The organism is Mycobacterium sp. JS623 (genome assembly GCF_000328565.1).
Taxonomy (GTDB): domain Bacteria; phylum Actinomycetota; class Actinomycetes; order Mycobacteriales; family Mycobacteriaceae; genus Mycobacterium.
The window spans coordinates 3,403,195-3,459,848 of the sequence record NC_019966.1 but is presented as its reverse complement, the minus strand read 5'-3'; the positions used below and the strand labels follow the sequence as shown (position 1 = coordinate 3,459,848).

Sequence of the window (56,654 nt, the reverse complement as noted above, 5' to 3'; positions counted from 1 at the left end):
ATCTCGGCGTAGCTGAAGGCGAACACTTCCTTGAGCACGAAGACCGCGCGCTCCAAGGGGCTGAGCGTCTCCAGAACGACGAGCATCGCCATCGAAACCGATTCGGCGGTGGCGACGTCCTCGGCGGCGTCGGCCTGCGTGAGGATCGGCTCGGGAAGCCATGGCCCCACATAGGTTTCGCGTTGATGACGCGTGGACCGAAGCCGTTCCATCGACAAGTTCGACACAATGCGCGCGAGGTAAGCCTTCGGATCGGTGACCTGTGAGCGGTCGTCCGCCGACCACTTGAACCAGGCGTCCTGCACAACGTCCTCGGCATCCGCGGCCGAGCCGAGGATTCGGTACGCGACCGAGAACAACAGGGTCCTGTGGTCGGCGAACGTCTGCTGGTCGGCGTTCATCGGTTGGTCCGGCCGCCACGCCGCCAGGTCGCCGCCCCCAGCGCGGGCAGCACCTTGAGCAGACGGTATGTGGTCCACGGACTGGAACTCACCGTCTCTTTGTACGCGACGGCGAACCGGCCGGCCAAGTAGAACCGCCCTGGAGTGTCGTCGGCGTGGGTGAACTGGATGACGCCGTCGTTGCGGCCGAGACTGACGGGCTGATGGACATAGCCGAAGCGGAACTGCTTGGGCTGCTTGCCTTTCAGCTCACGCGCGATCGAAGCCGCCGCATGCAGCGCAGTCGGGATACCGCTCTGACAGGTGCCGTGAATGACGCCGTAGCCCTGATGGATCGCGGCGGCGTCACCGACCGCATAGACGTTCGGATGTGACACCGACCGCAGCGCCCCGTCGGTGATGATGCGGCCGCGGTCGTCGACGTCGAATCCGGCGGCCGCCGCGAGCGGGGACACCCGGACGCCCGTGGTCCACAGCACTGCCTGCGCGTCGACCACTTCGCCGTCGTCCAGCGCGACACCATCGGACATCACCTTGACGATGTCGACGCCTGCACGCACCCGCACACCAAGCCGCTTCAGACCCGCGTGTAACCGGGCCCGCGCCTTGTCGCCCATCATCGAACCCGGCACCTGACGGCTCAGCAGCACAACGTCGAGTTCGGGATGCTGCTCGGCGATCTCGGCTGCCGACTCGATGCCGGTGAGTCCACCGCCCGCCACTACCACGGTGCCGTCGGGAAGGCGGTTCAGGTGTTCGGCGAGCAGTGTCGCGTCCTGCGCGCTGTTCAAGGAGTAGGCGAATTCGTCAACTCCCGGAACAGTCTCGGTGTCGGCGACGCTGCCGAGCGCGTAGACAAGGGTGTCGTAGGGCAGCGGGTAGGCATCGTCGATACCGACGGTCTGCGCGTCGGCGTCTACGCCCGTCACCCAGCCCTGGACGAAGTCGACGCCGGTGCCCTCGAGCTGGTCGGGGATCTCCAGGTCTGCCAGGGTCTGGCCGGACGCAGTCTGATGCAAGCGCAGACGTTCGGTGAACCGGGTCTGCGGGTTGACGAGCGTGATGTGAACGTCGTCGCGACCCTTCAAACGACCCACCAGCCCGGCGGTGGCGGCCATCCCGGTGTACCCGGCGCCCAGAATCAGGATCTCGGTCATCGTTCCGCCTTTCGTGTCGGTTGATACACACCAGACGCGAGCGGCGCCGCGATTCGTGACATCGGCTTTGGGGTAAATTCCCGCATGCGTTCAAAGACACTGGTCAGCACCGTTGCGGCCACGTTCATCACGGCACTGGTAGGCGGTCTGGCAAGCCGGCCCGCGGAGTCGACGTGGTACGCCGGGCTGAAGAAGCCGAGCTTCCAACCGCCGCGTCAGGCCTTTCCCATCGTGTGGCCCGTGCTCTATGCGGACATCGCTGCCGTATCAGCCTCCGTGCTGGACGACCTCGGCACCGAGGATCGCGGGCAGGCCCGCACCTATGCAGGCCTGTTGGCCGTCAACCTTGTGCTCAACGCCGGGTGGACATGGCTCTTCTTCACGCGGCGTCAACTCGCCGCGTCGGCCATCGCGGCGGCCGCGCTGACTGCGAGCAGTGCGGATCTCACGCGACGGGCCGTCGCGGCGTCTGGCCCGCGGGCCGGTGTCCTCGCCGCCTATCCCGCGTGGTGTGCATTCGCGACGTTGCTGTCCACCCGCATCTGGCAGCTGAATCGCTCTGGGTAATCCCACCACGCTGGCCGAATTAGCTGCGACGATTGAGATGCGACCTGCTGTCGCGCGGCGGTGGTCGCACCGACTCGCGTGGGAGGTGCGGATCGATGGCCCGAATGTGTTTCGCGTACATCTTCTCTGAGTCGTCATGACGGTCATCTTCCTCACCGGCGACGTGATGACTGGCCGTGCGATCGATCAACTGTTGCCACACCCGGGTGATCCGACCCTGCACGAATCCGTGGTTTCCGATGCGCGAAAATACATTTCGCTCGCCGAGCAGGTGAACGGTCCGATCCCGACACCGATCGATTTCTCATGGCCATGGGGCGAAGCTTTGGAGATCGTCGACTGGTTCGCTCCCGACGTCCGACTACTCAACCTGGAAACCAGCATCACCGCGCGGGGTGAATTCGCCCGCGGAAAGGTGGTGCATTATCGGATGCATCCGGACAACATCGGCTGTCTGACCGCGATCCGGCCCGATGTCTGCGCCCTGGCCAACAACCACATCCTCGATTTCGGATATCAGGGTCTTCGTGACACCCTGAAAACCCTCGACTTCGCCGGAATACACAGTGCTGGTGCGGGTTTGGATGCTGATGCTGCCGAGCGCCCCGTGGTCGTCGGACGGGTCGTCATCGCGTCGTGTGGCATGAATTCGAGCGGTATTCCACCGGAGTGGGCCGCGACGGCACGCCGCCCGGGGGTCGCGTATGTGCCGGATATGACGGACCGCAGCGCCGACATGATTGCTCGTCGAGTGACCGCCGTGAAGGGCCCCGACGGCATCGGGGTGGTGTCGGTGCATTGGGGCTCGAATTGGGGCTACGCCGTGGACAACGCGCAGATTCGCTTCGCGCACAGGCTGATTGACGCAGGTGTCGACCTGGTGCACGGCCATTCCTCGCACCACCCCAGGCCAATCGAGGCGTATCGCGGAAAACTGATCCTGTACGGATGCGGGGACACCATCGACGACTACGAAGGCATCCGAACGTACGAGGCATACCGGCATGAGCTGCGACTCCTGCACTTTGTATCGATCGAATCCACAGACATCGTCTTGCGCATGATGCCCATGCGCATGCGGCGAATGCGACTCGAGCGCGCGCCTGAGCAGGATGCCGCGTGGTTGCACGCCAATGTGGCAGAGATGAGCCGCAGTTTCGGAACGCGCGTCGAGGCCGAGGCCGACGGCGTACTGCGGGTCGCTGGGTAGCGAGAAAAGCGTTGGCAGGGATGACGTCGCGGCTGCTAGCGTCCCGGATACCGTGACGTCGATCGAGGAGGTGAGACCCATGAACGCAGTACCGAGGTGGGTGCTCCTTGTTTCTCCACGGTTGGGCGACTGACGGAGGTGTCGCCAGGAGTGCCTCGATAACAAGGCAATCCCGAAAGGCAGCACCTATGCAATTCACTTCACAGACGTCGTCGAACGGTGTCATCGAACGAGGTTTCATCCTGGGCGAGATCACAGGCGTGATCTGGTCATCCGCATCCGGTTCGGATGGGGCGCCCGTGATGCTGATGGGTCATGGCGGCGGCCTGCACAAGAAGGCGCCGGGAGTGGTGGCCCGCGCCCACCATTGCGTGAGCACCTGTGGTTTCACCGTGGCAATCATCGACGCGCCCGGGCACGGTGAGCGGCCGCGAAACGCCGAGGACAAGCGGTGGGTCGCGGCGCTGCGGCACGCTCGCTCGACACGTCAGCCGATCGACCCGATCGTCGTCGAGTTCAATGCGTCACTGGCCGAGCGCGCCGTGCCGGAATGGCAGGCGACCATTGACGCTCTGCAGGCGCTGCCCGAGATCGGTGCCAGGTCCCCGATCGGCTACATCGGGATGACGTTGGCCACCGCGATCGGGATTCCGTTGACAGCGATCGAACCTCGAATCACCGCAGCGGTCTTCGGCGCGATGTTCACATCTGACGCGCTAGTTTCGGCGGCCAACCGGATCAGGATCCCGATTGAGTACTTGTTGCCGTGGGATGACGAGGAAATCGCCCGACACGACGGTCTCGCGTTGTTCGACGCCTTCGCCTCGGAGGAGAAGATGTTGCGCGCCTTTCCGAGCGGGCACCGTCAAGTGCCCGGCTACGTGCTCGAGAGTTCGCTCGGCTTCTTTGCCCGACATCTCCGCGGAGCTACAGGGTGACCTCCAGGCCTAGCCCATCATAGAGGGAATGGCTTTACGAATGGCTAGTAAAATACTATACGATCGTAAAGCTGAACCTCGAGGAGCTGGCGATGGCAACAGCGGCGTTGGAGACGACCGACACCCGGACGCGACTGATCGAGGTCGCCGTCGCCCTGTTCACCCGCAATAGCTTCGCGGGCACGTCCCTGCAGATGATCGCCGACGAACTCGGGTTCACGAAAGCGGCTATCTACCACCATTTTCGGACTCGCGAGCAACTGCTGGCGGCCGTCCTGGAGCCGATCCTCGATGAGCTGCGAATCGTCGTCGAGTCTGCCGAAGCGAAGCGCACTGCTCACTCGCGGGCGGAACACATGTTGAGCGGCTACGCCGCGTTGACTGTCCGGAACAGGGGACTTGTCGCCGTGCTTGCCGCCGATCCGAGCGTCGCGGCGGTGCTGGCCGAGCGCGCCGAATGGGGCGGCCTGATCAAGCGACAGCTGGCCCTGCTGGCCGACGTTGAGCCGGGACCGGGCGGAGAGGTCCGGGCGGCCATGGTCTTCGCCGGGATGGCTGGCGCGACGGGGGCGAACCTAGATGACGACGTGCTGCGCGCCCATCTCGTCCATGCGGGTCGTCGCACGCTTGGTCTGCGCACGCCTCGGCGCACATGAGGCCAAACATGAATGATTCAACTGATTCGGAAAGGAAGACATCTTTATGAAGACTGCTGTCGTGACGGGAGGCGGTTCGGGCATTGGCCGCGCAGTGGCCGAACGGCTGCGGGCCAACGGCTACCACGTGGCCACCATTGACCTGAACCCGTCCGATGAGGAGTTCGCACAGACCGCGGATGTGACCGATCGTGCCCAGGTGGAGCAGGCATTGACGGCGATCCGCGCGCAGCTCGGTCCGGTCACGATCCTGGTCAACGCGGCCGGCCTGGACGGCTTCAAGCGGTTCACCGACATCACCCTCGACGAATGGCAGAGGGTGGTCGACGTGAACCTGAACGGGGTATTCCACTGCATTCAAGCGGTCCTGCCCGACATGATCGACGCGGGCTGGGGCCGGATCGTCAATATCTCCTCGTCGAGTACGCATTCGGGCACGCCCTACATGTCGCATTACGTCGCCGCGAAGTCGGCGGTCAACGGGTTGACCAAGTCGCTGGCCCTGGAGTACGGACCGGCTGGAGTCACCGTAAACGCGGTCCCGCCGGGCTTCATCGATACGCCGATGCTGCGTAACGCGGAATCCCTCGGAAGGCTCGGCAATGTGCAGGCGACGATTGAGGCCACCCCGGTCCGCCGGATGGGGAGGCCCGAAGACATCGCTGCCGCATGCGCTTTCCTCATTTCCGATGAGGCCGGCTACATCACTGGGCAGATCCTGGGCGTCAACGGCGGCCGCAACACCTAGCCTATTTGCCGCTGTGCGACGATGATCGGATGTCAACGGAACCGGCGCACTTCACGCTGACGGAGGGTGGCGCGTTCGTGCCGACGCCGTTCGCGCAAAGCCATTGGGGCGACGATCATCTCAATGGGCCCGCGGTTGTCGGGTTGGCCGCTCGGGCGCTCGAAAATCATTGTGGATCACCGGATTTTATGCCTACTCGATTCACCGCAGATCTGTTTCGGGCAGCGCGCAATGCGGCTACGACGATCGACGTGCGAGTGGTCCGCGACGGAAGACGCGTGCGCAGCGCGGAATGCGATTTGGTTCAGGACGGTCGCACGGTGACTCGGGCCACGCTGGTGCAGTACCGCCGCTCGATGGCACCGCCCGGCCGGGAGTGGAGTGCGCCGATCTCACTCATACAGCCGCCATCACCGGACGATTCGATACTGCCGTTTGTCGGAAGCGATGAAGTTGGCTGGACGCGGTCGCCTGCGGCACATCAGAATGACTCCAGGAAGCGATTCTTCAACGACGGCATCAAAGTGCTTGCGGGGGAGAAGAACTCTCCGTTTGTTCGCGCCGTGATGATCGCCGAGGCGACGAGTCTGGTGACCAATCTGGGGACGCAAGGCATCGGCTATATCAACGGTGACCTGACGGCGGCCTTCTCCCGGTTGCCCGTTGACGACTGGATCACCGTCCAAGGCGATTCGCACTGGACGTCAGATGGGATTTCGGTCGGCACGGCGACGCTGTTCGACTCGCAAGGTGCATTCGGCTCGGGAATGGTCACCGCGGTGGCCAATCCGGCTGCGCAGATCGACTTTTCGGGCCAGTCGACACCGCTCAAGGGTCTCAACTACGAATAGCAGGCCCGCTCAGCACCAGCCTCCACAATGGAAGCCCTTGCGGCCGTCCCCAGGTTTGGCTGAGTTGGTGCCTGATGGTTGTTGCTTGGATGGCGCCACACTGATCGGCGCGCGGGTCACGTCGATGCTCGGACCTTGGCTCGGGTCTGCCGGCCCCGTCCAGTACGGCTCGTTGTACGACGGCGCAGAACCGGTGTTCTCCGGCGGCGGAGGTGGCGGGGGAGGCGGCGGTGGCGGCGGAGGCGGGGGCAGGTTGATCGGCGCGGGCGGAGCACTGCTGAGGGCGGGCTGGGTCGTTGAAGGGTGCGGCGCGACGGACGTCGACGGGGCAGGACCCGTGGCGGAGCTGTCAGGCCATGTGAGCAGGACGATCGGCACGACCACCGCAGCAGCGGCGACCACGACCAACCCGACTCGTCCCTGTTTGGTGCGATACCACGGCGGCGGGGGAGCCCGGAACGTCAACGTGCTGGTATCTGATGCGCGCAGCTGGCCGTTTACCGTCCACGTGTTTACCGTCGGCGTCGAGGCACGGCGGACAGGCGGCGCGGGAACCGGAGGAGCTATCTCGGGCGGGGCAACGTCGGGTTCCTCGGGGACATGAACGACCGGCCCACCGCGCGGCGGGGTGGGCGCTTCCTCTACGAACGTGGGCTCAGCGAGTTGACCACCGAACCACCCGTCGTGGTCATAAGGGTCGGTTTGCCGGTGATCGAAGCCCCAATCCGGCGGGGCCTCGCGTTCAGTCACCTCTCGATGCTAGCGCTGACGTGCGAGGCGGTGGCAAATCAGCCGAGGTCAACGGCTTTCGCCGCGGTCTGGATGCCGTGGCTAATCGGCATCTCGCGGGAGATTGGGGCAGCAGGCCCGGTCGATTGCCTCAGTTCGGACCCTCGCTGATCGGCCGCGGCGTACATTTTTTGGCGCTGAACTGCCCCATCGATCAAGGAGCGGGGATGGGTTACGACACGTGTGTCGGTCGAGTCGGCGCATTAGCTGTCGCGCTCGGGGTCGGATGGGCGGTAGCCACTACGCCTGCAGTCGCCTTCGCGGAGCCAGCAGACTCGGGTCCTTCGTCGGCCTCGACTAGTGCGGCGGATACCTCGTCCGCGTCGTCGGCGGCGAAGAAGCCGGCCCCGTCGAGTCCATCGACAGAATCCGACAGCGCGGCCTCGGAAAAAACGTCGACGGCCGAGTCGCATACAGCGGCCGACGATTCGGGCCCCACAATCAAGACGTCCTCCGATGATGACGAGCTCCCGACCACGCCGGCAGCGGAATCGCCAAAACGAGGTACCAGCAAGGCGCTCAAGGCGGCAACACGAAGCGCATCGACAGCAACCTCGACATTTTCTGTGCCGCAAGCGAATCTGACTAGCAACGCCGCAAACCTGCAGTCGCCGAGTGCGCTTCGAACGACGCACTCAACGCCGAGCACCGAAGTGCACGCCGTCGCCAGCGCTGCACCGGTGACGCCGTCATCGCCAATCACCGCGACGGTCAACTCAATCGAAACGAGTGCGCCGCAGCAGCATCCGGCGTTCAGTGGGCCGCTGGCACCGTTGAACATCGTCACGAGCGTCGTCTCGTCTCTGTTTGGGTGGGCCGGGCTGGGACCGTCGATGACAGCCAGTCCCGTCGCACCGATTCACGAGCCCGCGCTGTGGACGCTGTTGGCGTTTGCGCGCCGTGAGATCGAGCAGACACTGCTCGGCTTCTCGCCGGTAGCCGCCCCACACGTCCCCGCGCTGACCGTTGGCGGGCCGAACTTGCTAGTGAATCCTGGCGCTGAACTCGGTGACCCGTCGTTGTCGGGATACAGCTCGGTGACAGTGCCAGGCTGGACCGTGACCGGCACACCGACAGTCATTGAATACGGCACTCTGCGCCGCTTTCCGTGGCCGACATCCTCCCCGGGCCCGACATTCCCCGCGTTCCTCGGATTCCCCAGCGCGGCGTGCGCACCACCCGATGGTGGCAATCAATTCTTCGGCGGTGGACCAGTCGCCACTTCCACGCTCAGCCAGACCGTGAACCTCAGTGCCGCGGCGGCCGAGATCGACGGTGGCGCAGTGCCTTACACGCTCGGCGGCGACCTCGGCGGGTTCACCATCGACCCGTCCGCTGCCTCGGTCCGCGTCGAGTTCCTCAATGCCAGCGGAGCCACCCTCGGCACCGGAAGCATCCGGCCGGTCGGCGTGCTCGATCGATTCTTCCTCACCGGCTTCATTGACCGCGAAACCACGGGCACCATCCCGGTGGGCACCCGCACTGCGCGTGTGGTGGTGACGCTCGAGGACTGCAACCCGGTACTAGGCAACTACAACAACGCCTACGCCGACAACCTCTCGTTCACGGTCGGTGCTGCAGGCCTGGCTCCCGCGCCGCTCACGCGACCGGCATCGAGCGTCAAGCCGCTCGATCACGTGTTCATGGTCTACATGGAGAACAAGGGCTTCACTGACATCGTCGGCAGCCCCAACGCCCCGTACCTAAACGGTCTCATCGACACCTACGGACTCGCGTCGAACTACTACGCACTCACGCACCCGAGCGATCCGAACTACTACCCGATCCTGGGTGGTTCAGACTTCGGCATCAACTACAACTGCCCCGCGAACTGCTTTGACCAACCCAACCTTGCCGACAACATCGAGCTGGCGCACAAGACCTGGGCTGGGTACATGGAGGGTGGCGGCGGCTACAGCACACCTACCGACCGGCTGCCCTTCCTGGCCTACAGCGACATTTACAACGATCCGACCCGGGTGAACAGCCACTTGTTCGATCTATCAGAGATGGCAGGCGATCTCGTCGTCCCCAACACCGCTCCCAATTTCGCGTGGTTCGCCGCCGATGACGCGACCAACATGGAAGGTCCCACCAATACCCTCACCGGCATAGTCCAATGGGCCCTGAGCCAGTTGACCCCGAAATTCCTTGGCGGACACCAATACAACGTCGCGGCAGGCGACGCATGGCTCAACGAGACGCTGCCCATCATCATGGACTCCAACACGTGGAATGACCCCACCCAGAAGAGCGCGATCTTCCTGACATTCGACGAGGACTACAACAACCTGTCGTTGGGCATCGGCAACCAAGGCAACCACATCGTCACAGTCGTCATCCCGTCGCCGGGTGCCGTCGCCAGCGGGATGCGTGGTGGCGCGTTCGTCGCCGATGATCGCTATGACCACTACAGCCTGCTGCGCACCATCGAGGATTCTCTCGGACTCCCGCCGCTGACCAACAACGACCGCTACGCGCAACCCATGAACGAATTCTGGACGTAGACACCCGACGTACGATCCCGGTGTGACGCCTGATGCACAGCGGCTGCGCGACCTGAAGCTGCTGCGTCGTGTCCGTGATCGGATGGACCGTGAGTATGCGCAGCCGTTGGATGTCGAGGCGTTGGCACGCGGTGTGAACATGTCGGCCGGCCACCTGTCGCGCCAGTTCAAACTCGCCTACGGGGAGTCGCCGTACTCCTACCTGATGACGCGGCGGATCGAGCGCGCGATGGCGTTGCTGCGCCGGGGCGACATGAGCGTCACCGAGGTCTGTTTCGCCGTCGGAGGCTCGTCGTTAGGAACCTTCAGCACACGCTTCACCGAGCTGGTCGGCATGTCGCCGAGCTCCTATCGAGAAAGGGCCGCGGGCGCTGTTGACGGCCTTCCATCGTGCGTCGAGAAACAAGTCACCAGACCGATCAGGAATCGAGAAGCGCCCGCCGCTCGGCTGCACATAACGTGAGCGACATGAACCTCACCATTCACTCCAGCATGTTGCCCCTCGACGATCCGGAAGAGTCGCTGGCGTTCTATCGCGACACCCTCGGCTTCGAGGTGCGCCTCGACGTCGGAAACGGCAAGATGCGCTGGATCACCGTCGGCCCGCCGGACCAGCCCGATACGAACGTCGTTCTGTACCCGCCGACCGCCACCCCCGGCCTCACCGACGACGAGCGTCGCGTGATCTCCGAGATGATGGCCAAGGGCACCTTCGGCACACTGCTGCTGGCCACCAAGGACCTCGACAGCACCTTCGAGCAGATCCAGGCCGGCGACGTCGAGGTGGTCCAGGAGCCGACCGAGCAGCCGTACGGCGTCCGCGACTGCGCGCTGCGCGATCCAGCGGGAAACATGGTCCGAATCCAGGAGCTGCGCTGACGCATGCCAACCAAGTCCACGCGCTCGCCTGCCCTACATGCCGCCGATAGCCACGACCTCATCCGCGTGCACGGCGCTCGCGAGAACAATCTCAAGGACATCAACATCGAGCTGCCGAAACGCCGGCTGACGGTATTCACCGGCGTTTCGGGCTCGGGCAAGAGCTCGTTGGTGTTCGACACCATCGCGGCGGAATCGCAGCGGTTGATCAACGAGACCTACAGCGCGTTCGTGCAGGGCTTCATGCCGACGCTGGCGCGGCCCGACGTCGACGTCTTGGACGGGCTGACCACCGCGATCATCGTCGGTCAGGACCGGTTGGGTGCCGACCCGCGCTCCACGGTCGGCACCGCCACCGACGCGAACGCGATGCTGCGCATTCTGTTCAGCAGGCTGGGCAGGCCGCATATCGGTTCGCCGCAGGCCTTTTCGTTCAACGTCGCCTCGATCAGCGGCGCGGGCGCCGTCACTCTGGAAAAGGGCGGCAAGACCGTCAAGGAGCGGCGCAGCTTTTCCATCACCGGCGGGATGTGCCCGCGCTGCGAGGGCAGGGGCGCTGTCAACGACTTCAACCTGTCGGCGCTCTATGACGACAGCAAGTCGCTCAACGAGGGCGCGCTGACCATCCCCGGCTACAGCATGGACGGTTGGTACGGCCGGATCTTCCGCGGTTGCGGCTTCTTCGACCCGGACAAGCCGATCCGCAAGTACACGAAGAAAGAAATGAACGACCTGCTCTACAAGGAGCCGACGAAGATCAAGGTCGATGGCGTCAACCTGACGTATTCGGGCCTGATCCCGGCGATTCAGAAGTCGATGCTGGCCAAGGATGTCGATGCGATGCAGCCGCACATCCGCGCCTTTGTCGAACGGGCGGTGACGTTCTCAACCTGTCCCGAGTGTGACGGCACCCGGCTGTCTGAGCTTGCCCGGTCGTCGAAGATCAACGGGACCAACATCGCCGAAGCCTGCGCCATGCAGATCAGCGACCTCGCCGAGTGGGTCAAGGGCCTAGATGAACCGTCGGTCGCGCCGCTGTTGGCGGCGCTGCAGCACAGCCTCGACTCTTTCGTCGAAATCGGACTCGGCTATCTGTCGCTCGATCGGCCATCGGGAACGCTGTCGGGCGGCGAGGCGCAGCGCGTGAAGATGGTCCGCCACCTCGGGTCGTCGCTCACCGATATCAGCTACGTGTTCGACGAGCCGACCATTGGTCTGCACCCTCACGACATCCAGCGGATGAACGATCTGCTGCTGCAGCTGCGGGACAAGGGCAACACCGTGCTCGTCGTTGAGCACAAGCCGGAGGCGATCGCGATCGCCGACCACGTCGTCGACCTCGGTCCCGGAGCGGGAACCGCGGGCGGCGAGGTGGTGTTCGAGGGCACCGTCGACGGGCTGCGGCGCAGCGGCACTCTCACGGGTCAACACCTCGACGACCGGGCCAGGCTGAAGGAATCGGTGCGAAAACCGAACGGCGCATTGGAAATTCGCGGTGCGAACACGCATAACCTACAGGACGTCGATGTCGATATCCCGCAGGGCGTGCTTGTCGTCGTGACAGGAGTGGCTGGCTCGGGCAAGAGCTCGCTGATCCACGGCTCAGTTGCCGGCCTGGACGGTGTGGTCGCGATGGACCAGACACCGATTCGCGGCTCCCGACGCAGCAATCCCGCGACGTACACCGGGTTGCTCGAGCCCATCCGCAAGGCGTTCGCCAAGGAGAACGGCGTGAAGCCAGCGCTGTTCAGCGCCAACTCCGAGGGCGCCTGCCCGAACTGCAACGGCGCGGGCGTCATCTACACCGACCTCGCGATGATGGCGGGTGTCGCAACGCCGTGTGATGTGTGTGAGGGCAAGCGGTTTGAGGCATCGGTATTGAAATATCGATTCGGCGGCTCCGGCAACTCGAAAGACATCAGCGAGGTGCTCGCGATGTCGGTGACCGACGCCTTGGCGTTCTTCAGCGATGGTGCCGCGAAAGTGCCTGCTGCACATAAGGTTCTCGAGCGGCTCGCCGACGTCGGGCTTGGCTACCTGTCGCTGGGCCAGCCGCTCACCACGTTGTCCGGTGGCGAGCGTCAGCGACTGAAGCTGGCGGCACAAATGGCCGACAAGGGTGACGTCTATATTCTCGACGAGCCGACCAGCGGCCTGCACCTCGCAGACGTCGAGCAGCTGCTGGCGTTGCTTGATCGGCTCGTCGACTCGGGAAAGTCGGTGATCGTGATCGAGCACCATCAGGCGGTGATGGCGCACGCGGACTGGGTCATCGACCTCGGTCCTGGTGCCGGTCATGACGGCGGTCGAGTCGTCTTCGAGGGCACGCCCGCCGATCTCGTCGCCGACCGCTCGACCCTGACTGGCGAGCACCTGGCGGAGTACGTCAACGCCTGACCGCTACAACAAGCCCGGAGGAATGGGCGCCGGAAGCTGGATGGGCGGAACGTCGGCGGGCAGGTGCACCGCGGGGACATCCGCGGGCATTTGCACAGTCGGAATTGCCGCGGGAAGCTCGACTGCGGGTATGTCGCTCGGCAACTGCACGGGCGGGACGTCGGCTGGGTAGACGAACGGCGGGACGCCGACGGGCATCGGCAGGTCGGGCAGCGGCAATGTCGTAATGGTCGGTGGCAGCGGGAGCGTGGGGGCAGGCTGATCCGGTGGTGCCGCCGAAGCCTGCCCCTGTCCGCCGAGCACCAGCAGCGCGGACGCGATCACCACCACCCGACGCGACATATAACAAGGTTAGGGCTCTTGCCAGGGCTGCCGAAGTGATTGAAGATGCCCAGGAACGGTAATTAGCTGGACCCTGGTGGAGGACACCGCGTGGCATTCGACGCAGATGCGCTGCGGGAGAAATACGCCTTTGAGCGGGACCGGCGATTACGACCCGACGGGATCGCGCAGTACGTCGAGATCGCGGGCCCGTTTGCCGGATTTGGGAAGGATCCCTGGAGCGACCCGGACTTCGCCCGCGACCCGTTGTCCGACGACGTTGACGTCGCGATCGTCGGCGCCGGGTTCGGCGGGCTACTTGTCGGAGCTCGACTGCGCGACCTGGGCGTGCAGAGCATCAGGCTGATCGACAAGGCGGCCGACGTCGGCGGCACCTGGTACTGGAACCGCTATCCGGGCATCGCGTGCGATGTCGAGTCGTATGTGTACATGCCGCTGCTGGAGGAGTTGGGCTATATCCCGACGGAGAAGTACGCCAAGGGCGATGAGATCTTCGCTCATTGTCGACGCATCGCCGAACACTACGATCTGTACCGCGATATCTGCCTGCAAACCGAGGTCGACGAAATTCGTTGGGAGTCAGACCTTTCCCGCTGGGTAATCTCCACAAACCACGGCGACGCCATCCGCGCACGATTTGTGGCGATGGCAAACGGGTACCTGCAGAAGCCGAAACTTCCTGGCATCGACGGCATCTCCGACTTCGGCGGCCATGCGTTTCACACCAGCCGGTGGGACTACTCCTACACCGGAGCCGATCTGGCCAAGCTGTCGGATAAGCGCGTCGGAATCATCGGGACCGGCGCCACCGCCATCCAGTGCGTGCCGCACCTTGCCAATGCGGTGAAACATCTTCTGGTGTTTCAGCGCACGCCGTCTACCGTCGACGTCCGTGGCAATCGGCCGACCGATCCGAACTGGTCGGCGACTCTGGATGATGGCTGGCAGCGGCGACGCATCGAGAATTTTCAGCTGTTGACCGCGGGCGGCTCCGCCGAGGAGGATCTGGTCAACGACGCATGGACCAGTATCGTCAAGAAACTCTTCGTCATGCGGCAGACCCGCATCGAAGGGATGTCGGACGAACAACGTTTGCGCACAGTGGAAATGGCCGACTTCGCCAAGATGGAGGAAATCAGGGCGCGAGTCGACTCCATCGTCGCCGACCGCGCGACCGCCGAAGCGCTCAAACCGTGGTACGGGTACTTCTGCAAACGGCCGTGCTTTCACGATGCGTATCTACAAACGTTCAACCGCGCCAACGTCACACTGGTTGACACAGAGGGCAAGGGCGTTGAGAAGATCACACCCGATGGTGTCGTCGTGAACGGCGTAGAGCACGCGGTGGATTGCCTCATCTTCGCGACCGGATTCGAGATCGGCACAGACTATGCGCGACGTACGGGTTTCGAGATTATCGGCCGAGACCGCCTGTCACTCACGGACAAATGGCGCGACGGGGTTCGCACGCTTCACGGCCTGAGCGTCAACGGCTTCCCAAACTGTTTCGTGCTCAGCATCGCTCAGTCGGGGTTCACCGTGAATTTCCCGTATCTGCTTGACGTGCAAGCGCGTCACACCGCATCGGTGATCTCCTGGGCGCTGAGCCACGACGTGACCGAGATGGAGGCTTCGATCGACGCCGAGGATGCTTGGGTCCAAACGGTGATCGACCGTTCGGCGGCCAGCGCCGGGCGGGCCAAGGCCTGTACACCCGGGTACTACAACCGGGAGGGACAGGCGAACGCCGTGACGCGCCAGGGCAGCTTCTTCTACGGCGCTCCGACGGAATACGCCTCAATCCTGGAGGCGTCGAGGGCAGCCGGCACGCCGGAGGGATTTGAGATTCGATGAGTTCGCGCCGCCGATACCTTGCCGGTCGCGTGCGGGCGCTGCGCCACCGCACATCGCCTAAGGTGGTCATCATCGGTGCGGGTTTCGGTGGACTGGCGGCCGCAGTCGCATTGCGGCGCAAGGGCATCGATGATCTGCTGATCATTGAACGCGCCGACGGTGTCGGCGGCACCTGGAGGCAGAACGTCTACCCTGGGGCGGCCTGCGACATCCAGAGCCACCTGTATTCATTCTCCTTCGCCCCCAACCGCGGTTGGACTCGCACCTACGCGTATCAGCCGGAGATCCTTGCCTATCTGGAGAAGGTCGCCGACGACTTCGACCTGCGTCGGCACTTGATGCTCGGCACGCGCGTGCACAGATTGGTCTGGAACGAACAGGTGTCACGGTGGGGAGTCGAACTGGCCGACGGCAGAACCATCACGGCCGATGTCGTCGTCAGCGCGGTCGGATTGTTCGGTGCCGTTCGCTATCCCGATATCGAGGGGCTGACCGATTTCGCCGGAAACCTGATGCACACCGCTGAGTGGGACCCGAGCGTCGACCTGACCGGCAAGCGCGTGGCGGTCGTGGGCACCGGTGCCAGCGGCGTGCAGGTGGTGCCCGAACTTGCCGCCACGGCCGCGCAATTGACGGTCTTTCAGCGCACCCCGCCGTGGATGGTGCCCAAAGAGGACCGCTTGTACACGGTCGAGGAACTGGCACGCTTCCGTCGGCACCCGTGGGCTGCGCTGCGTGAACGCTGGCGGCTGTGGAAGCTGCAACACGACAACACGGCGCTCACACCCGGTCATCCGCGGTTGGCCACGGTGCAAGAGATTTCGCAGAACTTCCTGCGGCACCACGTCGAGGACGAGTCGCTGCGAGACGTATTGACACCGCGCTATCCGTTCCGGTGCAAGCGCGTCCTGCTCGGCGAAAAGTACTACACGGCACTGCAACACCCACACGTCGAACTTGTGACAGATCCGATCGACCGGATCACCGCGACGTCGGTGATCACCTCGCGCGGTGTCGTCGACGTGGATGTAATTGTGTTGGCGACGGGGTTCGAAACGAGCGACTACCTTTCGGGTCTCGAGGTCATCGGCATCGGTGGCCAGCGGCTGCACCAACGCTGGGGTTTGGATCCTCGCGCGTATCTCGGCGTTGCGGTGAGTGGATTTCCGAACTTCTTCATGCTGTATGGCCCGAACACCAACCAGGGTGCGAATTCGATCATCTACATCCTGGAGGCCGGCGCACGGCTGGTCGCCAGTGCGGTCAGCTCGCTCGCGCGCCGAGGCGGCTTCATCGAAGTGCGCCCGGAAGCCGAGCACCGCTTCAACGAAGAGGTCAACGCCGATCTGGAGCGCACGATCTGGACGCAGTGCGACAGCTATTACCGTTCGCCTACCGGCCGGATCGTCACGCAATGGCCCTACTCGGAACTCGATTATGCGCGAGCGACGTGGCGGCTACGGCCGCGCGATTGGGTTCACAATGGGTCGTAGGCGAAATTGAATGTGCAGACGACTGGGTCGGTAAGTAGGCTCCGGCCGTGGCGAACGTGTTGACGGTCAATCTGGCCCACCCGCGGCCGAATGCAGACAAGGGGTCCTTGCGGACCGGCATCGACAAGCGGCCGACCAACGACGCGATCACGGTGCGCGCCCCCGGACCGATGCGCGGCGGCCTCGGCAGTGGCCTGCTCGGCGACTTCATCGGCGACAAGCAGTACCACGGCGGTGACGACCAAGCCGTTTATGCGTATGCCCGCGAGGATCTGGACGCTTGGGGACGAGAGCTACAGCGCGACCTCAACAACGGTGAGTTCGGCGAGAACTTCACCACAGAACGGCTCGATGTAACCGGCGCTCGCGTCGGCGAGCGCTGGCAGGTCGGCGACGAGGGCCTGGTGCTCGAAGTGACGCGGCCGCGTATCCCGTGTCGGACGTTCGCAACCTGGTTGTCGATTCGAGGGTGGGTCAAGACGTTCACGAAGGCGGCGACGCCAGGCGCCTACCTCAGGGTCATCGAAAGCGGAACGGTACGGGCGGGAGACTCCATCGTCGTAGTGGATCGGCCGGATCACGACGTGACGGTCGGCCTGGTGTTCCGCGCGCTGACACTGGAACCGGAGTTACTGCCCTTGATCCTCGAAGCCGACGCGTTGCCCGATGAGATCAAGGAACTCGCCCGGCGCCGCGTCACGTCCTAGCGTTCGCGTCGTAGGAATCGCCGTCGCTCCTTGAGGAACTGCGGTTGAGCGGTTGGGGGACAGGCTATTACAGGCTGACTCAAGCCTTCTTGTCGGTGGTTCGTGCTCGCGTCGGCTTCTTTCTCACCGATGATGCGCCTGCGGTCGCAAATCGACTGATGGTTGAGGCGCCGGGGAGTGACGACACGGCGTTGTATACGTCGTTGCCAGTCGCGACAAGCGCTTCGAGCTGAGGCAGCAATGCATCCATCGTTCGGATCATCGGATCGGCCAGCGCCAGATATCGCTCCGCGCGGTCGATCGCGGTGTTGAGACGTTCGGTGGCGACCGCTAGATTCTCGATGAGGTCCGGCAATTGGCCGGCTAGTTGAATCGATGCGGGCGGAATGCGCATCGCTCCGCTGGCGACCGACTGCGCGGTCTCTGCGGCCGCTTGTGCGGCGGCCTTGATCTCTTTCGGGCTCGGAACCTTGTGGCTCGACATCTACTAACCATGGCCGTGCACGTGCGGTCCTGTCTGAGATTTGCCCGAAACCGACGCGTCACGGCTGTTATCTGGGCGGCAGCCGGCTGCTGTTAAAACGTCACGGTGACGAATTGACCCTCTTCGACCCTGGGAATGGACGCGAGCTGAGGTTGCCTCGCAGCGGGGGGAGAAGGGCCCACCACCACGGAGCTGCGCCTTGCGATCAGAGATTCAGGATCGTCGCTCTTCTTTAGGATTTAACAAGCCGAGGACAAAATGGTTCGAGCTCAACGACAACCGTTCGAGAGGCGAGTTCCGGCGGACCGCCGGCTCAATGTGTTGCTTCAATAGCCTTGCGCCACAAGCCAATTCGTCACAGTGACGAATTGACGGGGCACGGGGAGAGGCCGGGTGGGTGGTCGATCGCGGACCCTTGGGCCGGCCCGTACTTGGGCACACTCAAGTTTTCACCTGATACCCGAATCGTTCACTAAGCGATGAACGAAACGGCACGCTCGGTTATGTGCAATGGATGCAAGGAGCCAGTTGGGTGACCCGGAATTGGTGCCGCGGGGTGCGAGTCTTTTCATCTAATGCAACTCGCCACTCTTCAAATGCCGATAAGCCACATTATGTCAAGTAACCTCCGCCACCGGTGCATCGATGACGAATATTGTCACACCGGCACTTTCGCATTGACCGCATCAGTTCCCCCGCTGAGAATATGGCGGGGTTACCAGCAGAGGTGACAGTCGCCTAGACCTGGCCGAGCGGCCGGCAGACGTTGGAAACCGGGTTCCAATACTGTCCGTCACCGCAGTTCGGCGGGAATGGCGCTAGCGGTGGCCTGCACACGTTTGCGACCGGATCCCACCAGTCGCCGTTCTGGCAGCCCAGCGGCACCGGCCCCACTGGCGGTTGGCATACGTCGGCGACAGGATCCCACCACTCTCCGTTTTGGCAATCGAGCGGTTGCGCCGAACCGGCGGCCGGAATCACTAGCGACAGCGCGGCGATGGGCGCAAGAGCTGCCGTCAGGATTGTGGAACGACGAATGACCTTTCCCATGACCTGAGCCTGCCCCATACGGCAGATTTTCAAACCGCTGGGGTCGACGATGCGGACCAGCGAACAGGGCGCACATCGGCGTAGCGAATTGCCTACTGACCAACGCCGAAACATCGAACTCCCGGCCGCATTGAAAGATCCTTGGGACGTCAACATCTGTCCCCCAGGCCAGTTCGCGGGCAGAGCATGTAATCGCCTGTCCGCCTCTGTGTTTCGTGGTTCACAAGCTCAGCGCGTGCCCGGTAGCGAAGCTAGACCACGGCAAGTACGGCGTTCTGTCGCCGAGGACCACCTACGAAGGTGGCCGCCTGACCGCTCGCCCATCCACAAAGATTCGAACAATGGAGGAATCGTCAAGACCTGTGGATGGTATGTTCACCGCGCATTCCGAATCTGCCGGATCGATGATCTTGCTTGCTAACATCTGAGCCGTGGCCCGCCGGCTGAACCTCAAGGACCGTTTCTTGCGGGGGCTGATAGTGGCGCCGGTTCAGTCAGTTGCGCAGGATGTGTGGATAGTTCGCGGTGGACTACCCGACAAGATCATGAACGTGTACTTCATTCGCGACGGCAGCGGCGTCCTCGCCTACGACTCGGGTATCCGGTCTATGGCGCAGGGAATCGCCGCAGCCGCTGCCTCGCTTGGGGGCCTGACCCGTGTGGTTCTTGGACACGCGCACGCCGACCATCGCGGCGGCGCAGCCGGGCTGGAGGTGCCGGTCTATTGCCATCCCGACGAGGTCGCGAATGCCGAAGGCGACGGCGGCGCTCACTCCTGGCACCTGGAACACCTCGATCGGCGTAACCGCGCGATGTTCATGTTGGCGGCGCGGTTCTTCGACGGTGGCCCGGTCCAAATCGCCGAGACGGTGTGCGAGGACGACGAGCTCGCCGGGTTCCGCGTCGTGCATCTGCCTGGTCACACGCCCGGACAAATTGGCCTGTGGCGCAGCGCGGACGGCTTAGCTCTGGTCAGTGACTGTATTTACACCCTGGACCCCTTCACCCACGAAAATGGTCCTCCGCGCGTTCCCGACTGCGCCTTCAACCACGACCACGGGGCGGCGCGCGCCTCAGGCGACTTCGATTCCGGCTTGCTGGTCACCGTCTGAGGGTGGCGTCGGTGGGGTGATGTCGGTGGGCCGTTCGAGCAGTTTGCCTTTGTGGAAGACCGCGCCGGCGCGGACCTACGCGCCCACGCGGCCAGGATCGCCGACGAGAACCGCTGCCGGACACCGGTATCAGGGTCGATGCGTTTGTCGTTGAGGTGCGCGCACTTTCAGGCCCCCACACCGAGGCTCATCCACAGTTTCTGATCATTGCTCCGAACAATGTCTCGTGTGGCGTCGCGGTGAGTTTTGCCCTCTCGTGCAGTCTGATCTCCATGGGCAAACTCATCTATGGCTTCAACGTGTCGGTGGACGGGTACATCGCCGACGCACAAGGCAATATCGACTGGAGCGATCCAAGCGAAGAACTGCACCAGTACTGGAACGACTTCGAGCGGGAGACCGCCCTGTCGTTCTACGGGCGGCGGCTCTACGAACTGATGTCCGCGTACTGGCCGACCGCGGACAAGGCCCCAGACGCCACACCGCTTATCGTCGACTTCGCCCACATCTGGCGCAACATGCCCAAGGTCGTTTTCTCGCGCACCCTGGAGTCCGTCGACTGGAACTCCCGCCTGGAACGCGGCGACCCGGTCGAGGTGGTAACGAAGCTGAAAGCCGAAACCGACGGCACGCTGGAGGTGGCCGGCGCGACGCTGGCCGCACCGATCGTGCAGGCCGGACTGGTGGACGAGTACCGGATCGTGGTCACGCCCACCGCGGTGGGCGGCGGCACCCCGTTCTTCCCGACACTGCCGTCATGGATCTCGCTGCGGCTGTTGGAGAACCGCACCTTCCCGGGTGGCACGGTCCTGCTGCGCTACGAGGCCAAACACGACTGATCGAACACAGCCAGACGGCCTGCGGACTAGTCGAGCGGGCCTTCGGCCGAGTCCAAATTGGCGGAGTCCCTTGGCCGGTTCGTTATCACCGGCGTTTGCTGCCGAACTGATACCGGCCCTTGACGCCCCTGTGGCACAAGTTCGTGACCCTGAGTTGGATGTCTATACCCTTCGGGTCCTCTCTGCCATCTCGTGGCCGCACGGCAAGCGTGATGGTTGCGGTCGCCGTGCTACTCGCATCCGGCGTGATGCCGCGCGCATTAGCGGACCCCGACGATGTTGCACCGCCTGAGCCGGTGCCAGGGATGGAAACACCTGGTCCTGAGGTCCTCGAGCACATGGTGTTATCGGATGACCCCGCGGTTGCCCCGCCCCCGATTCCGCTTGCGATTCCCTTCGGGACGCCCGAGGGGCAAGACCCCACGCCATTCGTCGGCGCGGCCCCATTTGAGTCTCCGACGATTAGTCCCAGCGAGGGCGCGACCGTCGGCATCGCCAAGCCTATCGTCATCAGCTTCGACGCTCCCGTCGCCGACCGCGCGATGGCCGAGCAGGCGATCCACGTTTCGTCGGATCCGCCTGTGCCCGGCAAGTTCTACTGGATGAACGACTCCCAAGTCCGTTGGCGGCCATTTGATTTCTGGCCCGCGCACACCGCAGTCACCATCGACGCCGGCGGTACGCGGTCGAGCTTCGCTACCGGGGACGCGCTAATTGCCGTCGCCGACAACGACACTCATCAGTTGACGATCACCCGCGACGGTGTTGTGGAACAGACCTTCCCGATGTCAATGGGCAAGCCTGGGCGCGACACTCCGAACGGCACCTACTACGTCCAAGACAAGTCTCGCGACGTCGTGATGGACTCCGCGACCTACGGGGTCCCGAATACGTCGCCGGATGGGTACAGGGTGCACGTCCAGCTCGCCGTGCGCTTCGACAACAGCGGCAACTACGTGCATAGCGCGCCATGGTCGGTCGCCGATCAAGGCATTCGCAATGTGAGCCACGGCTGCATCAACATCAGCCCGTCGAACGCGAAGTGGTTCTACGACAACTTCGGTGTCGGCGATCCGATCGTCGTCACCAATTCCGTTCCGTCTCCCCACGGCGACGGAACGCAAGACTGGCAGATCTAGACGACGCTAGCCTCCGCCGGTGACCGGGTTTGACGTCAACGTAATGAAGCCGCCGTTGATCCACACACCCCAGCGGCCGCCCCATCCCGAACTCCATACGACGGGCTGCCCATCCCAGACCTCGGCAGGCTTCGGTGGCGCCCAAGCAGGCGGCTCCTCGCCTTGGACTGGCGCAGGTGGTGGCGGAGGGGGCTCGGCGCTGGCCAGTGCGGCGGCGCCCAGACCGGCTGCGGTGAGGCCACCCGCGAGTGCGAGGGCAGAAAGAGCCCTTTTCATCGAGGTCATGATCATGACTCCAGTGGTGAGACGTAACCGGATCCTTAGCTGATTTAACCACCCTACCTACGCGATCGCCTAGGGGCCTTGCCGGGTGCGCAGCGCCACCATCGTTACCAGGTTGACGGATGCCGGCAGTCAGCGGCGAATCCCCGCGCAGAGCTTCTCCCAGTTGCCGGAAGCGATCATCTCCCGATCCGTTTCACTGATCTCGGCCTGTTCCAGGAACCGCCTACTGCCGCCGTCGGGCACCATCACGTAGGGATAGTCGGAGGCGAACAGGATGCGGTCGGCACCGACCACGTCGAGCGTCCACTGCAGGTAGCGCTGGCTGAATACCCCTCCCGGCGTCACGAAGACGTTGTCGCGGACGTACTCCGACACGGGGCGGTCCAGGCTGGCAATGCCGCTCATCCTGTCGATGCGGTCGAGATAGAAAAGCATCACCTCGCCCCAGTGCCCCAGGATCAGCTGTAGACCGGGAAATCGGTCGAGCACCCCGCCGAGGATCAGCCGAAGCAATTGCAGGCCTGCGTCGTAATGCCACCCATATCCGTGCGTGGCCAACGCGGCGTCGACCTCATCGCCCAACCCCCTGTAGTAGGCGGCCCGCACGGCCGGTGGTGGCGGCTGCGGGTGCAGATACAACGGTGCATTGAGCGCTTCCGCCGCCTCGAAGATCGGCCAGAAGTCGCGGTGATCGAGATTGCGCTCTCGGGTGCGTCCATACAACATCGCGCCGTTGAACCCGAGTTCCCTTACCGCCCTGTCGAGTTCGGCCGCCGCAGCATCCGGCCGTGGCGTGGCCAGCGTGGCGAAGCCCTGCAGGCGATCGGGGTGGCGACGGACCGCGTCTGCCAGCCTGTCGTTGCAGACACTTTGCAGCGCCACGGCATCGGGCGGATCTAGGTTCTGCAATCCCGGCGTCGTCATCGACACGACGGAAACGTCGAGGCCAGTGGCGTCCATCGCAGCAATGCGGTCGACGTCGAGATCCACCAGCCTTCGACGGAGCTCGTCGTCGACCGAACCGGGGATCCCGACGTCCCGCCATTGGAGTGCCAATGCCTGCCAGGCGTCGATCAGTTCAGGTGTCGCGAAATGTTCTTCCAGACCAACGACCTTCATCTCCGCGATAGTAGGAGCCCTTTCTGCGTTGCCCCTGAGCGTGGCGGCTAGCGAACCGAGCCCGGAGCTATGTTGACCGGCCCTTATCGCGCCACAGATGCCCCCATGAGCCGTTATCGTGAGCCCGTGGAGGGCACGCCATTTGGCCGCTATCGGCTCATCGAACTGCTGGGCCGCGGCGGGATGGGCGAGGTGTGGCGCGCTTATGACAGCGAAATCGACCGCATCGTGGCGTTGAAGATGCTGCTCCCTCAGATAAGCCAAGACCCCGACTACGAGAAGCGGTTCCGACGCGAGGCCCGCGCTGCCGCACGCCTTGACGACCCTCACGTCGTCCCGATTTACGACGTCGGTGAGATCGACGGACGGCTGTATGTGACCATGCGGCTGATCAGCGGCACCGACCTACACACCCTGCTCGAGGCCGGTCCGCTCGACGCGCACCGCGCGGTGTCGATCATCGAGCAGATCGCATCTGCGCTCCAACGGGCACATCGAACCGGACTGGTGCACCGCGACGTCAAACCCTCCAACATCTTGATCGACGAGAACGACTTCGCCTACCTGATCGACTTCGGAATTGCCCGCACCGCCGAGGACACCGGCCTGACCATGACCGGTGCGACTATCGGCACATGGGCTTACATGGCGCCAGAACGCTTCAGCACCGGTGAGATTCATCCGAGCTCGGACATCTACGCGCTGGCGTGTGTGCTATACGAATGCCTGACCGGCCAACAGCCTTTTCCTGGCACAACACTTGAGCAAGTCGCCAGCGGCCACATATTCACCGCACCGCCGAGACCCTCTGAGAAGAGCCGCACCGTTCCCACCGCTTTTGACCAGGTGATCGCGACAGGGCTAGCCAAGCAACCCGTCGACCGCTACCCAACGGCTATCGAAATGGCCGCTGCTGCAAGACAAGTCATCTCACAGTCCAGTCAGCCGAACGCCGCTCCCCCGTTGCCGCCTGTTCCGCCAAGCCAGGGTGTGAGCCCTCCGCAACCGTCGGCCCCGGATAGCGGAGCGTCGCGGTCGGCGCCAACACAGTTGAGTGCCCCGAATCTGCTTGTGCCGCCGGCTTCTCCACCACCGAAGCGGCGGGGCCGACGCCAAGGTGTCCTGATCGGTGCGCTGATATTCAGCGTGGCGCTTGTCCTCGTAGGCAGTGTCGTCGGTGTCATCGAGCTGACCCAGCACGACGGGACCACCGCGTCTGCACCGTCGACCGCGGCTAAAGGCGCCAGCGCCTTCACCGGAACCTACCGAGCCGACTATGGGCCTGGCACCGATCTCGAAGGCAAGCCGGTAGCGAATGCGCCTGCGACAACGAGCAATTGGGGTGTCCGATCGGCATGCGGCGCCCGCGGCTGCGCGGCGACCGCGGCAAACGTCAGCGGTGCCAGCATGGCCCTGTTGTCGAACCTGACCTTCGATCAGTTGGGTGGCACGTGGGTGGCCGTAGGCCTGGCGTCAGCACAATGTGGCGACGCATCCGCGGAGCTTTGGGTGGTGTTCACGCTGCAACCGCATCCCGACGGGACTCTGTCGGGCGAGTCCGTCAGAGCGTCCACCAACGGAGCCTGTGCCGCCAAGCGCACGGTGAAGTTCACCCGCACAGGCGATCCGGACCTCAACAAGGTTCCGGATCCAGATGTCCTACCGCCGCGCTCGGTGACCCCCGCCGAAGCCCTTCGCGGCAGCTATCGGCAGACGACCACATTCGCGAACGGCAACGTCCTTCCCGGAGGCGTTCTCACCGCCAACACATACTGCCTGCGCACAGGCGATCGATGCATGAGCCTGTTCCATAACCCCGACGGCGCCGTCACGCTGATGTTCGCCAACGACAAGTGGACTCGCAACGAACAAGGCACCACGATGTGCGGGGCCGGCGGCACGGCACAGATGACGATCACCGCGGAGTACCCGATGCCTGCGCAATTGGACGATCCGCTTTCAGTTCTGACCGGGAACGGCAACCAAACCGTCGCGGCGGGCGGGGGATGCAGCGGAGGCGGCGCTTTCTCAGACAAATTCGAGCGAACGGGCGACTAACCGACCATCCACCCTCGTCGAGCGTGGCTTTCAACTCGGTGCAGGTGCAGCCCTACAACCGGTGAATCCCATGTCGCGGTCAGGGTGTAGGCGGAGCCGGCGTGATCGTCGGCGGTGCGGCCGGGTCCGCCGGCGGAGCCCCGTCGAAATACCCGGGCGGCGGTGGCCCGTTCAGCGGGTAGTACCCCGGCGGCAGCGCTGGTCCGCCCGTCGCCGGACCTTGCGGCGGAGGACCGTTCGATTCAGGGGCGTTTATCGAGATGTATCCCGGCGGCAACTGCGGCGGTGGACCCGCGCCTGGGGGCGGTCCAGGTGCGTCTTCGACCGGCGCGGTCAGGTTCTCCAACGGGTTACCGCTGTGGAATGTGTGCCAAATGTCCCTGAGATACCCGAGTTGCCCCGGCGTCTGCCCCGCCCCGTAGACGGGGTTCTGGACCTCCGGAACCGTGGGCGGGCCGGCGGGCGCAGGCGGCGGTGCCGCGACCGGTACATCGGTTGTCAGCACGGGCTGGCCGGGAGCGGGGGTACACGGGCCCGATGGCGTCGGCGTCGCGCAAGGGGGCGCGGGATCGGCCGCGGCTTGGCCGGCCATCGTCACCGCGCCGCCAGCGATGAATACGCCCGCGACCGCCATTCGCACGAATTTGGACGCCGATGTGACGCGTGTTCGTTCGGTCATAAACCCGGTTGTCCTCTCTGGTGGCGCCCTGCGAGCACCCGTTCAGGAGCAGCACGGAAAGCGCCGGACCCGACTTCCGAGCAAGGCTAGCGCCTCGCCACGTTCGACGTCACCTGGTTCGCCCTCCCCTGAACTATCGGCGGATTGCGACCATTGTTACTGGAGAGCCTATTGAGGATTCGTGTTGGATACTCGCCACGGGCACATCACCAGTGCAGAGCACGACGCCACCACCGGTGAGGTGAAGATGAGCAACGGCTTGACCTCGGTGTTCCTGGAAGTTCTGCTTGGTGTCTACCTCGCCTACCTGGTCACCCGCCCCTAGTGCAGCGGCGACCATGCCGAGGTCCGCAGTAGGCGGCTCTCCCACTGGTCGCGAAACCTGAGTGCCTCGAACATGTAGCTGCCGGGGCCACGATGCTCTGGCGCGATGTCGGACGTCAGCAGGTGCACAAGCGTGGCGTAGTCGTTGGCCGGCGAAATCTTCTGCCACAGCATGGCTTCTCGCCTCTTGTAACTGCCGTGCGCGACCTGGAAACACGCCTGGATGTCGAGTATTTGCGACGTCTTGGACAGCGGACGGTAGTAGATCTCGTCCCACGACTGGATGTAGTCGTCCAGCGCAGCGTGCGGCCAGCCGGTGTCCTCCATGAAAAGGCTCGGCGGATGCGTTCTCGCGTCAGTGGGCACGCTTTCGAGATCGACTTCCTGCAGCGGTGACCACTCGACGGGCAGCAGGATCTTGCCTGTGACGTCGTGACGCAGGGTGTCCACCTCGCGCATCCACGGCTCCAGATCTTCCGATCGCACCCGCTGGGCAAGCCGCTCCCAAGCGGCGCCGTCGGCGATTCCTGTGATGGTGATGACGTTGTAGGAAAGCCCGGAGCCGTGAGCATGGTTGGTGTACCAGAGAAGTCGCGCATCGTCGCCGCGCGCCAGTGTCGGCATCCAGCCGTCTCGGTAGGCGGCCTCGAAGTCGTCTTCGCGCGCACCAACCACCTGGTGGGTCTCATGAAGGAATAGCACTGCGACTCCTCAGGTTTCGTCGACGATCAGCGCGGCAAGTTGGCGACGGTTGACCTTGCCGGTGTCGTTGTACGGGATGTGGTCGACGACTTTCAGCCGCTCGGGCAGTTTGAAGTAGGCGATTTGGTCGCGGCAGTGCGATCGCAGCTCCTCAAGTGTGAGCGGTGAGTTGGCCACCACCGCGGCGCCGACCCGTTGGCCCATTTCGTCATCTGTGATCCCCGCGACCGCGACGTCGCTCACGGCGGCGTGAGTCCGTATGGCATCCTCGACCTCGACCGGACCGAACTTCTCTCCCCCGCGGTTGATGGTGTCCTTGAGTCGACCGCTCGGGTAGATGTAGCCATCGGCGTCTTGACGTGCCAGATCGCCTGTTTGCAACCAGCCTTCACCAACGTGTGCATTCGTGTTGACCCACAACTCTCCGACCGTGCCTGCCTGGACGTCGATTCCGGTGTCGGGGTCCACCACCCGAACCTCGACGCCTGGCAGCGGCCGACCGACGGACCCGACTCGGTTAGGGTCGTGATGGTCGTTCGGCAACAGGGTTGTGTAGGCGCCCAAGGTCTCGGTCTGACCAAACACGTTGGCGAATCCCACATTCGGTAGCGCCGCCATCGCTCTGCGCACCAATGCGACGGGCGCGGCCGCTGCCCCATATGCGACGGCCGTCAACGACGACAGGTCCGTGCGGCCGAAGTCGGGATGGTCGAGAATCCGCTGCAGCATCGTCGGCACCATGAATGTCGACGTCACTCGGTGCGTCTGCGCCAGATGTAACCATTGCCCGGCGTCGAACCGCGGTTGGATCACATAGGTGTTGCCCATGTGCAGGTTGCCGAGCACGCCGACCGCGCCACCGACATGGAAGAACGGGACGCTCATCATGCTCACCGTCGGTGGTTTGTCCGCGCGGAAAGGTGTTGTGATCCCGGTGATTCGGGCGCCCAACTGCCGCTGTGAGATGGCGACGGATTTCGGCAGCCCCGTCGTGCCACTGGTGAACAGGATCAGTGCGTCGAGGTCATCGACGTCCTCAGCAACTGGTGATTTGTTGGTGTCCCCCAGCAGCTCGGCGGTCGTGAACACCGTGGGCACGCCCGCGTCGACGAGCCGGTCGACGTATGCGTCGCCCGCGACGCCGACCGATGAACACCCGGCGTTGGTGACGAGTTCGTGCAACTCCGGTGGTGTCAGCGCGGGGTTCATCAGCACCGCGGCGGCGCCGATCCGCGCAGCGCCGAGCATCGTCGCGATCGACAGGAGGCTTCCGACATCGACGACGGCGATGCGTTCGCCCGCCAATCCCTTGTCCGCCAGGCATGCGGCGCAACTCTCGGCCGCGGCAGCCAGCTCGCCATAGCTGATGACGCGCTCATCGATGATGAGTGCGGTGCGGCCGGGGTCGCTGGCCGCGGCTGCATCGATGATCGCTCCGATATTCATCTGCGCCTCAATGCAGCGGTGACCACGACGAGGTCCGCAATAGGCGGCTGGTCCACTGGTCGCGCAGTTCGAGCGCATCGTGCATCCACGTCCCCGGCCCGCGATATTCGGGTGGAATCTCGGTCTGCAGCAGCCTGAGAAGTGCCTGTGGGTCGTGGATTCGCTGCATCAGAGCCACTTCGCGGCGCCGCTGGCTGCCGAGGGCCGGCTGGAATGCGGCGTCGATCGTCAGCAGCGGGTTAGGCCGATCGAGGCTCTTGGCGTACACCTCGCCGCAGCGATCGATGTACTCGCCGAACTTGTCCGGAAACGGCCACATGGTGTCTTCCATGTAGAGGGTCAGTTCGTGTTCTCGGCCATCGGTCGGCACATCGTCGAAGTCAACGTCCTTGAGCGGTGACCAGGCAAGCGGCACAAGCAATTTGGCGTCGACATCATGGCGATGCTCGTCGAGGTCGCGCATCCACTTCCGCAGATCACCCTTCTGGATTCGCAGGGCCAGGCGCTCCCAAGCCGCTCCGTCCCGGACAACAGTCACCGTGACGACGGTGTACGCGGCACCGCTGCCGTGGGCGTGGTTGGCATACCAGAGCAACCGGGCATCGTCGCCAGCACCCAGCATCGGCATCCAACCGTCGCGGAACGCGGCCTCGAAGTCGTCCTCGGCGCGACCGCGCACGGTGTGCACCTCATGCATGAACAGCATTGCCGAGACCTCCCGAGCGCAGTCGCTGCATCTGGACAGCGACGCTGAGAATCTGGTTTCCTCAAAAGGGTAACGGTCCTCACCGGCAGGAAGTTCGCTCATGGCTAGGCTCGATGTGCCGGATGGTCCCGGCGGCGAAGCCGCGATGGTCTGGACCCTGCGCCCCCCACTCGGCGCGATGGTCGAACGCATGATCCGCGGCGCCTATCAGGAAAGCATCCTTCCGGCAGACGAACGCGAACTCGCCAGGATGCGGATCGCGCAAATCAACGACTGCGTCGCATGCTCGGACTTCCGCGCGCCCTCGGTGCTCCACGCCGGCATCGCGCCCGAGCTTTACGCGAATGTCGCCGACTACGCCACCTACCCGGCCTATACATCTCGGCAGCGCCTGGCGATCGAATACGCCGAGCGGTTCGCCACCGCGCACGCCTCGATCGACGACGCGTTCTTCGCGCAACTACGCGAGGTGTTCCGCGACGAAGAGATCCTCGACCTGACGCTGTGCGTCGCCGTGTTCCTCGGCCTGGGGCGGTCCCTCACAGTGCTCGGCGTCGATCAATCCTGTCCGATCGACGTCTGACCGGTGGACATCTCCTCGGTCGACGAGCTGCTCACCACCACCCGGTCGGTGCGCAAACGCCTCGACCTGACCCGGCCGGTCGATCGTGACGTGATTCTCGAGTGCTTGCGGCTCGCGATGCAGGCCCCTACCGCGAGCAATGCGCAGGACTGGCGCTGGGTGGTCGTCACCGATGCGGACAAGCGCGCCGCTATCGCTGAGATCTACCGCAGCATCGGAGCGGACTACCTCGCTCAGGCCGCCTCGACTGCATCCGATGCCCAGACCCGGCGGGTCTATGAGAGCGCACTCGGGCTGACCGAAACACTGGGCCGGGTGCCTGTTCATGTAATCCCTTGTCTGGAAGGCCGTTTCGACGGAACTAACCAGCTGGTCGCGGCGTCGGCGTGGGCGTCGATCATCCCTGCGGGATGGAGTTTCCTGCTGGCACTGCGATCACGCGGCCTGGGATCGGTCTGGACGACGATGCACTTGGCCAAGGAGCGCGAAGTCGGCGAGCTGCTCGGGATACCCGACACCGTGACGCAGGCGGCGCTGTTTCCGGTTGCCTACACGATCGGCACCGACTTCCGGCCGGCCTCGCGGCCGCCCGCGGAGAGCATGACGTTCTGGAACACCTGGGGAGAACCGTAATGCAGTCCTACACAGTGCGATTCCATATCGACGCACCGCCGAAACGGGTATGGCGGGTACTGCATCCCCCGGCGCCTCCCAACGCTCCTAAACCGCGAGTCCTCAAATGGCCCACCGGCAGCATGGAAATCCTTCATGAAGGCGACGAGGCCGGCGAAGGTTTGGTGCGCACCTGCATCTTCGAGGTGCCCAAGTACCTGCTGTCGGGCGGCAAGGGCCGGTCGTTTGAAACCGTGACCGAAGGCAAGCTCAACAAACTGTCGCGGTACGTCGCGGTGGGCGCGCCACTGTGGTCGCGCGCGGAGGGCTACCACGAACTCGAGGAACAGCCCGACGGTACAACGATTCTCACGTTCCACGAGACCTACCACGCCTACAACCCCGTGCTGAGGTTCCTGCTCGAACGTCCCGTGCACGCGAAGATTTCGCGCGACAACCTCGACACGTACGAGCATGCGCTGGGCTTCGCTGGCCGTGTCACCCGCCTGACCTAGCCCCACTGATCTGTGCCAACTACGGGTGCGCGCCGCCCCCGGACATGCCGCCCGGCTACGTCACTCGGATCTCCGTTGATCGGATCGGCGGTGTCGGACCCTGGGTCGCCTAGCAGGGTTTCAGCTGCAGACGTCCAGAAACGTTATCGGACCGGCGGTTTCGTTCAGTAGCCGCCCACATATCCCGGCGAGTGGGACATGGTGCTTGGCGGTGTTGTGGTGCTCGTGGTTGTCGTTGAATTCAACAGCGCCGGCCCTGAGTCAGTCGGTAGCGACGCGAACGCCACGGCGCCGGCAATGATCAGGCCTGACGAGCACGTTGCCGCGAGAATCTTCCAAGTCATCGATGAACTCCGTCCCGGGTCCGCTGCCCTGACGGACCCTGCACGTTATGCACGATGCAGCGCATCGAGGCGTTCAGTCACGTCGCGGACTACTTGGCCCACTGCCCTCGGGGCGGCGGGCAGGCGGTGTGGTCCTGCAGCTCCTCGCCGGCGCCCGGATTGCCCGCAGCCGGATCTGCGCGACTCGCGAGCAGGACGAAGCCTGGCCGTCCGTCGGGCAGATACGCACCAATCACAACGAGCGTCTCGAGCCCCATGTCGTCGGCTCGTTTGGCAAGCAGCTGAACCGGATTCGTCACGTCGAAGGTGTCGCCCTCAACCGCCATCGCTTGATACGGATGTCCTCTCAATGGCTCGGGAAACGGCGCCCAGTCCGGCCCGACGTCGGCGATCCGGCGGTTCACCGTCTCCCGGATATCGGCGCGGACGCAGTCGATGTGGATGTGCAGCTGGTTTTGCGATCGCGCCACAGCGGAGTTGATGGCAAGGCTCATCCAATCGCGTGGAATGTCAATCCCTGCCCGTGCGTTGACGAAACTCCTTGCGTCCCAAGCTGCTGCGAAGAAGTTGGGAGCATCCGGCTCGAGAAGCGTGGGGCTCTCGATACCCGGGATCCGCTCCGTCGGGATCAGCAGGAACTGCGTCGCGCCGACGAGGTCCTTGAGGACCGCCGAGCCGCGCTGCTCCCCCGCGCCGATGTCCACCCGCGCGCACGGGGCAGGATCGCCGCTCGCCAGCTGATCAGGCACGCACTGGTCGTGCACGATCGTCCACAGAGCGTTCGGATCGGCGTTCGCCTGCGCGGCCGTCACCCCCGCCGTCAAGACGATGAGTGCTGAAGCAAGCAGGAACCACCGCCGACGATTCACGTCCCGAAGGCTACTGCGCCATCGCTTCTCCCCGCCCTTAGTCTTGGCCTATGGCGGTCCTGACTCCTCAGCGTGACGACTTCCCGCGTTGGTACCAAGATGTGCTGACGAAGGCGAAGCTGGCTGAGAACGGTCCAGCCCGCGGCACCATGGTGATTCGGCCCATCGGCTATGCGATATGGGAGCGGATGCAGGCCGAGGTCGACGGGCGCATCAAGGCGGCGGGTGCACAGAATGCCTACTTCCCCTTGCTGATTCCGATGAACTTCTTCGAGCGCGAAGCCGAGCATGTCGAGGGCTTCAGTCCCGAACTTGCCGTCGTCACCCACGGCGGTGGCAAGGAGTTGAACGAATCGTTGGCCATTCGCCCGACAAGCGAGGCCGTCATCGGCGAATACATGGCCAAATGGGTGGACAGCTACCGCGACCTGCCGCTGCTTCTCAACCAGTGGGCCAACGTCGTCCGGTGGGAACTTCGACCCCGAATCTTCTTGCGTACCACCGAGTTTCTCTGGCAGGAAGGCCACACCGCGCACGCGACGGAGGCGGATGCCCGGCAATACGCGCGCCGCATCCTGCACGACGTCTACCAGGATTTCCTGTGCACCGTGCTGGCGATGCCCGTGATCGTCGGCCGCAAGACCGCAAAGGAGCGGTTCGCCGGCGCGGAGAACACCATGACGTGCGAGGCCGTCATGCGGGACGACAAGGCACTGCAGATGGCCACCTCGCACGAGCTCGGGCAGAGGTTCAGCCGCGCGTTCAACATCAGTTACTCCAGCACCGACGGTGCGGCCGAGCTGTGCTGGACCACCTCCTGGGGTGCATCGACGCGGATGCTCGGCGGGCTGATCATGTGTCACGGCGACGACGACGGGCTGGTCCTGCCGCCGGCGCTGGCCCCCGTGCAGGTGGTCGTCGTGGTGGTCAAGGACACCGACGGTGCGGTCAGCCGTGCCGCCTCGACCGTAGTCGAGGGCCTCACCGGCCGCGGCCTGCGAGTGCGGCTGGATGACAACGTCGGCCAGGCCTTCGGCTGGCGCGCCACCGACTGGGACCTGCAAGGCGTGCCGATCCGGGTGGAGATCGGGCCGCGCGACCTCGCAGAGAACGCTGCCCTGCTCTACCGGCGCGACACCCGCGATAAGGTCAAGGTGGGCATCGACCAGGTCGTCGACGAGGTGCAACTGCTGACGAGCCGGATCCAGGACGACATGTTCGAGGCGGCGACAGTTCGCCGCGACGACGCCATCACGGACTGCACCACGCTTGAGCAGGCACGCGAGGTCGCGCTAACGGGCGTTGCGCGCCTGCCGTGGGCGCTGGTCGGCACCGCCGGCGAGGAGGACCTCGCGACAAGCGGCCTCACGGTGCGATGCCTGCAACTCGAGGACGGGTCGCTCCCCGACACCGACCACGAGGCAGGTGCGGTCGCCTATGTCGCCCGGGCGTACTGACGCGTCACCTGCTGTTAAGACGGCTGTGATCCGATGTTGGCGTGCTTCAACCAACTGACGACGTCGACGACGCGATCGACCAACTACGCGCCGACTATGACGCGACGCCGTATACCTCGGTTTCGTTTCCGCCATCCGCGCCCGGCCAACTGGCTGCGGTAGCCCATCTCTTCGGGTTGTCGACGTCGGAGGTATCGACCGCGCGCGTGCTCGAAATCGGCTGTGCCACAGGCGGAAATCTCATTCCGTTCGCCGCTGCGCATCCGCAAGCGCGCGTCGTCGGGCTGGATCTCTCCCAGGTGCAGGTCGACTTGGGCCGCGCGAAGGTCGACGCATTGGGACTCGACAACCTGGAGTTCGTCGCGGGCGACATCGCGCGGATGGACCTGACAGCGTTGGGCCAGTTCGACTTCATCATCGCCCACGGCGTGTACAGCTGGGTGCCACAGGAGGTGCAGGAAGCGCTGTTGGCCGCCTTCCGCACTCTGCTGGCGCCCGACGGTGTGGCTTACATGAGCTACAACGTGTATCCGGGCTGGAAGACCAAAGAGGTCATTCGCGACGCCATGCTGTTGGCCAGCGGTGGCACCGATACGCCGGATGAAAAGGCGCGCGAGGCGCGCGGCATGGTGGACTTCCTCGAAGAGGTGGCGTCCGCAGACGGTGTGTTGTCGCGAGTGGTTGCCGAATTCCGCGCCCACTCAGAGGGTTTCGGCGATTCGTATCTGTTGCACGACGAACTCGAGACGTTCAACGCACCGTGCTACTTCTCCGAGATGCTGGCACGTGCGCGCGCGAACGGCCTGGCGTTCCTCGGAGAAGCCCGACCCGAAGCAATGTTTCCCGGCAATTTCGGCCCGAAGGTTGAAGAGCACCTGCTCGAGAAGTGCGGTGGCGTGCAGGTGCTGGTGGAGCAGTACATCGATTTCGTCGTCAACCGGATGTTCCGAGAGTCGCTACTGGTCCACGCCGAGCGGGAGCAGCAGATCCGGTATAACCCGGACCGCACCCGGATCCGCGACTTCCATATTGCCGCGCATGTGCCGCCCGCTGACGAGCCGACTCGCCTCGACAACTCACGTCAGGAGTACCGGGAGGGCGACGGCGCGACGCTGTTCACCAACGATTCGGGGATCAAGGCCGCCCTCGATGCGCTCACTGAGCGGTGGCCGTGGACGCTGTCGCGCCAAGAATTGGTGGACGCAGTGCACACCCGGTTGGTCGACGCGGGTCTGACGCCGAGCGACGGGCTTTCTGACACAGTCGAGAATCTGATGGGCGTGCTGATCCTGCAGGGACAGGCGCGCTACCGGCTTCATCCGGTATCGCCGGAACCGGCGTCGGCACCGTTGCGGCTCGACGAGAGAGCTCGCCGGATGGTGGAGCTGACCGGAAACGAGGGCCAGGCGTCAACGTTCAACCTCTGGCACGAGACGCACATGTTGTCGCCGCTGGACCGTCATCTGCTGCCGCTGCTGGACGGCACGCGTGATCGCGACGCACTCGTTGAAGCACTGCTCGCCGTCGTTTCGATGGACCGCGAAGCACTCGCCGAGTACATCGACGCGCTGCCTGAGCACGTGGCTGAGATGAAGCTGCTGCTTTTGAATCTGTAAATCTGCGCACGCCCGCGGGTAGGTTCGCCTACATGATCTTGGGGGCAAATCGGCTCTTCTCACTGGTGCGACGGGCGGCTTGGGTAGGGCCATCGCAACAGCTTTGGCGGCGCGTGGCGCGAGGCTGATCTTGAGCTCTCGCAAGGCCGAGGAGTTGGTGAAGCTCGCGCGATCACTGCCTGGCGGCGGGCATTCCACTGTCGCGATTGACCTCGCGGAGGACGGCGCGGCGTTGTCATTGCTTGAGCAGGCCGGCGATATCGACGTGCTCGTCGCCAACGCGGCGCTGCCTGCGTCGGGGCGCCTGGATGGCTTCAGTCAGTACGACATCAGTCGCGCGCTTCGAGTGAACCTCGAGGCGCCGGTGCGCATGACTCGCGAGCTGTTGCCCCGCTGGCAAGAGCGCGGCAGCGGGCACTTCGTGTTTATCTCGTCGATCTCGGGCTTCGCCTCTACGCCGCGCGCGTCTCTGTATGCAGCCACGAAGTTCGGCCTGCGCGGCTTCGCGCTCAATCTGCGAGAAGACTTGCGCGGCAGCGGTGTTGGCGTTTCCGTCATCACACCGGGCGCGATTCGCGAGGCAGGCATGTTCGCCGACAGCGGCGCGCCGCCGCCACCCGGCCTCGGCACCGGCACGCCGCAGCAGGTGGCCGACGCGGTCGTGCGCGCGATCGAGCATGACAAGTCTGAGATCTCAGTGGCCCCGCTTCGGCAGCGGGTTCTGGCCCGCCTCGCGATGATGGCGCCGGAGATCTCGGGTCGACTGGCTGGATCCGCCGCGACAAAGGCGGCGGATGCCATTGTGTCGGGTCAGACCGAGAAGCGGTAGACGTACATTTCCCGGCGTCAGGCGATGATGCGTGACAGGTAGGGAGCCATGTTGTTGGTCCGTACCGGTGACACGGCAACCCCGGTGTCCGTCGCTTCGACCATCTGACCGTTGCCGATGAACAGGGCGACGCTCTGGGTGCCGTCGGGACCGTAGAACAGCAAGTCGCCGGGCAGCGCCTGGGACGGCAGCACCTTCTGGCCGACCTTGTACTGCTCGCCGGAGGACCGCGGCATTTTGATCCCGGCGCCGGCGAAGGCATAAACGATCAGGCCGGACGCGTCGAATCCGACGCGGCTCACTCGCTGTTCGGCCGCAGGCGCGGGAGTTGTGACAGGGCTGAGGCTGAGGCCGGTGGCACCGACGGTCGTGGGCAGCGGCTGAGTGGGGGGCGGCTGAGTGGCGGGCAGCTGAGTGGTTCCGAGGGCGGGGGCGGCGGGATCGACGGGGGTCTCGACCGCGACGGTACCCAGGCTGGCGCCCGAGACGGTGCCGCCTCCGTATGCGAAGGGCACCCCCCGTTGTGAAAGCGCCCGCTGGATCACAAGATTGATCAGCTTTTGGTGCGTTGCGTCGGCGGTCGCGACACCTGGCGTTGCGATCAGCAATGCCAAACCGATCATCACGGCGCAGATGCGTTTCATTCGTGCTTCCTTCGTCCTGTGGCGTGGCCGCCACACCTGTATGCGTTTGCGGGCCCCGGTGACCGCGTCATCTATCCAATTAACACCAGTCACTATATTCACTTTTGCAACAGGGTGGTGCCGCCTCTCAGCCTCTTCCCAGCTCAGCCGGGGATTCTTTGCCCTACCGTGACCACGCCGGTGACGATTCGTAATCGGGACACCGAGTTTTGCTCGGGTAGTTGACGTTTGGTCCGAGCGTGCTTAGCGGAGCGTGTCGATCCGCGTCGCGAGGAGCGCCCGATCCCCTACTTCGGACCCGGCAGTCGCAGCACCAAGCGCGCCCCGCCCAACGGGCTGGCCTCCAATGCGGCAGTGCCGCCGTGCAACTCGGCCTGCTGGGCCACCAACGCGAGCCCGAGGCCGGAGCCCGACCGCGCCGCAGTCGACCCTCGCGAGAATCGCTCGAACACCGCCGCTCGTTCCGCTTCGGGCACCCCGGCGCCGTTGTCGTCAACAGTGATCTCGACACCGTCGCTGGAACTCTCTGCGCTGAGTCTGATTTCGGTGGCACCGCCGTGCTTGATCGCGTTGGTGATCGCGTTGTCGATCACCAGTCGCAGGCCGGCAGGCAGCCCGACCATGAGCACCGTCGTCGAACTGGCCAGCGACACATGCAGATTCGGATAATTGCGCACCGCGTCGTGCGCAGCCCGATCGAGTAGGTCAGTGATATCGACAGGAACGAAGTCGTCGACCGTCGTCAACTCGCCCTGGGCCAGCCGTTCGAGAGCGGTGAGCGTCGCTTCAATCCGGCTCTGCGTCCGAATGATGTCGCCGACCACTTCCTTGCGTTGTTCGTCGCGCAGGTCGAGCGTCGACAGCACCTCGAGGTTGGTCCGCATCGCCGTCAACGGCGTGCGCAGTTCGTGCGACGCGACCGCGGCGAAGTCGCGCGCCGATTCGAGCGCCGCCCTGGTCCGTTGTTGCTCGTCGCCGATGCGGGCGAGCATTCCCTCCACGGCCTCGGCGATCTCCACCGCCTCTTGGACGCCACGCACTTGCACCTCGTCGGGTTTGGACTGTGCGTTGATGGCGCGTGCTTGCTGGGCCAGCAGCCGGAACGGGTTGATCATGATCAACCACATCACCCAGCCAACCAGCACGGTGCCCACGATCACCCCGCCGCAGATCACCAAGACTCGTCGGTGGAGTTCGTCGATGCGACGCTGCGTTTCGGCCAGCGGCGCGCCGACCGCGATAGAGGCGACCCCTGCTGAGAACGTACGGACGCGGTATTCGACTCCGTTGATCGTAGTGTTGGCGTAGCCATCATCGAACTGCGGCAGCACGATGTCGCTCGGGACCGAGACGGTGGCGCGGGCCACGCGGGCGGTCCGCACCAGGCCGCCGTTCGGGGCGGGCTGATCGGCGGTGTGGTTCTGGGTGCTGCGCAGCAGGCTGCTGATGTCGCCGAGGCTGCTCACCGAGTCGAGCCGTCGGTCCAGCTGGCTGTACTGGTCGTTGGTCACCCCGATCCAGACCCACGCGCCAAGCGTGATGACCAGAGCGACCACCGAAAGCGCCGCGACGATGACAATGATGCGCAGCGAGAGCACGCGCGTCAGCAGCAGATTTTGCAGTTGGCCGCGTTGCACTAGGACGCTCGCCGCGCCGGACCGTACATGCCTGCCATCTTGCCGGATGTTAGCGGTTGCTGATTAACGCATCGCCGGTGAAAGCAGCGCCGTATCGTCGGTCATGTAGCGGCCCACCGGGGGGCCGGCGATGCGAATTGGCTCAAAGAGGAGCATTGACCCATGGCCATCATCGAAGCGGACGCCCAGCCGCAGACACCTTTCGAACGCGACGTTGCTGACACCCAGCGATACTTCGACAGCCCGCGTTTCGACGGCATCATTCGCCTCTATTCGGCCCGCCAGGTCGTCGAGCAGCGGGGCACGATCCCCTCCGATTACATCGTGGCGCGCGAGGCCGCGGAGGCGTTCTACCCTCGCCTGCGCGAACTGTTCGCCCAAAAGAAGAGCATCACCACCTTCGGGCCCTACTCGCCAGGCCAGGCCGTGGCGATGAAGCGAATGGGTATCGAGGGCATTTACCTCGGCGGTTGGGCCACTTCTGCCAAGGGATCGACGACCGAGGACCCCGGGCCAGATCTGGCCAGTTATCCATTGAGCCAGGTGCCGGAGGAAGCCGCGGGCTTGGTGCGTGCATTGCTGACCGCCGACCGCAATCAGCAGTACCTGCGTTTGCAGATGACCGACGAGCAACGCGCCACCACACCCGCGACCGACTTCCGGCCGTTCATCATCGCCGACGCGGACACCGGCCACGGCGGAGATCCTCACGTGCGCAACCTGATTCGTCGCTTCGTGGAGGCAGGCGTGCCGGGTTACCACATCGAGGATCAGCGGCCAGGCACCAAGAAGTGCGGCCACCAGGGCGGCAAGGTTCTGGTGCCGTCGGATGAACAGATCAAGCGGCTGAACACCGCTCGGTTCCAGCTCGACGTGATGAAGGTGCCCGGGATCATCGTCGCGCGCACCGACGCCGAGGCGGCCAACCTGACCGACAGCCGTGCCGATGAGCGCGACCAGCCGTTCCTGCTGGGCGTCACCAACTTGAAGATTCCGTCGTATAAGGCGTGCTTCCTGGCGATGGTGCGACGGTTCTACAACCAGGGCGTCACGGAGCTCAACGGTCATCTGCTCTACGCGCTGCCCGACGGCGAATACGCCACAGCCGACGCGTGGTTGGAGCGCCACGGCATCGCGGCCTCGGTTGACGAAGCCGCGTCGGCGTATCAGGACCGCGCCGATCATTCGATCGATGCGCTCTTCGACAAGGTCGAGTCGGAGTTCGTCGATGCCTGGCAGGTGGATGCCGGGCTGATGACCTACGGCGAGGCGGTGGCCGAGCTACTCGAGTTCCGCGAGAGCGAAGGCGAACCGCTCGCGATGAGCGTCGCCGAGTGGCGCAAATTCTCTCAGCGCGCACCGATGTACACCGCCCGCGAAAAAGCGAGGGAACTCGGAGCCGCGGTCGGCTGGGACTGCGAGCTCGCGAAGACGCCTGAGGGCTATTACCAGGTGCGCGGCGGCATCCCCTATGCCATCGCGAAATCGTTGGCGGCCGCGCCGTTCGCCGACATCCTGTGGATGGAAACGAAGACGGCCGACCTTGCGGATGCCCGCGAGTTCGCCGAGGCGATCCACGCCGTGTACCCCGACCAGATGCTGGCCTACAACCTGTCCCCGTCGTTCAACTGGGACACCACCGGCATGACCGACGACGAAATGCGCGCCTTTCCTGAAGAACTCGGCAAGATGGGCTTCGTCTTCAACTTCATCACCTACGGCGGCCATCAGGTCGACGGCGTCGCCTCCGAGGAGTTCGCCACCGCGCTGCGGCAGGACGGCATGCTCGCGCTGGCTCGGCTACAGCGCAAGATGCGGTTGGTCGAATCGCCTTATCGGACACCGCAGACCCTTGTCGGCGGACCGCGCAGCGATGCTGCGCTCGCGGCGTCGTCGGGACGCACGGCGACCACCAAGGCGATGGGCAAGGGCTCTACCCAGCACCAGCATCTGGTTCAGACCGAGGTGCCGAAGAAGCTGCTCGAGGAGTGGCTGGCGCTGTGGGGCGAACACAACCAAATCGGCGAGAAGCTGCGGGTGCAACTGCGGCCAACGCGGCCCGGCTCGGATGTCCTCGAACTCGGGATCTTCGGAGAACGTGACGGCGGCGAGGACGAGAAGCTCGCCAACGCGATCGTCGACCCGATCAAGGACCGGCACGGCCGCAGCATTTTGACTGTGCGCGACCAGAACACCTTCGCCGAGAAGCTGCGCAAGAAGCGTCTGATGGACGTCATCCACCTGTGGCTGATCCATCGCTTCAAGGCCGAGATCGTCTACTACGTCACGCCGACCGAGGACAACATCTACCAAACCGAGAAGATGAAGTCGCACGGCATCTTCAGCGACGTGTACCAGGAGGTTGGCGAGATCATCGTCGCCGACGTGAACCAGCCACGCATCGAGGAGCTGCTCGCGCCCGACCGCGCGGCGCTCGGCCGGTTGATCCGCAAAGAGGACTAGCGGCTGGGTCGGACTCGCTGCCAGAGACGGCGTGCGGCATCGACGGGCGCCAAGGCGGCTTGCCACGCCCTGCCCTGCCAGGAGGACCCGACGCCGACGAACGTGACGACGGCGCCGTCGCTGCCGCCGGCCTTGTCTCCGATCAAGTCGATGGTTGCGTGGGCAACGATGATCCGTCCGTCCTTGCAGAGGGCTGGGACCTTGAACAGCTCCTTGTTCAGTTGGCCGGACTTCATGGCCTGGTCGAAACCCCACCAGTGCACAGGCCGAAGAGCGGGTGGGATCACGACATCGAGACTTCGCCCGAGCGTGTCGTCGGCCGAGTAACCAACGACGTCGGTGACAGCCTCGCCCCACTGCCGGATGATGCCTTTTCGGTCGACGGTCACGCTGGCGACCGGCGCTGACGGGCGCGCTTCGGAAGCGTCCATACCTCTGATACGTCGCGCACAGCCGCTGGGTTCACCGATGCGGTGACGTCGGTCCGTTACCGTTCACCTATGGCCGGGTGGGATCGCGTGGCCGCAGTCGTCACACACCGTCGCTCCTGGATGCTTGCGCTGCTGCTCACGGTCGGCGCCGGAGTCTTCATCGCGCTCGCGGGCCCGAACGCCGGTGCCGACAAGCCTCCGCTACAAGTTCCGGCGTCTGCCGAATCATCCAGGGCGGCAGCGCTATTGGCTACTTTCCCGGACGCGGATCAACAGCCCGCGATTCTGGTGATATCGCGCCACGACGCTGCTCGACTGAGTCCCGCCGACTTGGCGGCCGCAGAAGCCGCGGGTCAGCGGGTCCTCTCGCGCGCCGACGCCCCCGCCGGCCCGAGGCTGATCACTTCCCGGGACGGACGTGCCGCGATCGCGCCTATCCCCCTGTCCGCGGGCCTTTCCGGGTTCGCCCTACGCGATGCGATCACCGCTCTTCGCACCGCCGCGACGACCGGAGCTCCGGCTGATCTCGCAGTGGAATTGACCGGTGGCCCGGCATTCATCGCCGACATCACCAACGCGATGAGCAATGCCAACATCACGTTGCTCGCGGTGACCGCGACCGTGGTTGCGGTGCTGTTGATCGTCACCTACCGATCGCCCATCCTGTGGCTTGTTCCGTTGGCAATCATCGGTCTTGCCGACGGACTGTCGACATCGGTAGGTACCGTCGTCTCACGACTCACCGAATTGCCGTTTGACGGAGCCACGTCCGGCATTACCAGCGTGCTCGTCTTCGGCGCGGGCACCAATTACGCGCTGCTGCTGATCTCCCGCTACCGCGAGGAACTCACTCAAACCGAAAACCACGCCGTCGCCCTCCGAGTCGCGGTCAGTCGCGCTGGGCCCGCGATCCTCGCGAGCAATGCCACCGTCGTGCTGGCGCTACTCACACTTGTCTTCGGCGTCGCCCCAGCCACGCGCAGCCTCGGTGTGCACGCCGCGTGCGGACTTCTCATCGCGGTGTTGTTCGTGCTGCTGGTGTTGCCCCCACTGTTGCGGGTTTTCGGCCGTCGGCTGTTCTGGCCGTTCATTCCCCGTCACGGAGGCACCGCGGGCGTCACCACCGGGCTCTGGCACCGCACCGCCGACTGGGTCGCCGATCACGCGGGCCGCGTGGCCACCGCGACCGTGGGGCTCCTCGTAATGCTGGGCATCGGCATCGTCGGCATTCCGATCGGTCTGTCGCAGATCGATCAATTTCGGGTGAATGCTGAATCGGTCACCGGATACGACGCAGTCGCCGCGCACTTCCCCAGCGGACTGACCGATCCCACCCGAGTGGTTGGTGCCGCCGGTCGCGCCGCCGCGATTCAGCAGGCGATCGCGACGACGCCCGGTGTGGTCTCGGTCAGCGACGCGGCGTCCTCAGCGTCGGACCTGACGCAATGGAAGGTGGTCATCGACGCTGCCCCCGCATCGGCTGGTGCGTTCAAAACGATTGCGGCGCTGCGGGAATCGGTCCGGTCGGCGGAACCGACAGCGATGGTCGGCGGCTCCGATGCCCAAGCGCTCGATGCCAGAGACGCCGCGGTGCACGACCGAGACGTGCTGATCCCGGCAATCCTCGCCGTCGTGCTGATCGTGCTCTATGTGCTCCTGCGCGCAGCGCTGGCGCCATTGGTGTTGGCGGTGGTCATGGCGCTGAGTGCGGTGTCGGCTATTGGATTGGGCGGCTGGGCCTGTGTGCACCTGCTGGGCATGCCCGCGCTGGACTACACAACTCCGCTCTTCGCGGCGCTGTTCCTCGTTGCACTCGGGGTGGACTACACGATCTTTCTTGTCACCCGTGCGCGGGAAGAGACACCCATTTATGGGACTCGTGACGGAATCGTCCGGGCGGTGTCGGCCACCGGTCCAGTGATCACCAGCGCGGGCATCGTGATGGCCGCGGTTTTCTGCGTGCTTGCAGTACTGCCGCTGATCGTGCTTACCCAGCTGGGAGTCATTGTCGGACTGGGCATTCTCCTCGACACGTTCGTCGTGCGCACCGTATTGATCCCGGCGCTATTCACGGTGATCGGGCCGCGGATCTGGTGGCCTGCGAAAGTCGACGTCGCATTGCGGTGAACCTTTCGGCGCGCTGCTGCGTGCCACACGTATGACCGTTGAACGGTCGGGGGTGGCAACCGATGCGATGTGGGTACCGGCGCTCGCGCGCGGACTGATCCGCCAGGACGCGCTGCGGTCGATGCGATATTGCGACGGCTATACCGACCTGCTGGGACGCAGTGTCCCCGCCCGTCGCAGCCTCGCGCAACGCGCCATGAACAGCCCGGCGGTGGCCGCGATCTATCAGCACATTTGGCGACCGATCATGGTTGCCGCGCTGAGTTTGCACGGAATATCCATCACCGCGGAGCGCGAAAGAGCCTCCGCTGCACTTTATCTCGGTGGGCAGCAGCGAGTGCTCGACGTGGCGTGCGGTCCTGGCAACTTCACCAGCTTTTTTGCGAGTCAGCTTGCCGGGGACGGATTCGTCATCGGGTTGGACAACTCCGCACCGATGATGGAGCGCGCCGTTCGCGACAACACCTGCGCTCGCGCGGTTTACATGCGCGGTGACGCGCTCGATCTTCCATTCAACGACCGCGCGTTCGACGCAGTCAGTTGCTTTGCCGCTTTGCACCTCGTTCCGGAGCCGCTTGGTGTTCTCCATGAAATGGTCCGGGTGCTCGGTCCCGGAGGTCGCATCGCGGTGATGACAACCTACGGTCGCGAATCGTTCCTGCTGCGGAAGGGACTCGAACTCGGCGCCACCATCTGCGGAGTTCGAGTATTCGACCGCACCACTGTCCCAACGTTTTTCGCAGCTGCGGGGCTCGTCGATATCGAGCAAGAGTTACGCGGTATCTCCCAATTCGTGGTCGCTCGTCGCCCGCGCGACGCTACCGCGCGACGGCGAGCGTGGGCGGCGCCAGATTCGCCCGTGCCGTCGGCGGATTCTTAACGGAAACTTGCAGCCAAGGCTGCCGCGGGGTTGACGCCGCCATCGATTAGTACGGGTATGCGTGCAGGGCCATGCTGAAGAATACATAGGCCATGCACAGCAGCGCGTTGAGGAGGAGCAGCACCAGGCCGGCGACAATGAACCACCGCATGAGTCGGCGTTGGTGGCGCTTCAGTTTGGCCAGCCGCTGCTCGCGCTGTATCTCTGTCGCAGCGATCGCGAAGCTGACGTCGGTCAGTTCAGCCTCGCACGCCCGTCCGCCGGCGGATATCTGCCGAAGCCGCGTCGCCGGGATCAAAACGCCGACGTCCCCGAAGCGCCGACTCAAGCGTCGCGCCTGCCCGCGGGTCAGCGCTCGATCGTGTAGAAGGATGTGCTGTGACGCGCTTGTCACGAGCGAAAATTTTAGTTCGAGCGCTACGGCGACGTTGCCGTTCCGCCAGAAGTCGACCCATCAGATGTGGTGCCCTAGCGGATCCGGCAGAGCCGTCTGAAGTCGACCCGGCGACGCGGTCAGACCGATCAACACCCGTTCTTCGGCCAGCTAGATTGAGCGGACCATGTCAACCGACGCCGGGCACCTACCGTTCCTGCTGATGTCGATCCGCGCCGAAGACGCGGCGGCCGACGATGAGTACGCGGCGATGATGCGCTTCACCGGTCTCGACACCAACGGGATGCAACGCATCAGGCTGACGCATCGGGCACTAGGCGATATCGACCTGGCCGACTGGTCTGGCATCATCCTGGGCGGCGGCCCGTACAACGTCAGCGACGCACCGGAGGCAAAATCCCAGACGCAGCTGCGCGTCGAGTCAGAACTTCTGCCGCTGATCGGACGGATCGTCGACCACGACTTCCCGTTTCTCGGATGCTGTTATGGCGTCGGCACGCTTGGCTCGATCATCGGAGCGACGATCGACCGCACGTACCCCGAGCCTGTCGGCGCCATCACCGTGACCCTCACGGAACAGGGGCGCCGCGATCCGCTGCTCGCAGATCTACCCGAGACCTTCGACGCCTACGGCGGCCACAAGGAAGGTGCGAGTGCGCTGCCCTCCGGTATGGCGTCCCTCGCATACTCGGCTGACTGTCCCATCCAGGCGTTCCGTGTCGGGAACAACGTCTACGCGACGCAGTTTCACCCTGAACTCGATGCCGTGGGCATCTGCACACGCATCGACGTCTACAAGGACTACGGCTACTTCGCGCCAGAAACCGCGGAATCACTGAAGACGGCTGCACTCGACCGGAGCATCGACTATCCGCCGACGATCTTGCGAAGGTTCGCCGAGCAATACGCCCGACCGGTCTAGGCAGGGCTTCGCGACGGCTCTCGCCTGCCTCGTATCTGACTGCGGCGCAGCGGCTCCCGCGCGCCTGGAAACCACCGGATCCGCCGACGGGGTGAGAAATCTCCTAAAGTTTGCTGAGGTAATCAACTGTCACCTTTCGGCTCCTGTCAGAAGCTCACCAACGGCTGACATTTGGACAAATAGCGGACGAACTTGAAAATTATCCTGAACGTCAATATTGAAATTTACAATCGCATCTGAATTTGACAACCAGGTCTGTCACCGAGGCACGAGTACCTACCGAGTTCGTTGGCCAATAGTGACGCGCCTCAACTTAGCCGCGCTAGCTCGATGAAATCGCCGAAACCCCTCGAACAGCAAGGATTTGACTGCCTCCGACACATCTCTCACACAGCTGTTGCGCACCAGAGGGCTACGTGTTATTGGCCCAGAAGTTGACACATGTTTCGGCGGAAACCGACCATTCTGCAATGGCGCAAATCCAGCAAACCCGGGTGTATTAGCCGGTAATGTTTGAGCCCCTGAGACTGCAACGTCTGGTTGCACAATTGCGATTGATTCCTGCTATTTTCTCGCGCATGTCAATTGTGGGACTGCCTCTGGTCGGCCGTCGCCACGTGGCATCGCCGAGCGATCATCGCTCGCGCGGCTTGGCAGGCACTGCCTTGCGGACAATGACTGTCCCTGGCGCTCAACGCGATTCAGCAGACCCCCTGCGGTGAGGTTCTCGCCATCGGGAGTGTCGTCACGAGCTGGCGAACACGAGAGGAAAACGCATGTTCTTGGGCACGGTTGACGACTGGACCGCCGAGGGCACCGTCGTGTCCTGGTACCCCACTGCGGCCAGCTACGCGAGCGCCTCCCTAGCGGCGCGCCATCCGGCCCCCGTGAGCTATCAGCAATCGCAACATCTTCAGTACTACCGTCGACAGACCAGCCTGGGCCGCGACATTCCGCGGTTGTGCATCGGTGTCTGGGAGATCATGGGCGTCTGCGATGTCGAGGCGATGACGCAAGCCATCAACACCCACGTGCGCAGGCACGACACCTACCACGATTGGTTCACGTTCGGAGAGAACGACGAGATTCATCGTTACGTCATCGACGAGCCCGAGGCCATCACATTGGCTCCGACCGATCACGGCATGATGACTCCGCCGCAGATCCGCAAGCTGCTCCTCGATACCCCGGATCCGCTGCAGTGGGACTGCTTTACGTTCGGGATCATCCAGGGCGAGGATCGGTTCACCGTCTACATCGCGATCGATCACCTGCGGGCCGACGGCATGTCGGCAGGCGTGATCTTCCTCGACATTCAGACCGCTTATTTCACCAGCCTGCAGAGCGCGGCCCCCGTGCTGACCCCTGCCGCGAGCCACCGCGATTTCTGCACCACCCAGCGCACGTTCACCGCAGGCCTGGACGAACAGTCACCTCAGATCCAGTCGTGGCGAGAGTTCGTGGCCGCGAACGGCGGTGCGCTACCGGCATTTCCGTTGGAATTGGGCGAGGCAACTCCTGATACGCCCGGAGCCATCGACGTCTTCGACCTGATCGACGAGGACCAGGGGCAGCGGTTCGAAGCGGCCTGCCGTGCGGCAGGGGCACGCTTCAGCGGCGGCGTCTTCGCGTGCGCGGCCCTTACCGAACACCGACTGACCGGTGCCACCACGTACTTCGGTCTCACCCCGTTCGACAACCGGCGAGACCCCGCTTTCGCCACGACCGTCGGCTGGTTGGCGAGCTTCGTGCCGTTGGCGATTCCGACGGCCGGTGCGCCATTCGCGGAGGTGGTGACCTCCGCGCAGTCGTCGTTCGACCTGAACACCACCCTCGGTGCGGTCCCCTACTACCACCTGCTCGAGATGCCGGAGCCCGTATCGGGATCACTCGAAGTGCCGGACCGTCCGGTGCCGATGTTGTCCTACATCGACATTCGCAAGCTGCCGTTCAGTGATTACTGGGATGGCTTGCGGATCGGAATCTGGGGCGACAACCGGCTGTCGGAGGCGGTGTGCATGTGGGTGAACCGCATGCGCGACAAGACGCAGTTGGTGGTCGCCTACCCTGGCACCGACGTCGCCCGCAAGTCGATATTGCGCTATGCCGAGGCGATGCGAGCGGAGTTCACACGGGTCGCCGACAGCGTTGAACAGTTCACGTATGCCTGAGGCTGCGATCGAATGCCGTGATCTCGCAAAGTCATTCGGCAAGGCATCATCGGCGCTGCAGGGCGTCAGCTTCACGGTTCCGCGGGCGTCGGTGTGTGCGCTGCTCGGCCACAACGGCGCGGGGAAGACCACGACCATCAACATCCTGTCCACGCTGTTGCGCCCGACTGCCGGGTCGGCCACTGTCGCTGGGTTCGACGTGGTTCGCCAGTCGGCCGAGGTTCGCGCGAGCATCGGCGTCACAGGGCAATACGCCGCGCTCGACGAATTGCTCACCGGCCGTGAGAATCTGACCCTGTTCGCCCAACTTCGGGGACTGCGGAACCGCCATGCCAGACGCCGGGCCGACGAGCTGATCGAGCGGTTTGACATGGGTCATGCCGCCGATCGGCGGGTGTCCACATATTCCGGCGGAATGCGCAGACGCATCGACATCGCCGTCGCCCTCGTCGTCGAACCCCGGGTGCTGTTCCTCGACGAACCCACCACCGGCCTGGATCCGCGCAGCCGCCGCGATGTCTGGGACCTGGTGTCCGCGTTGCGTCATCAGGACGTCACGGTGCTGCTCACCACGCAGTACCTCGAAGAGGCTGACGTCTTGAGTGACTCGATCATCGTGCTGGACTCCGGTCGCATCGTTGCCAGTGGCACTGCGGATGATCTGAAGTGCCGCGTCGGCGTCAGCTACTGCCAGGTCACGCCCGCCGACCCGGTCCATTTGTCCGCGATTGCAATGGCATTGGCCGACTTTGCGGGCGCAGACTGTGATGCACTGATCGATCAGCAGGCGGCCGCGGTATCCGTGCCTGCGCCCGATGGCGTCGTGACCTTCGGAGAGGTGTTCCGCAGGCTCGACGGCCTCGGCATCGAACTGGCGGACATCTCGCTGCGCAAGCCGTCGCTGGATGAAGCATTCCTGAGCCTTACGTCGTCGGCGGTCACTGTATGAGTGCCCTGGTGGCACTCACCCTGCGCACCATGTCGGGCACACTGCGCGACGCCGATCTGCTTTTCGCGGTGCTGGCCCCGGTGGGCTGCTTCCTCGGGTTCACGCTGGCGTTGGGCAATCTCATCGACACCGGCCGCATCACCTACCCGCAGTACGTGCTGCCGGTCGTCATCGTTCAGGCCATGTTGTTCGGCGCGATGACCACCGCCGACCGTGCCGCGCGGGATCGGTTGTCCGGCTTCGGAGTTCGGCTTCGCACCCTGCCGATTTCGGCGATGGTGCCGCTGGCCGCGCGGATGCTCTACTGCCTGATCCGCGCAGTGATCGCACTGGTCGCAGGCGTCGTCGTCGCATCGATCTTCGGCTTCCGGATGGTTGGCGGACTCGGCTATGGCGTTGTGTTCGTGCTGATCGTGTTGGCGTTCGCGATGGCGGTCTGCCTCGGTGCCGATGCGCTTGGCTCACGGATCGGTTCCGTGGAGTCGTCGAGCCAAGTGCTGTTGCTCCCGCAGCTGGTGTTGGTGCTGCTGTCCACCGGGATCGCACCCGCCGAATCGTTTCCGGCGTGGCTCGGCCCCTTTGTCCGCTACCAACCGGTGTCACAGGTCACCGAGACCCTGCGCGGGCTCGCGGCCGGGCATGTCACGGGCGCAGGCCTGGCTGTGACTGCCGCGTGGTGCGTGACGTTGTTGATGGTGTTCGGCAGTCTTGCCTTGCGCATGCAAAGGCGCGCCGCGTGACCGCTAACCACGTCGAAACTGTGGACAGATCGGCAGATTTCGCTGACGTGCGATCTGTGCGCAGTCTCGGCGTCAACACGGCGTTCGCTCGGCAGAGTGTCCTGGAGGCGGGACGGCTGTTGCGGCGCTGGCGACGCGACCCGATCGTCGCCGTGCAGGCCTTGTTGTTTCCGACGTTTCTGTTGGTGATCTACAAACTGCTGATTGGCAAGGCCGTGCTCGCGGTGACGGGAAGCGACAGCCTGTACGGCCTGGTGCCGATGTGCGCGGTGGTCGGCGCGATCTTCGGCACGCTGGGAGCGGGCTTGGCATTGCCCGCCGAACGAGAGTCGGGCTTGCTGACCAGGTTGTGGGTGTTGCCGATCCATCGGGCGAGCCCGTTGACCGGTCGACTGCTCGCCGAGGCCACGCGCACCATCGCTTCGGCTGTGGTGCTCACCGCTTTCGGTGTCGCACTCGGCCTGCGCTTCGTAGGCGGCTGGGAAGCTGCGGTGCCGTTTGTTCTCGTGCCGGTGATGATCTCGGCAGGCGTCGCGACGGCAGTCATCGCGATCGCCGTCCGCGCGGACGGCCGCGCCATGGTGACGTGGCTCGGCGCGGGATGCGTGGTGCTGCTGTTCTTCAACACCGGGGTGGCCCCCGCCGAGGTGTTCCCGTCGTGGCTGCAGCCCGCAGTGCGGCTTCAGCCGATGTCCCCGACGATCGAGGCGATGCGCGGGCTCGCAGAAGGTGGGCCGGTGTTGTGGCCGCTGTTGCAGGCGATGGTGTGGGCCGGCGTACTTGTCGCGATCTTCGGCCCGACGGCGGTGCGAGGGTATCGCGCCGCCGCAGAGGTGGGTTGCCAGTGACCAAGCTCGCGCTGCTGGATCAGGCCGCATACCTGCGGCTGCGGGCCACGGGCCAAGGCAGCGTGGTTCAGTGCACATGGGTCTACGACCGCGACGTCGACATCGATGAATTGCGAGTCTTCAACGGCAATCTCGGTCACGGTTTACTCGGTCGCAGGATCGAGCGCTCGCCGCTGCCGTTCGGTCGGCACCGCTGGGTGCGCGACGCTCGCTGCCCCGATGTCGCACTCACGCCGCGACGGCCGCGGGCCGAGATCGGTGCATGGCTCGAGCAGCGCGCGCGGGTGCAGGTCGACCCTGAGTGGGGCCCGGCGTTTCACCTGGGTCTGACACCGCTGGACGACGGCGGCTCGGCGGTGACATTGGTAGCGTCGCATTGCGTCGCCGACGGACTCGGGCTGGCAATCGCGATCGCAGAAGCGGTCAAGGGTGAACGCCGTGATTTCCATTACCCGCAGCCGAATTCACGCAGCCGCGCTCGAGCGGTGTCGGAGGACATGGCCGACGTCATCCGGGCATTGCCCGCCGTGCTTCGCGCGCTGATCGCGACCGTGCTCATCTTGCTCCGATTGGGCCCAGGCGCGGACGCTCCCGTTGCGACGCCGCGGCCCCGCGAGGTTTCCGCCGACGATGTGGAACTGCCGTCGGTGACGATGCAGACCGACGCTGAGGTATGGGACGCCCGTGCGCGGGCCTTGAATGGAAGCAGCAACACCCTTTTCGTCGCGTTCGCCGCGCGGCTGGCCCACCGGATGGACAGGGTGCATCCCGATGGCACCACCGTGACGGTGGTCCTCCCGGTCAGCGAACGCGGCGTCGACGACGACCGTGCAAATGCGCTGACGTCGATCACGTTCGACGTCGACAGCCAAACGGTGGCCGACGATATGACCGGCGTGCGGGCAGAGGTGAAAGGCCGGCTGAAGGCACTGGCGGAGCAACCCGATGAAATGCTCGCCGGCCTTCCGCTCATCCCGTTCATACCACGATGGCTGGTCCGCAAGACCGAGGGCATCGCCATGGCGTCCAATCAGCTACCGGTGGGCTGCTCCAACGTCGGAAGCTTCGACACTGTCGTCGGACGGGTCGATGGTGCGGACGCCTCCGAGGTCTCGATGCGGCTCGCCGAGCAGGGCATCACTCGCCGACGCATAGAACAGAGTCATGGCCAGTTGTTCTGTGGCACAGGAACAATCAACGGCAATCGGTTCCTGACCATCGTCGCCTATGACAGCGGAATGCAGAACACCGCAGCATCGACGCGTGAACTCGCCCACGACGCATTGGCCGACCTGAATCTGTCCGCAACAACTGTCTACTAGGGCCTACCCGATGGTGAACCTGAGCCTCAAGTCCAGTCAGCGCGCCCATCCCATGCTGTACGTCGGCATCGCGGTCGCGATTGCGATCTGGTCGGCGGCCGTGCTGTGCTTCGCGATCAATATCCTTCCGCTCGACGTGTATTGGATGTCGTACTACGCCGTCGACTACACGTTTGGTTTCGTCCGTCGCGGCCTCGCCGGTGAATTGGTGGGCCTGGTGCCCGGGCACTACTTCGCGGTTTCGCTGGGATTGCGCTGGGTGTCGACCGCGGTTTACGTGGGCGGCCTGGTGTTGGTCATGGGTGTGGTGCTGTTCGGGCGGCGACGGTCCGAGCGCAGGCTGATGGTTGCGATGCTGATCCCGTTGCTGCCGTTCGGGATTCCGTTCGCGGCGTACTCCGCGCGGCCGGACCTGTTCGGCGCGGCCGCGCTGGCGCTGTTCACCGTTGCGCTGGCGTACGTGCGATCAAAGACGGTCGCGGTGGTGTGGTGTGTTGCCTACGGTGTCGTTATCGCCGCCCTGACTCTCGTGCACGAGGCTATCGGGCTGCAGTTCGCCCTTGGTGCGGTGCTGGCGATCGTCGTCCTTGGCGGCGCGTTGGGAACCGCGAGGCGTCGCGGCGTGCTGATGGCCGTCATGCCGGGCGTCTTCACCGCGGTAGTGGTAGCGGCGTTCGGCCGCCACGACGTCGCCTCCCAATTGTGTTCGGCGGTACCGCATCACCCGATGCCCAATCCGTTGGCATCGATCACGTCACTGCCGACGCTCGCGCAGTACGTGCTGGGCGGCCGGCCGAGTCAGACCGACTACCACGATTGGGTCTGCCGCAATGTCATGCCGATCTACGATTACGGGATCGTCGATGCCATGCGCATCGTCGCCCACGTCGGCGTCGTCGGCCTCGTGATGTCGCTGGTGTTCGGCGCGGCGGCGTTCTTGACGACCGTCTACGGGATCGGCACGCTGTCAGGAGTTCCGGTGTGCGCCTTCGTTGACGAGTTCCGCGGCCGTCTCGCATGGGTGGTCGCCGGCCTGCTGCTGGTCGTCCCAGTATTCCTGACCGGCTTCGACTGGACCCGTTGGCTGGTCGTCATTTCCTACGACGTCGCGATCGTCTATCTCGTCTTTGCCGCGCGCAGACCTGAGATTGAGCAACCACCGACGCCAAAAGCGTTGCGGCTCTTCATCTGTCTCGTCATCGTCCTGGCGTTCATCCCGATCGGCACTATTCCTGGGTTTGGCGGTCCGCGAATGATCTAGCTCCCCGTGCAGGGGCTTGAGGTTCTTCGACGGCCACCAGTTGGCCTTACCCACCAGAACTGCCAGCGCGGGCACGGTCACGGTGCGGACCAGGAACGTGTCCAGTAGCAAGCCGACACCGATGATGAAGCCCACCTGGACCATGCCCATGATGCTGCCGAACGTCAGGCCGAACATGCTCGCGGCGAAGATGATGCCTGCCGAAGTGATCACCCCGCCGGTGGCGCCCACCGTTCGGATGACTGCCGTACGCATTCCACGGGACGCCTCGTCGCGGATGCGTGAAATCAACAGCAGGTTGTAGTCCGCGCCGACCGCCACCAGTACGATGAACGCCGTACCGGGCACATTCCACGCGATGTGTTGGCCGAGGATGAACTGGAAGACGACGACGCCGATGCCAAGCGCCGACAAGAACGAGATAGCAACTGAAGCAATGAGATAGAGCGGCGCGACGATGGCTCGCAGTAGCACGATCAGTATCAACAGCACAACCAGGATCGTCATGGTGAGGATGAAGTGCATGTCGTGGTTGTAGTAGTCGCGGATATCCGCATTCACGGCAGGCAATCCGGCGATCGAAATCTTCGCGTCGGCCAGTTCGGTGTTGGGCTGCGCGCTACGTGCCGCGTCCATGAGCTGCGCGACCTGGTCCATCGCCTGCGTCCCGAACGGGTCAAGGTCGGTCTGCACGAGATAGCGCACCGCGTGGCCGTCGGCCGATACGAACATGGTTGCGGCGGTCTTGAATTCGCTGTTGGTCAAGATCTGGGGCGGAATGTAGAAGCCGGCCATCGACGGTTCGCGGGCGTTGTTGCGCATGGCCATCAGGAACGACGAGGCGTCGCCAAGACCTGGTCCCATCTGGCGGACCTGGTCAACCAGTAGCTGTACGCCGTCGGCGAGTTGGCGGCTGGCGTCGGCCAGCGTGTTGGCGCCGTTCTGGAGTTCGGCCAGTTTGCGTTTGATGCCGTCGGGCTTGTCCAGCCCGAGCCTCTGGGCCGCTTCGGTGGCGTCCTCGAGCTTCTGGCGAAGCTCTGTGGCCGTGTTATTGACCGGCTGGGTGCTGTCTACGGTCTGTAATTGATGCGCCAGATCAGATAGTGACTGAAGCGAGCCGTCGTCGTGTGCCGTGATGAGGCGCTGCAATATCGCCCGTGAGTTCTGGCACGCCGGATCAATCGAACAAACCGGGTTGAAGTTCAGCGCGGCCATCATCGGGACCGCCCACCGGTACACGTCGTCGACCTCAGTGAGGTTGACCCCCAACGCATCCCCCATCGCGCGCATGCTCTTGACCAGTCTGGCCGACTGGTCGATGTCCGCGATTGTCGCGTTGGGTCCGTACTTGGCTTGCATTTCGACCAACGCGTTCGTCAGTCCGCTGACGGACGTCATCGCGTCAAGCACACCATTGCGGACGTCGCCGAGGGCGTCCGCGAGCTGGTGTGCACCGCCCGTCAGGCGGTCGAGATCAGCGTCGCGGCTGGAGATCTCGGTCGACGCCTCGGAGAGCTTGTCCCCCACGGCACCGGCCTGGAATGTCGCCTTGGCCTGTTCGAGGGTGTCCCCGGTGGGCCGGGTGATACCGCGTACGGCCGCGATCCCGGGCACTTGGCTTACGCGGCGGGCCATCTGCTCCAGGTCGGCGAGCGCTTTCGGACTGCGCAGATCGCGGGACGACTGAACAAGGATGAACTGCTGGATGCTCGAGTTGACCGGAAAGTGTTGCGCCATCACCGCGTATCCGACGTTGCTGTCGACGTCGGCGGGTAGGTTCTTGCGGTCGTCGTAGTTGAATTTGATCGCGCCGACGCAGCCGGCCAGGATGGCCAGCACGATGAGGCTGGCCACCAGGTGCTGGACGGGACGTTTCACGATCCGGATGCCCGAACGTCGCCAGAGACGGCTGGTGAGTTCGCGTCTGGGCTTGCACAACCCGCGTCGCCCGGCGAGCACGAGCATCGCGGGCAGCAGTGTGATCGATGCGAGAAACCCGACGAGGATGGTGACGGCCAGCGCAGGCCCGATGGTCGAGAACACGCCGAGCTTGGCGAAGGTCATGCCCATGAACGTGATCGCGACCGTGCCTGCGGACGCCGCGATCACCTTGCCGATCGACCCCAGTGCCCGCACCAATGCGACGTCGGATTCTTCGCCCATCCGCAGATACTCGTGGTATCGCGAGATCAGGAAGACCGCGTAATCGGTGCCCGCCCCGAGCATCATCCCGCTTACCAATACCATGGCCTGCGGCGAGATGGTCAAGCCCAACTCGAGGAGCCAGGCGATGAACTGTTGGGCCACGACGAGTGAAATGCCGATCATCACTAGCGGCAGCGCCATGGTGAGCGGGTTGCGGTAGACCAGAAGCAGAATCGTCAAAACCATGAGCGCGGTAGCGATCTCGATCACATGGACGTCGCGTTCGCCGACTGCTGTCATGTCACCGACCGTTGCCGCGGGCCCGGTCAGGTGTGCGGTCAGCGTGGTGCCCGCCGTTGACGCCTTGACGATTTCGACGGCCTTCTTGTACGACTCAGCGGCTGGAGGCGTGGCAAGTTCACCCGCGAGGCCGACGGGTAGGTACCACGCTTTGTGGTCCTTGCTCGTGACCACGTCGCGCAATGCCGGAGTGGTGATGAAGTCCTGGAGCATGACGACCGACTTGTGGTCGGCACGCAGGTTGTCGACGAGCTTGCGGTAGACATCCTCCTGCGCGGGTCCGAGCCCGTTGTCATTGCTCAGCACGACCAACAGGCTGTTCTGCGAGTCCGATTCGTCGAAGGCTTTGATCATCGCGTTGTTGGCGAGCAGAACGGGTGCGTCGGACGGCAGGAACTCTGGCTGCTTCTCCCCCGCGATCTTCGCCAGCGGAGGGAGCAGGACGAACAATACGACGGCCAGTGCAAGCCACAATCCGATGACGACCAGTGGCCGGCGCACGACGAAACATCCGATCCGGCCGAACGAGCCCAGCGAACTCGCCAGGTCGTCAACCTCGGCGCGTCTGGCGGACGTTGGTCCCTGCATCCCCGAGAACAATACTGTGTGGTGACGCGTTTCGAGACGTCAGCAAGTCTGCGAACTGCCTGTGCTGTCAACGGATTTCGATTATCCGGATTGGGCAAACCCGGTGGACCGTTAGCACCCCGCATTGGACTGGCGTAACCGGGCAAAATTCAGTTGTGAGCGACGCCGGGCAGTTACCCGCCGGCGGTCAGTGCCTTCAACTCGTCGAGCGAGTCGCCGATGACTCGGCTAAGATCATTGACCCGTCCTGCGTCCAGCCACCGCATGAAGGCGACTTTGAAGACCGCGATCGCCATCTCCGCGGTGAGGGCCGCGGCCGACGCCGAAACGCCGCGGCGTTGCAGGCCCTCTGCCATCGCAGCGGACAGCGAAGCGAGCTTGATCAACTCCCGTTCCTGTAGGCCGGGGTTGGCGTCGATAACGGCTTGGCGTCGTTGCGCGTGCTCGCGGCGATCCGCAAGCATCTCGCCGACCGCCTGCAGTGCGCCGCGCACCATGTCGATCGGCGATGCCGCATCGGGGGCATCGGCAATCCGCGTCGTCACCAACTCGATCAGCGCGTCCTGCC

General features: G+C 64.3%; 52 protein-coding genes and 2 pseudogenes (2 of these 54 only partly in view). 34 read left to right on the top strand and 20 right to left on the bottom strand.

Translation table 11 applies throughout. The features are described 5' to 3' along the window. A protein-coding gene (locus tag MYCSM_RS16975) for an RNA polymerase sigma-70 factor (protein ID WP_015307396.1) crosses the window boundary here: on the bottom strand, positions 1–401 show its start. 493 nt of this gene lie to the left of the window's left edge; only the first 401 of its 894 coding nucleotides appear in the window; it begins with the start codon at positions 399–401; its stop codon lies beyond the left edge, outside the window. Continuing rightward, positions 398–1,558 (bottom strand): NAD(P)/FAD-dependent oxidoreductase, encoded by a 1,161-nt coding sequence (locus MYCSM_RS16970; RefSeq protein ID WP_015307395.1) that lies wholly within the window; start codon positions 1,556–1,558, stop codon positions 398–400. Before MYCSM_RS16970 ends, MYCSM_RS16975 begins: the two co-directional genes overlap by 4 nt. A gap of 84 nt (positions 1,559–1,642) precedes the next feature. On the opposite strand from MYCSM_RS16970, the gene MYCSM_RS16965 reads away from it, so the two are divergent. The 6 genes from MYCSM_RS16965 (at position 1,643) to MYCSM_RS16940 (ending at position 6,528) form a co-directional block, all read left to right on the top strand. After that, positions 1,643–2,125: a TspO/MBR family protein gene (locus tag MYCSM_RS16965; protein WP_015307394.1), complete on the top strand. Its 483-nt coding sequence runs from the start codon at positions 1,643–1,645 to the stop codon at positions 2,123–2,125. Positions 2,126–2,261: 136 nt separating this feature from the next. Beyond that, a complete protein-coding gene (locus MYCSM_RS16960; RefSeq protein WP_015307393.1) occupies positions 2,262–3,335 on the top strand; it encodes a CapA family protein in 1,074 nt (357 codons plus the stop codon). 188 nt (positions 3,336–3,523) lie between these two features. Further along, a complete protein-coding gene (locus MYCSM_RS16955; RefSeq protein WP_015307392.1) occupies positions 3,524–4,273 on the top strand; it encodes a hypothetical protein in 750 nt (249 codons plus the stop codon). A 92-nt stretch (positions 4,274–4,365) separates the two neighbouring features. Continuing rightward, positions 4,366–4,929, top strand: a complete 564-nt coding sequence (locus MYCSM_RS16950; protein WP_015307391.1) for a TetR/AcrR family transcriptional regulator — start codon at positions 4,366–4,368, stop codon at positions 4,927–4,929. Positions 4,930–4,975: 46 nt separating this feature from the next. Beyond that, positions 4,976–5,677, top strand: a complete 702-nt coding sequence (locus MYCSM_RS16945) for an SDR family NAD(P)-dependent oxidoreductase (protein ID WP_015307390.1) — start codon at positions 4,976–4,978, stop codon at positions 5,675–5,677. A gap of 29 nt (positions 5,678–5,706) precedes the next feature. Beyond that, the gene (locus MYCSM_RS16940; protein ID WP_015307389.1) at positions 5,707–6,528 is read left to right on the top strand and encodes an acyl-CoA thioesterase domain-containing protein; all 822 of its coding nucleotides are present in this window, start codon (positions 5,707–5,709) and stop codon (positions 6,526–6,528) included. A gap of 9 nt (positions 6,529–6,537) precedes the next feature. Here MYCSM_RS16940 and MYCSM_RS36020 read toward each other — a convergent pair whose 3' ends face one another. Together MYCSM_RS36020 and MYCSM_RS16925 are read right to left on the bottom strand one after the other, a co-directional pair. Next, on the bottom strand, positions 6,538–7,278 hold the full coding sequence (locus tag MYCSM_RS36020) for a hypothetical protein (RefSeq protein WP_015307388.1): 741 nt from the start codon (positions 7,276–7,278) through the stop codon (positions 6,538–6,540). Positions 7,279–7,489: 211 nt separating this feature from the next. Then, positions 7,490–8,104: a hypothetical protein gene (locus MYCSM_RS16925; RefSeq protein ID WP_157681340.1), complete on the bottom strand. Its 615-nt coding sequence runs from the start codon at positions 8,102–8,104 to the stop codon at positions 7,490–7,492. A 46-nt stretch (positions 8,105–8,150) separates the two neighbouring features. Between MYCSM_RS16925 and MYCSM_RS16920 the strand changes: the two genes are divergently transcribed. The 4 genes from MYCSM_RS16920 (at position 8,151) to MYCSM_RS16905 (ending at position 13,100) form a co-directional block, all read left to right on the top strand. Continuing rightward, positions 8,151–9,824, top strand: a complete 1,674-nt coding sequence (locus MYCSM_RS16920; protein WP_083906408.1) for an alkaline phosphatase family protein — start codon at positions 8,151–8,153, stop codon at positions 9,822–9,824. An 82-nt stretch (positions 9,825–9,906) separates the two neighbouring features. Beyond that, on the top strand, positions 9,907–10,287 hold the full coding sequence (locus MYCSM_RS16915) for a helix-turn-helix transcriptional regulator (RefSeq protein ID WP_051073912.1): 381 nt from the start codon (positions 9,907–9,909) through the stop codon (positions 10,285–10,287). A gap of 5 nt (positions 10,288–10,292) precedes the next feature. After that, positions 10,293–10,703, top strand: a complete 411-nt coding sequence (locus MYCSM_RS16910) for a VOC family protein (protein ID WP_015307385.1) — start codon at positions 10,293–10,295, stop codon at positions 10,701–10,703. Between the two features lie 3 nt (positions 10,704–10,706). Further along, entirely contained in the window at positions 10,707–13,100 is a 2,394-nt protein-coding gene (locus MYCSM_RS16905) for an ATP-binding cassette domain-containing protein (protein ID WP_015307384.1), read from the top strand. Between the two features lie 3 nt (positions 13,101–13,103). Here the strand turns inward: MYCSM_RS16905 and MYCSM_RS16900 are convergent, their stop codons facing one another. Next, positions 13,104–13,442: a hypothetical protein gene (locus MYCSM_RS16900; protein ID WP_015307383.1), complete on the bottom strand. Its 339-nt coding sequence runs from the start codon at positions 13,440–13,442 to the stop codon at positions 13,104–13,106. Positions 13,443–13,532: 90 nt separating this feature from the next. Here MYCSM_RS16900 and MYCSM_RS16895 point away from each other — a divergent pair, with 90 nt between their 5' ends. From MYCSM_RS16895 to MYCSM_RS16885, 3 genes are read left to right on the top strand one after another with little or no spacing between them, the layout of a single operon-like run. After that, positions 13,533–15,296 carry a flavin-containing monooxygenase gene (locus tag MYCSM_RS16895; protein ID WP_015307382.1) on the top strand — a complete coding sequence of 588 codons (1,764 nt, stop codon included), beginning with the start codon at positions 13,533–13,535 and terminating at the stop codon, positions 15,294–15,296. Continuing rightward, positions 15,293–16,789: a flavin-containing monooxygenase gene (locus MYCSM_RS16890; RefSeq protein WP_015307381.1), complete on the top strand. Its 1,497-nt coding sequence runs from the start codon at positions 15,293–15,295 to the stop codon at positions 16,787–16,789. Before MYCSM_RS16895 ends, MYCSM_RS16890 begins: the two co-directional genes overlap by 4 nt. Before the next feature lie 47 nt (positions 16,790–16,836). Continuing rightward, positions 16,837–17,496, top strand: a complete 660-nt coding sequence (locus MYCSM_RS16885; protein WP_015307380.1) for an MOSC domain-containing protein — start codon at positions 16,837–16,839, stop codon at positions 17,494–17,496. A 79-nt stretch (positions 17,497–17,575) separates the two neighbouring features. Here the strand turns inward: MYCSM_RS16885 and MYCSM_RS16880 are convergent, their stop codons facing one another. Together MYCSM_RS16880 and MYCSM_RS16875 are read right to left on the bottom strand one after the other, a co-directional pair. After that, a complete protein-coding gene (locus tag MYCSM_RS16880; RefSeq protein ID WP_015307379.1) occupies positions 17,576–17,980 on the bottom strand; it encodes a hypothetical protein in 405 nt (134 codons plus the stop codon). 738 nt (positions 17,981–18,718) lie between these two features. Continuing rightward, a complete protein-coding gene (locus MYCSM_RS16875; protein ID WP_015307378.1) occupies positions 18,719–19,030 on the bottom strand; it encodes a hypothetical protein in 312 nt (103 codons plus the stop codon). Between the two features lie 431 nt (positions 19,031–19,461). Between MYCSM_RS16875 and MYCSM_RS16870 the strand changes: the two genes are divergently transcribed. From MYCSM_RS16870 to MYCSM_RS16860, 3 genes are all read left to right on the top strand, one after another. Then, positions 19,462–20,142 carry an MBL fold metallo-hydrolase gene (locus MYCSM_RS16870; RefSeq protein ID WP_015307377.1) on the top strand — a complete coding sequence of 227 codons (681 nt, stop codon included), beginning with the start codon at positions 19,462–19,464 and terminating at the stop codon, positions 20,140–20,142. 272 nt (positions 20,143–20,414) lie between these two features. Then, positions 20,415–20,981, top strand: coding sequence for a dihydrofolate reductase family protein (locus tag MYCSM_RS16865; protein ID WP_015307376.1), 567 nt, complete (start codon positions 20,415–20,417; stop codon positions 20,979–20,981). Positions 20,982–21,139: 158 nt separating this feature from the next. Further along, positions 21,140–22,120: a L,D-transpeptidase gene (locus tag MYCSM_RS16860; RefSeq protein WP_198344943.1), complete on the top strand. Its 981-nt coding sequence runs from the start codon at positions 21,140–21,142 to the stop codon at positions 22,118–22,120. A 6-nt stretch (positions 22,121–22,126) separates the two neighbouring features. Here MYCSM_RS16860 and MYCSM_RS36015 read toward each other — a convergent pair whose 3' ends face one another. After that, positions 22,127–22,405: a hypothetical protein gene (locus MYCSM_RS36015; protein ID WP_015307374.1), complete on the bottom strand. Its 279-nt coding sequence runs from the start codon at positions 22,403–22,405 to the stop codon at positions 22,127–22,129. A 129-nt stretch (positions 22,406–22,534) separates the two neighbouring features. Further along, positions 22,535–23,524 (bottom strand): amidohydrolase family protein, encoded by a 990-nt coding sequence (locus tag MYCSM_RS16855; protein ID WP_015307373.1) that lies wholly within the window; start codon positions 23,522–23,524, stop codon positions 22,535–22,537. Positions 23,525–23,629: 105 nt separating this feature from the next. Between MYCSM_RS16855 and MYCSM_RS16850 the strand changes: the two genes are divergently transcribed. Continuing rightward, a complete protein-coding gene (locus tag MYCSM_RS16850; protein ID WP_157681339.1) occupies positions 23,630–25,582 on the top strand; it encodes a serine/threonine-protein kinase in 1,953 nt (650 codons plus the stop codon). A gap of 79 nt (positions 25,583–25,661) precedes the next feature. Here MYCSM_RS16850 and MYCSM_RS16845 read toward each other — a convergent pair whose 3' ends face one another. Further along, positions 25,662–26,261, bottom strand: a complete 600-nt coding sequence (locus tag MYCSM_RS16845; RefSeq protein ID WP_015307371.1) for a hypothetical protein — start codon at positions 26,259–26,261, stop codon at positions 25,662–25,664. A gap of 184 nt (positions 26,262–26,445) precedes the next feature. On the opposite strand from MYCSM_RS16845, the gene MYCSM_RS37220 reads away from it, so the two are divergent. Then, on the top strand, positions 26,446–26,586 hold the full coding sequence (locus tag MYCSM_RS37220; RefSeq protein ID WP_157681338.1) for a hypothetical protein: 141 nt from the start codon (positions 26,446–26,448) through the stop codon (positions 26,584–26,586). Here MYCSM_RS37220 and MYCSM_RS16840 read toward each other — a convergent pair. The 3 genes from MYCSM_RS16840 to MYCSM_RS16830 are packed head-to-tail and all read right to left on the bottom strand — an operon-like array spanning position 26,583 to position 29,439. Further along, on the bottom strand, positions 26,583–27,287 hold the full coding sequence (locus MYCSM_RS16840; RefSeq protein WP_015307369.1) for a hypothetical protein: 705 nt from the start codon (positions 27,285–27,287) through the stop codon (positions 26,583–26,585). The two genes, MYCSM_RS37220 and MYCSM_RS16840, sit on opposite strands and share 4 nt — an antisense overlap. A gap of 9 nt (positions 27,288–27,296) precedes the next feature. Beyond that, positions 27,297–28,733 (bottom strand): class I adenylate-forming enzyme family protein, encoded by a 1,437-nt coding sequence (locus MYCSM_RS16835; protein ID WP_015307368.1) that lies wholly within the window; start codon positions 28,731–28,733, stop codon positions 27,297–27,299. Between the two features lie 7 nt (positions 28,734–28,740). Beyond that, complete coding sequence (locus MYCSM_RS16830) at positions 28,741–29,439, bottom strand: hypothetical protein (protein ID WP_015307367.1); 699 nt, start codon at positions 29,437–29,439, stop codon at positions 28,741–28,743. Between the two features lie 100 nt (positions 29,440–29,539). Here MYCSM_RS16830 and MYCSM_RS16825 point away from each other — a divergent pair, with 100 nt between their 5' ends. From MYCSM_RS16825 to MYCSM_RS16815, 3 genes are read left to right on the top strand one after another with little or no spacing between them, the layout of a single operon-like run. Then, on the top strand, positions 29,540–30,022 hold the full coding sequence (locus MYCSM_RS16825; RefSeq protein ID WP_015307366.1) for a carboxymuconolactone decarboxylase family protein: 483 nt from the start codon (positions 29,540–29,542) through the stop codon (positions 30,020–30,022). Positions 30,023–30,025: 3 nt separating this feature from the next. Then, on the top strand, positions 30,026–30,655 hold the full coding sequence (locus MYCSM_RS16820; protein WP_015307365.1) for a nitroreductase family protein: 630 nt from the start codon (positions 30,026–30,028) through the stop codon (positions 30,653–30,655). Beyond that, a complete protein-coding gene (locus MYCSM_RS16815) occupies positions 30,655–31,149 on the top strand; it encodes an SRPBCC family protein (RefSeq protein ID WP_015307364.1) in 495 nt (164 codons plus the stop codon). Before MYCSM_RS16820 ends, MYCSM_RS16815 begins: the two co-directional genes overlap by 1 nt. Positions 31,150–31,582: 433 nt before the next feature. Here the strand turns inward: MYCSM_RS16815 and MYCSM_RS16810 are convergent, their stop codons facing one another. Further along, positions 31,583–32,362: a CDP-diacylglycerol diphosphatase gene (locus MYCSM_RS16810; protein WP_015307362.1), complete on the bottom strand. Its 780-nt coding sequence runs from the start codon at positions 32,360–32,362 to the stop codon at positions 31,583–31,585. Positions 32,363–32,412: 50 nt separating this feature from the next. On the opposite strand from MYCSM_RS16810, the gene proS reads away from it, so the two are divergent. From proS to MYCSM_RS16795, 3 genes and pseudogenes are all read left to right on the top strand, one after another. After that, positions 32,413–33,819 carry a proline--tRNA ligase gene (gene proS, locus MYCSM_RS16805; RefSeq protein ID WP_015307361.1) on the top strand — a complete coding sequence of 469 codons (1,407 nt, stop codon included), beginning with the start codon at positions 32,413–32,415 and terminating at the stop codon, positions 33,817–33,819. Positions 33,820–33,860: 41 nt separating this feature from the next. Next, positions 33,861–35,435, top strand: a complete 1,575-nt coding sequence (locus tag MYCSM_RS16800) for a methyltransferase regulatory domain-containing protein (RefSeq protein ID WP_051073764.1) — start codon at positions 33,861–33,863, stop codon at positions 35,433–35,435. Positions 35,436–35,493: 58 nt separating this feature from the next. After that, positions 35,494–36,264: pseudogene (locus MYCSM_RS16795) on the top strand (SDR family NAD(P)-dependent oxidoreductase); the annotation flags it as partial. 17 nt (positions 36,265–36,281) lie between these two features. On the opposite strand, the gene ripD reads toward MYCSM_RS16795, so the two are convergent. Continuing rightward, complete coding sequence (gene ripD / locus MYCSM_RS16790) at positions 36,282–36,908, bottom strand: NlpC/P60 family peptidoglycan-binding protein RipD (protein ID WP_015307360.1); 627 nt, start codon at positions 36,906–36,908, stop codon at positions 36,282–36,284. A 287-nt stretch (positions 36,909–37,195) separates the two neighbouring features. Beyond that, complete coding sequence (locus MYCSM_RS16785; protein ID WP_015307359.1) at positions 37,196–38,545, bottom strand: sensor histidine kinase; 1,350 nt, start codon at positions 38,543–38,545, stop codon at positions 37,196–37,198. Between the two features lie 162 nt (positions 38,546–38,707). Between MYCSM_RS16785 and aceA the strand changes: the two genes are divergently transcribed. After that, on the top strand, positions 38,708–41,008 hold the full coding sequence (aceA, locus tag MYCSM_RS16780) for an isocitrate lyase ICL2 (protein ID WP_015307358.1): 2,301 nt from the start codon (positions 38,708–38,710) through the stop codon (positions 41,006–41,008). On the opposite strand, the gene MYCSM_RS16775 is transcribed toward aceA, so the two are convergent. Then, positions 41,005–41,439, bottom strand: a complete 435-nt coding sequence (locus MYCSM_RS16775; RefSeq protein ID WP_015307357.1) for a PAS domain S-box protein — start codon at positions 41,437–41,439, stop codon at positions 41,005–41,007. The genes aceA and MYCSM_RS16775 overlap by 4 nt on opposite strands. A 69-nt stretch (positions 41,440–41,508) precedes the next feature. Between MYCSM_RS16775 and MYCSM_RS16770 the strand changes: the two genes are divergently transcribed. Both MYCSM_RS16770 and MYCSM_RS16765 read left to right on the top strand, forming a co-directional pair. Next, a complete protein-coding gene (locus MYCSM_RS16770; RefSeq protein WP_051073762.1) occupies positions 41,509–43,566 on the top strand; it encodes an MMPL family transporter in 2,058 nt (685 codons plus the stop codon). Between the two features lie 31 nt (positions 43,567–43,597). Continuing rightward, positions 43,598–44,446, top strand: a complete 849-nt coding sequence (locus MYCSM_RS16765) for a class I SAM-dependent methyltransferase (protein WP_015307355.1) — start codon at positions 43,598–43,600, stop codon at positions 44,444–44,446. A gap of 46 nt (positions 44,447–44,492) precedes the next feature. Here MYCSM_RS16765 and MYCSM_RS16760 read toward each other — a convergent pair whose 3' ends face one another. Continuing rightward, the gene (locus tag MYCSM_RS16760; protein ID WP_015307354.1) at positions 44,493–44,840 is read right to left on the bottom strand and encodes a hypothetical protein; all 348 of its coding nucleotides are present in this window, start codon (positions 44,838–44,840) and stop codon (positions 44,493–44,495) included. A gap of 166 nt (positions 44,841–45,006) precedes the next feature. Between MYCSM_RS16760 and MYCSM_RS16755 the strand changes: the two genes are divergently transcribed. From MYCSM_RS16755 to MYCSM_RS37210, 7 genes are all read left to right on the top strand, one after another. Further along, the gene (locus tag MYCSM_RS16755; protein WP_015307353.1) at positions 45,007–45,762 is read left to right on the top strand and encodes a glutamine amidotransferase; all 756 of its coding nucleotides are present in this window, start codon (positions 45,007–45,009) and stop codon (positions 45,760–45,762) included. A 776-nt stretch (positions 45,763–46,538) separates the two neighbouring features. Continuing rightward, positions 46,539–47,933 carry a condensation domain-containing protein gene (locus MYCSM_RS16750; RefSeq protein WP_015307352.1) on the top strand — a complete coding sequence of 465 codons (1,395 nt, stop codon included), beginning with the start codon at positions 46,539–46,541 and terminating at the stop codon, positions 47,931–47,933. Then, complete coding sequence (locus MYCSM_RS16745) at positions 47,926–48,882, top strand: daunorubicin resistance protein DrrA family ABC transporter ATP-binding protein (protein ID WP_015307351.1); 957 nt, start codon at positions 47,926–47,928, stop codon at positions 48,880–48,882. Before MYCSM_RS16750 ends, MYCSM_RS16745 begins: the two co-directional genes overlap by 8 nt. Then, positions 48,879–49,622, top strand: a complete 744-nt coding sequence (locus tag MYCSM_RS37820) for an ABC transporter permease (RefSeq protein WP_015307350.1) — start codon at positions 48,879–48,881, stop codon at positions 49,620–49,622. The genes MYCSM_RS16745 and MYCSM_RS37820 overlap by 4 nt, the downstream gene beginning before the upstream one ends. Positions 49,623–49,669: 47 nt before the next feature. Then, complete coding sequence (locus MYCSM_RS37815) at positions 49,670–50,470, top strand: ABC transporter permease (protein ID WP_232425606.1); 801 nt, start codon at positions 49,670–49,672, stop codon at positions 50,468–50,470. Next, the gene (locus MYCSM_RS16730) at positions 50,467–51,792 is read left to right on the top strand and encodes a hypothetical protein (RefSeq protein WP_015307348.1); all 1,326 of its coding nucleotides are present in this window, start codon (positions 50,467–50,469) and stop codon (positions 51,790–51,792) included. The genes MYCSM_RS37815 and MYCSM_RS16730 overlap by 4 nt, the downstream gene beginning before the upstream one ends. 10 nt (positions 51,793–51,802) lie before the next feature. Further along, on the top strand, positions 51,803–53,053 hold the full coding sequence (locus MYCSM_RS37210; RefSeq protein ID WP_015307347.1) for a hypothetical protein: 1,251 nt from the start codon (positions 51,803–51,805) through the stop codon (positions 53,051–53,053). Positions 53,054–53,077: 24 nt separating this feature from the next. Here the strand turns inward: MYCSM_RS37210 and MYCSM_RS16720 are convergent. Together MYCSM_RS16720 and MYCSM_RS16715 are read right to left on the bottom strand one after the other, a co-directional pair. Continuing rightward, a pseudogene (locus MYCSM_RS16720) lies at positions 53,078–56,086 on the bottom strand (MMPL/RND family transporter); the annotation flags it as partial. Between the two features lie 173 nt (positions 56,087–56,259). Continuing rightward, positions 56,260–56,654, bottom strand: partial view of a TetR family transcriptional regulator gene (locus tag MYCSM_RS16715; protein WP_015307345.1) — the 3' portion only. Its footprint extends 172 nt past the window's final position; 395 of the gene's 567 nt are visible here — the last part of the coding sequence; the start codon falls outside the window, past its right edge — the gene reads right to left on this strand; its stop codon occupies positions 56,260–56,262.

What these genes read in the sequence shown, in the direction of transcription:
- MYCSM_RS16915 (WP_051073912.1), top strand. Translation starts at nt 9,907, where the DNA reads ATGGACCGTGAGTATGCGCAGCCGTTGGATGTCGAGGCGTTGGCACGC.
- MYCSM_RS16815 (WP_015307364.1), top strand. Translation starts at nt 30,655, where the DNA reads ATGCAGTCCTACACAGTGCGATTCCATATCGACGCACCGCCGAAACGG.
- MYCSM_RS16875 (WP_015307378.1), bottom strand. Translation starts at nt 19,030, where the DNA reads ATGGGAAAGGTCATTCGTCGTTCCACAATCCTGACGGCAGCTCTTGCG.
- MYCSM_RS16845 (WP_015307371.1), bottom strand. Translation starts at nt 26,261, where the DNA reads ATGACCGAACGAACACGCGTCACATCGGCGTCCAAATTCGTGCGAATG.
- MYCSM_RS16775 (WP_015307357.1), bottom strand. Translation starts at nt 41,439, where the DNA reads ATGGACGCTTCCGAAGCGCGCCCGTCAGCGCCGGTCGCCAGCGTGACC.
- ripD (WP_015307360.1), bottom strand. Translation starts at nt 36,908, where the DNA reads ATGAAACGCATCTGCGCCGTGATGATCGGTTTGGCATTGCTGATCGCA.
- MYCSM_RS16835 (WP_015307368.1), bottom strand. Translation starts at nt 28,733, where the DNA reads ATGAATATCGGAGCGATCATCGATGCAGCCGCGGCCAGCGACCCCGGC.
- MYCSM_RS37210 (WP_015307347.1), top strand. Translation starts at nt 51,803, where the DNA reads ATGGTGAACCTGAGCCTCAAGTCCAGTCAGCGCGCCCATCCCATGCTG.
- MYCSM_RS16830 (WP_015307367.1), bottom strand. Translation starts at nt 29,439, where the DNA reads ATGCTGTTCATGCATGAGGTGCACACCGTGCGCGGTCGCGCCGAGGAC.
- MYCSM_RS16955 (WP_015307392.1), top strand. Translation starts at nt 3,524, where the DNA reads ATGCAATTCACTTCACAGACGTCGTCGAACGGTGTCATCGAACGAGGT.
- MYCSM_RS16945 (WP_015307390.1), top strand. Translation starts at nt 4,976, where the DNA reads ATGAAGACTGCTGTCGTGACGGGAGGCGGTTCGGGCATTGGCCGCGCA.
- MYCSM_RS16940 (WP_015307389.1), top strand. Translation starts at nt 5,707, where the DNA reads ATGTCAACGGAACCGGCGCACTTCACGCTGACGGAGGGTGGCGCGTTC.
- MYCSM_RS16965 (WP_015307394.1), top strand. Translation starts at nt 1,643, where the DNA reads ATGCGTTCAAAGACACTGGTCAGCACCGTTGCGGCCACGTTCATCACG.
- MYCSM_RS16850 (WP_157681339.1), top strand. Translation starts at nt 23,630, where the DNA reads ATGAGCCGTTATCGTGAGCCCGTGGAGGGCACGCCATTTGGCCGCTAT.
- proS (WP_015307361.1), top strand. Translation starts at nt 32,413, where the DNA reads ATGGCGGTCCTGACTCCTCAGCGTGACGACTTCCCGCGTTGGTACCAA.
- MYCSM_RS16865 (WP_015307376.1), top strand. Translation starts at nt 20,415, where the DNA reads ATGGGCAAACTCATCTATGGCTTCAACGTGTCGGTGGACGGGTACATC.
- MYCSM_RS16860 (WP_198344943.1), top strand. Translation starts at nt 21,140, where the DNA reads ATGTCTATACCCTTCGGGTCCTCTCTGCCATCTCGTGGCCGCACGGCA.
- MYCSM_RS16910 (WP_015307385.1), top strand. Translation starts at nt 10,293, where the DNA reads ATGAACCTCACCATTCACTCCAGCATGTTGCCCCTCGACGATCCGGAA.
- MYCSM_RS16880 (WP_015307379.1), bottom strand. Translation starts at nt 17,980, where the DNA reads ATGTCGAGCCACAAGGTTCCGAGCCCGAAAGAGATCAAGGCCGCCGCA.
- MYCSM_RS36015 (WP_015307374.1), bottom strand. Translation starts at nt 22,405, where the DNA reads ATGACCTCGATGAAAAGGGCTCTTTCTGCCCTCGCACTCGCGGGTGGC.
- MYCSM_RS16855 (WP_015307373.1), bottom strand. Translation starts at nt 23,524, where the DNA reads ATGAAGGTCGTTGGTCTGGAAGAACATTTCGCGACACCTGAACTGATC.
- MYCSM_RS16905 (WP_015307384.1), top strand. Translation starts at nt 10,707, where the DNA reads ATGCCAACCAAGTCCACGCGCTCGCCTGCCCTACATGCCGCCGATAGC.
- MYCSM_RS16900 (WP_015307383.1), bottom strand. Translation starts at nt 13,442, where the DNA reads ATGTCGCGTCGGGTGGTGGTGATCGCGTCCGCGCTGCTGGTGCTCGGC.
- MYCSM_RS37820 (WP_015307350.1), top strand. Translation starts at nt 48,879, where the DNA reads ATGAGTGCCCTGGTGGCACTCACCCTGCGCACCATGTCGGGCACACTG.
- MYCSM_RS16920 (WP_083906408.1), top strand. Translation starts at nt 8,151, where the DNA reads ATGACAGCCAGTCCCGTCGCACCGATTCACGAGCCCGCGCTGTGGACG.
- MYCSM_RS16765 (WP_015307355.1), top strand. Translation starts at nt 43,598, where the DNA reads ATGACCGTTGAACGGTCGGGGGTGGCAACCGATGCGATGTGGGTACCG.
- aceA (WP_015307358.1), top strand. Translation starts at nt 38,708, where the DNA reads ATGGCCATCATCGAAGCGGACGCCCAGCCGCAGACACCTTTCGAACGC.
- MYCSM_RS16950 (WP_015307391.1), top strand. Translation starts at nt 4,366, where the DNA reads ATGGCAACAGCGGCGTTGGAGACGACCGACACCCGGACGCGACTGATC.
- MYCSM_RS16755 (WP_015307353.1), top strand. Translation starts at nt 45,007, where the DNA reads ATGTCAACCGACGCCGGGCACCTACCGTTCCTGCTGATGTCGATCCGC.
- MYCSM_RS16960 (WP_015307393.1), top strand. Translation starts at nt 2,262, where the DNA reads ATGACGGTCATCTTCCTCACCGGCGACGTGATGACTGGCCGTGCGATC.
- MYCSM_RS16890 (WP_015307381.1), top strand. Translation starts at nt 15,293, where the DNA reads ATGAGTTCGCGCCGCCGATACCTTGCCGGTCGCGTGCGGGCGCTGCGC.
- MYCSM_RS16970 (WP_015307395.1), bottom strand. Translation starts at nt 1,558, where the DNA reads ATGACCGAGATCCTGATTCTGGGCGCCGGGTACACCGGGATGGCCGCC.
- MYCSM_RS16825 (WP_015307366.1), top strand. Translation starts at nt 29,540, where the DNA reads ATGGCTAGGCTCGATGTGCCGGATGGTCCCGGCGGCGAAGCCGCGATG.
- MYCSM_RS16745 (WP_015307351.1), top strand. Translation starts at nt 47,926, where the DNA reads ATGCCTGAGGCTGCGATCGAATGCCGTGATCTCGCAAAGTCATTCGGC.
- MYCSM_RS16750 (WP_015307352.1), top strand. Translation starts at nt 46,539, where the DNA reads ATGTTCTTGGGCACGGTTGACGACTGGACCGCCGAGGGCACCGTCGTG.
- MYCSM_RS16770 (WP_051073762.1), top strand. Translation starts at nt 41,509, where the DNA reads ATGGCCGGGTGGGATCGCGTGGCCGCAGTCGTCACACACCGTCGCTCC.